Origin of the sequence: Streptomyces sp. NPDC002055 (genome assembly GCF_040296705.1) — a bacterium.
Classification (GTDB): Bacteria; Actinomycetota; Actinomycetes; order Streptomycetales; family Streptomycetaceae; genus Streptomyces.
In genome coordinates, this window is the sequence record NZ_JBEOXS010000032.1 from 1 (window position 1) to 56326 (window position 56326).

54 protein-coding genes and 1 tRNA gene (1 of these 55 cut by a window edge) are annotated in these 56326 nt (G+C 69.7%); 23 read left to right on the top strand and 32 right to left on the bottom strand.

Going from position 1 to position 56326, the window contains the following annotated elements; all coding sequences use genetic code 11:
• Positions 1–385 precede the first annotated feature (385 nt).
• Positions 386–937, bottom strand: coding sequence for a type II toxin-antitoxin system PemK/MazF family toxin (locus tag ABT112_RS20580; RefSeq protein WP_351511565.1), 552 nt, complete (start codon positions 935–937; stop codon positions 386–388).
• Between the two features lie 253 nt (positions 938–1190).
• Here ABT112_RS20580 and ABT112_RS20585 point away from each other — a divergent pair, with 253 nt between their 5' ends.
• Entirely contained in the window at positions 1191–1943 is a 753-nt protein-coding gene (locus tag ABT112_RS20585; protein ID WP_351511567.1) for an MBL fold metallo-hydrolase, read from the top strand.
• 96 nt (positions 1944–2039) lie between these two features.
• Here ABT112_RS20585 and ABT112_RS20590 read toward each other — a convergent pair whose 3' ends face one another.
• The 3 genes from ABT112_RS20590 to ABT112_RS20600 form a co-directional block, all read right to left on the bottom strand.
• Positions 2040–2819, bottom strand: a complete 780-nt coding sequence (locus ABT112_RS20590) for a hypothetical protein (RefSeq protein ID WP_351511569.1) — start codon at positions 2817–2819, stop codon at positions 2040–2042.
• Positions 2820–3253: 434 nt separating this feature from the next.
• A complete protein-coding gene (locus tag ABT112_RS20595) occupies positions 3254–4504 on the bottom strand; it encodes a PTS transporter subunit EIIC (RefSeq protein ID WP_351511571.1) in 1251 nt (416 codons plus the stop codon).
• Positions 4505–4968: 464 nt separating this feature from the next.
• Positions 4969–6240, bottom strand: coding sequence for a PTS transporter subunit EIIC (locus ABT112_RS20600; protein WP_351511573.1), 1272 nt, complete (start codon positions 6238–6240; stop codon positions 4969–4971).
• A gap of 137 nt (positions 6241–6377) precedes the next feature.
• Here ABT112_RS20600 and ABT112_RS20605 point away from each other — a divergent pair, with 137 nt between their 5' ends.
• The 4 genes from ABT112_RS20605 to rdgB all read left to right on the top strand — a co-directional run bounded on the left by ABT112_RS20605 (position 6378) and on the right by rdgB (position 9168).
• On the top strand, positions 6378–6683 hold the full coding sequence (locus ABT112_RS20605) for a PTS sugar transporter subunit IIB (RefSeq protein WP_351511711.1): 306 nt from the start codon (positions 6378–6380) through the stop codon (positions 6681–6683).
• A 289-nt stretch (positions 6684–6972) separates the two neighbouring features.
• A complete protein-coding gene (gene rph, locus ABT112_RS20610; protein WP_351511575.1) occupies positions 6973–7704 on the top strand; it encodes a ribonuclease PH in 732 nt (243 codons plus the stop codon).
• A gap of 226 nt (positions 7705–7930) precedes the next feature.
• The gene (locus tag ABT112_RS20615) at positions 7931–8320 is read left to right on the top strand and encodes a hypothetical protein (RefSeq protein ID WP_351511577.1); all 390 of its coding nucleotides are present in this window, start codon (positions 7931–7933) and stop codon (positions 8318–8320) included.
• Positions 8321–8565: 245 nt separating this feature from the next.
• Positions 8566–9168 (top strand): RdgB/HAM1 family non-canonical purine NTP pyrophosphatase, encoded by a 603-nt coding sequence (gene rdgB / locus ABT112_RS20620; RefSeq protein ID WP_351511578.1) that lies wholly within the window; start codon positions 8566–8568, stop codon positions 9166–9168.
• Between the two features lie 50 nt (positions 9169–9218).
• Here rdgB and ABT112_RS20625 read toward each other — a convergent pair.
• The 4 genes from ABT112_RS20625 to bcp form a co-directional block, all read right to left on the bottom strand.
• Positions 9219–9300 (bottom strand) — tRNA-Leu (locus ABT112_RS20625).
• Between the two features lie 12 nt (positions 9301–9312).
• Positions 9313–10329: an HNH endonuclease signature motif containing protein gene (locus ABT112_RS20630; RefSeq protein ID WP_351511580.1), complete on the bottom strand. Its 1017-nt coding sequence runs from the start codon at positions 10327–10329 to the stop codon at positions 9313–9315.
• Between the two features lie 134 nt (positions 10330–10463).
• The gene (gene proP / locus ABT112_RS20635) at positions 10464–11993 is read right to left on the bottom strand and encodes a glycine betaine/L-proline transporter ProP (RefSeq protein ID WP_351511582.1); all 1530 of its coding nucleotides are present in this window, start codon (positions 11991–11993) and stop codon (positions 10464–10466) included.
• A gap of 236 nt (positions 11994–12229) precedes the next feature.
• On the bottom strand, positions 12230–12697 hold the full coding sequence (gene bcp / locus ABT112_RS20640) for a thioredoxin-dependent thiol peroxidase (RefSeq protein WP_351511584.1): 468 nt from the start codon (positions 12695–12697) through the stop codon (positions 12230–12232).
• Positions 12698–12827: 130 nt separating this feature from the next.
• Between bcp and ABT112_RS20645 the strand changes: the two genes are divergently transcribed.
• On the top strand, positions 12828–13148 hold the full coding sequence (locus tag ABT112_RS20645; RefSeq protein WP_351511586.1) for a DUF3618 domain-containing protein: 321 nt from the start codon (positions 12828–12830) through the stop codon (positions 13146–13148).
• A 304-nt stretch (positions 13149–13452) separates the two neighbouring features.
• Positions 13453–13755 carry a GroES family chaperonin gene (locus ABT112_RS20650; RefSeq protein ID WP_247492542.1) on the top strand — a complete coding sequence of 101 codons (303 nt, stop codon included), beginning with the start codon at positions 13453–13455 and terminating at the stop codon, positions 13753–13755.
• Positions 13756–13849: 94 nt separating this feature from the next.
• On the opposite strand, the gene ABT112_RS20655 is transcribed toward ABT112_RS20650, so the two are convergent.
• A complete protein-coding gene (locus ABT112_RS20655; RefSeq protein WP_351511588.1) occupies positions 13850–16105 on the bottom strand; it encodes a transglycosylase domain-containing protein in 2256 nt (751 codons plus the stop codon).
• 303 nt (positions 16106–16408) lie between these two features.
• Here ABT112_RS20655 and ABT112_RS20660 point away from each other — a divergent pair, with 303 nt between their 5' ends.
• The 3 genes from ABT112_RS20660 to ABT112_RS20670 are packed head-to-tail and all read left to right on the top strand — an operon-like array spanning position 16409 to position 19073.
• Positions 16409–17209: an ABC transporter permease gene (locus tag ABT112_RS20660; protein WP_351511590.1), complete on the top strand. Its 801-nt coding sequence runs from the start codon at positions 16409–16411 to the stop codon at positions 17207–17209.
• Positions 17202–18086, top strand: coding sequence for an ABC transporter permease (locus ABT112_RS20665; protein WP_502975401.1), 885 nt, complete (start codon positions 17202–17204; stop codon positions 18084–18086). Before ABT112_RS20660 ends, ABT112_RS20665 begins: the two co-directional genes overlap by 8 nt.
• Before the next feature lie 15 nt (positions 18087–18101).
• Positions 18102–19073, top strand: coding sequence for an ABC transporter ATP-binding protein (locus tag ABT112_RS20670; protein ID WP_351511715.1), 972 nt, complete (start codon positions 18102–18104; stop codon positions 19071–19073).
• A 373-nt stretch (positions 19074–19446) separates the two neighbouring features.
• Here ABT112_RS20670 and ABT112_RS20675 read toward each other — a convergent pair whose 3' ends face one another.
• The gene (locus ABT112_RS20675) at positions 19447–20772 is read right to left on the bottom strand and encodes an SGNH/GDSL hydrolase family protein (RefSeq protein ID WP_351511592.1); all 1326 of its coding nucleotides are present in this window, start codon (positions 20770–20772) and stop codon (positions 19447–19449) included.
• 258 nt (positions 20773–21030) lie between these two features.
• Here ABT112_RS20675 and ABT112_RS20680 point away from each other — a divergent pair, with 258 nt between their 5' ends.
• On the top strand, positions 21031–22371 hold the full coding sequence (locus ABT112_RS20680; protein WP_351511594.1) for a DUF445 domain-containing protein: 1341 nt from the start codon (positions 21031–21033) through the stop codon (positions 22369–22371).
• Positions 22372–22419: 48 nt separating this feature from the next.
• Here the strand turns inward: ABT112_RS20680 and ABT112_RS20685 are convergent, their stop codons facing one another.
• The 5 genes from ABT112_RS20685 to ABT112_RS20705 form a co-directional block, all read right to left on the bottom strand.
• Positions 22420–23502, bottom strand: coding sequence for a hypothetical protein (locus ABT112_RS20685; protein ID WP_351511596.1), 1083 nt, complete (start codon positions 23500–23502; stop codon positions 22420–22422).
• 297 nt (positions 23503–23799) lie between these two features.
• Positions 23800–25431: a SulP family inorganic anion transporter gene (locus ABT112_RS20690; protein ID WP_502975403.1), complete on the bottom strand. Its 1632-nt coding sequence runs from the start codon at positions 25429–25431 to the stop codon at positions 23800–23802.
• Positions 25432–25571: 140 nt separating this feature from the next.
• A complete protein-coding gene (locus tag ABT112_RS20695; RefSeq protein ID WP_351511598.1) occupies positions 25572–26162 on the bottom strand; it encodes a carbonic anhydrase in 591 nt (196 codons plus the stop codon).
• 108 nt (positions 26163–26270) lie between these two features.
• On the bottom strand, positions 26271–26675 hold the full coding sequence (locus ABT112_RS20700) for a hypothetical protein (RefSeq protein WP_351511600.1): 405 nt from the start codon (positions 26673–26675) through the stop codon (positions 26271–26273).
• A gap of 164 nt (positions 26676–26839) precedes the next feature.
• On the bottom strand, positions 26840–27997 hold the full coding sequence (locus tag ABT112_RS20705; protein WP_351511602.1) for a hypothetical protein: 1158 nt from the start codon (positions 27995–27997) through the stop codon (positions 26840–26842).
• A 648-nt stretch (positions 27998–28645) separates the two neighbouring features.
• On the opposite strand from ABT112_RS20705, the gene ABT112_RS20710 reads away from it, so the two are divergent.
• Complete coding sequence (locus tag ABT112_RS20710) at positions 28646–28999, top strand: SH3 domain-containing protein (RefSeq protein WP_351511604.1); 354 nt, start codon at positions 28646–28648, stop codon at positions 28997–28999.
• 327 nt (positions 29000–29326) lie between these two features.
• On the opposite strand, the gene ABT112_RS20715 is transcribed toward ABT112_RS20710, so the two are convergent.
• The 8 genes from ABT112_RS20715 to ABT112_RS20750 form a co-directional block, all read right to left on the bottom strand.
• Positions 29327–29938, bottom strand: coding sequence for a DUF4291 domain-containing protein (locus tag ABT112_RS20715; protein ID WP_351511606.1), 612 nt, complete (start codon positions 29936–29938; stop codon positions 29327–29329).
• A 111-nt stretch (positions 29939–30049) separates the two neighbouring features.
• Positions 30050–30661 (bottom strand): sugar O-acetyltransferase, encoded by a 612-nt coding sequence (locus ABT112_RS20720; RefSeq protein ID WP_351511608.1) that lies wholly within the window; start codon positions 30659–30661, stop codon positions 30050–30052.
• Between the two features lie 71 nt (positions 30662–30732).
• Positions 30733–31269: a DUF6879 family protein gene (locus ABT112_RS20725; RefSeq protein WP_351511610.1), complete on the bottom strand. Its 537-nt coding sequence runs from the start codon at positions 31267–31269 to the stop codon at positions 30733–30735.
• A 144-nt stretch (positions 31270–31413) separates the two neighbouring features.
• The gene (locus ABT112_RS20730) at positions 31414–31956 is read right to left on the bottom strand and encodes a DUF6879 family protein (protein ID WP_351511612.1); all 543 of its coding nucleotides are present in this window, start codon (positions 31954–31956) and stop codon (positions 31414–31416) included.
• Positions 31957–32049: 93 nt separating this feature from the next.
• Complete coding sequence (locus ABT112_RS20735; RefSeq protein WP_351511719.1) at positions 32050–32685, bottom strand: GNAT family N-acetyltransferase; 636 nt, start codon at positions 32683–32685, stop codon at positions 32050–32052.
• Between the two features lie 16 nt (positions 32686–32701).
• On the bottom strand, positions 32702–33058 hold the full coding sequence (locus tag ABT112_RS20740; protein ID WP_351511614.1) for a VOC family protein: 357 nt from the start codon (positions 33056–33058) through the stop codon (positions 32702–32704).
• A gap of 45 nt (positions 33059–33103) precedes the next feature.
• Entirely contained in the window at positions 33104–33973 is an 870-nt protein-coding gene (locus tag ABT112_RS20745; protein WP_351511616.1) for a hypothetical protein, read from the bottom strand.
• Positions 33970–35460: an MBL fold metallo-hydrolase gene (locus tag ABT112_RS20750; RefSeq protein WP_351511618.1), complete on the bottom strand. Its 1491-nt coding sequence runs from the start codon at positions 35458–35460 to the stop codon at positions 33970–33972. Before ABT112_RS20750 ends, ABT112_RS20745 begins: the two co-directional genes overlap by 4 nt.
• Before the next feature lie 685 nt (positions 35461–36145).
• On the opposite strand from ABT112_RS20750, the gene ABT112_RS20755 reads away from it, so the two are divergent.
• Genes ABT112_RS20755 through ABT112_RS20765 form a run of 3 tightly spaced genes read left to right on the top strand, consistent with a single transcriptional unit; the run spans position 36146 to position 37749 of the window.
• The gene (locus ABT112_RS20755; RefSeq protein WP_351511620.1) at positions 36146–36373 is read left to right on the top strand and encodes a hypothetical protein; all 228 of its coding nucleotides are present in this window, start codon (positions 36146–36148) and stop codon (positions 36371–36373) included.
• On the top strand, positions 36351–36878 hold the full coding sequence (locus ABT112_RS20760; protein WP_351511622.1) for a DUF6879 family protein: 528 nt from the start codon (positions 36351–36353) through the stop codon (positions 36876–36878). The genes ABT112_RS20755 and ABT112_RS20760 overlap by 23 nt, the downstream gene beginning before the upstream one ends.
• Positions 36879–36900: 22 nt before the next feature.
• Positions 36901–37749 carry a DUF5753 domain-containing protein gene (locus ABT112_RS20765; RefSeq protein ID WP_351511624.1) on the top strand — a complete coding sequence of 283 codons (849 nt, stop codon included), beginning with the start codon at positions 36901–36903 and terminating at the stop codon, positions 37747–37749.
• A gap of 115 nt (positions 37750–37864) precedes the next feature.
• On the opposite strand, the gene ABT112_RS20770 is transcribed toward ABT112_RS20765, so the two are convergent.
• A complete protein-coding gene (locus ABT112_RS20770; RefSeq protein ID WP_351511626.1) occupies positions 37865–38077 on the bottom strand; it encodes a DUF397 domain-containing protein in 213 nt (70 codons plus the stop codon).
• Positions 38077–38922, bottom strand: a complete 846-nt coding sequence (locus ABT112_RS20775) for a helix-turn-helix domain-containing protein (RefSeq protein ID WP_351511628.1) — start codon at positions 38920–38922, stop codon at positions 38077–38079. The genes ABT112_RS20770 and ABT112_RS20775 overlap by 1 nt, the downstream gene beginning before the upstream one ends.
• A 219-nt stretch (positions 38923–39141) precedes the next feature.
• Here ABT112_RS20775 and ABT112_RS20780 point away from each other — a divergent pair, with 219 nt between their 5' ends.
• The gene (locus ABT112_RS20780; protein ID WP_351511629.1) at positions 39142–39765 is read left to right on the top strand and encodes an ATP-binding protein; all 624 of its coding nucleotides are present in this window, start codon (positions 39142–39144) and stop codon (positions 39763–39765) included.
• Positions 39766–40336: 571 nt separating this feature from the next.
• Positions 40337–41644 (top strand): restriction endonuclease, encoded by a 1308-nt coding sequence (locus ABT112_RS20785; protein WP_351511631.1) that lies wholly within the window; start codon positions 40337–40339, stop codon positions 41642–41644.
• Between the two features lie 86 nt (positions 41645–41730).
• Here the strand turns inward: ABT112_RS20785 and ABT112_RS20790 are convergent, their stop codons facing one another.
• The 6 genes from ABT112_RS20790 to ABT112_RS20815 all read right to left on the bottom strand — a co-directional run bounded on the left by ABT112_RS20790 (position 41731) and on the right by ABT112_RS20815 (position 50422).
• On the bottom strand, positions 41731–42492 hold the full coding sequence (locus tag ABT112_RS20790; protein WP_351511633.1) for a DUF6339 family protein: 762 nt from the start codon (positions 42490–42492) through the stop codon (positions 41731–41733).
• Positions 42492–43394, bottom strand: a complete 903-nt coding sequence (locus tag ABT112_RS20795) for a hypothetical protein (RefSeq protein ID WP_351511635.1) — start codon at positions 43392–43394, stop codon at positions 42492–42494. Before ABT112_RS20795 ends, ABT112_RS20790 begins: the two co-directional genes overlap by 1 nt.
• Positions 43391–45268, bottom strand: coding sequence for a hypothetical protein (locus ABT112_RS20800; RefSeq protein WP_351511636.1), 1878 nt, complete (start codon positions 45266–45268; stop codon positions 43391–43393). The genes ABT112_RS20795 and ABT112_RS20800 overlap by 4 nt, the downstream gene beginning before the upstream one ends.
• Complete coding sequence (locus tag ABT112_RS20805) at positions 45265–46281, bottom strand: PD-(D/E)XK motif protein (protein WP_351511638.1); 1017 nt, start codon at positions 46279–46281, stop codon at positions 45265–45267. The genes ABT112_RS20800 and ABT112_RS20805 overlap by 4 nt, the downstream gene beginning before the upstream one ends.
• Complete coding sequence (locus ABT112_RS20810) at positions 46278–48860, bottom strand: Z1 domain-containing protein (RefSeq protein ID WP_351511640.1); 2583 nt, start codon at positions 48858–48860, stop codon at positions 46278–46280. Before ABT112_RS20810 ends, ABT112_RS20805 begins: the two co-directional genes overlap by 4 nt.
• Positions 48861–49132: 272 nt before the next feature.
• Entirely contained in the window at positions 49133–50422 is a 1290-nt protein-coding gene (locus tag ABT112_RS20815) for a DNA cytosine methyltransferase (protein ID WP_351511642.1), read from the bottom strand.
• A 553-nt stretch (positions 50423–50975) separates the two neighbouring features.
• Between ABT112_RS20815 and ABT112_RS35390 the strand changes: the two genes are divergently transcribed.
• Positions 50976–51389, top strand: a complete 414-nt coding sequence (locus ABT112_RS35390) for a very short patch repair endonuclease (RefSeq protein WP_502975404.1) — start codon at positions 50976–50978, stop codon at positions 51387–51389.
• Between the two features lie 203 nt (positions 51390–51592).
• Here ABT112_RS35390 and ABT112_RS20825 read toward each other — a convergent pair whose 3' ends face one another.
• Complete coding sequence (locus tag ABT112_RS20825; protein ID WP_351511644.1) at positions 51593–52597, bottom strand: SEC-C metal-binding domain-containing protein; 1005 nt, start codon at positions 52595–52597, stop codon at positions 51593–51595.
• A gap of 212 nt (positions 52598–52809) precedes the next feature.
• Here ABT112_RS20825 and ABT112_RS20830 point away from each other — a divergent pair, with 212 nt between their 5' ends.
• From ABT112_RS20830 to ABT112_RS20850, 5 genes are all read left to right on the top strand, one after another.
• The gene (locus tag ABT112_RS20830) at positions 52810–53664 is read left to right on the top strand and encodes a class E sortase (RefSeq protein ID WP_351511645.1); all 855 of its coding nucleotides are present in this window, start codon (positions 52810–52812) and stop codon (positions 53662–53664) included.
• An 11-nt stretch (positions 53665–53675) separates the two neighbouring features.
• Positions 53676–53864, top strand: a complete 189-nt coding sequence (locus tag ABT112_RS20835) for a DUF3311 domain-containing protein (protein WP_351511647.1) — start codon at positions 53676–53678, stop codon at positions 53862–53864.
• Positions 53861–55378, top strand: a complete 1518-nt coding sequence (locus ABT112_RS20840) for a sodium:solute symporter family protein (protein ID WP_351511649.1) — start codon at positions 53861–53863, stop codon at positions 55376–55378. The genes ABT112_RS20835 and ABT112_RS20840 overlap by 4 nt, the downstream gene beginning before the upstream one ends.
• 230 nt (positions 55379–55608) lie before the next feature.
• Complete coding sequence (locus ABT112_RS20845; RefSeq protein ID WP_351511651.1) at positions 55609–55932, top strand: DUF6412 domain-containing protein; 324 nt, start codon at positions 55609–55611, stop codon at positions 55930–55932.
• 128 nt (positions 55933–56060) lie between these two features.
• Positions 56061–56326 carry the start of a YidC/Oxa1 family membrane protein insertase gene (locus ABT112_RS20850; protein ID WP_351511653.1) on the top strand. 520 nt of this gene lie beyond the right edge of the window, so the window shows 266 of its 786 coding nt (coding positions 1–266); its start codon is at positions 56061–56063; its stop codon lies off the right edge, out of view.

Sequence of the window (56326 nt, forward strand, 5' to 3'; positions counted from 1 at the left end):
CCGCAGGCAGCACCGGACGGAAGACAACAGTGACCCGCACCCTCACGATCACCAGAGCTTGACCAGCCACAACAAGCCCTAACTTCCCGGTCTTGCCGTAAATATACGTTCCAGAACCCCCCACCCCGGAGGCCTCGTCCCCGTCACCCCACGACGCCCGCGCCTTTGGCCCACGTGGGGAGGGTTCCGGGCCCCGTCACCCCACGACGCCCGCGCCTTTGGCTCACGTGGGGAAGGACAAGGCCCCGTCACCGCACGACACCCGCGTCCCGGCCCGCGAGGGCAACGTTCCAGGTACCCCGGCCCGCCCCGAGCAGCCCCCCGCAGGGGCAGACGCAGACGGGGCCGCGCCCCGTCACCCCCCGAACCCGTACCCCCGCCCGCGTCACCCCGACAGATGGCGGACGCGGGTCCACACCGACCGGTCCAGTTTGCCCGCGCAGCGGCGGAACTCGTCCAGTCGGACCTCGCGCAGCTCGTCCGTCTCCAGGAAGCTCTGGCGGCCCCGCGCGTCCCCCACCGTGCCCTCCGGCAGCGGGATCACCCCGGGGCGCCCGTCGTGGAACCTGCTGGTGATCTTGGCGACCAGAACGGTGTGCCCCCGTACGTCCAGCACCAGGCAGGGGCGGTCCTTGGAGCCGGGCCCGTCCTCGTACGGGACGTCCGCCCACCAGATCTCGCCCGGCCGGGGCCGGGGCCCGCCGCCCGGTACGACCCGCTTCGGCGGGCGGCCCGGCGTGCCCGACGGCGGGCGCGTCGCCGTACCGGAGGAGGGCCGGGACGAGGAGCGCGGCGGCCGCCGCGAGGGGCGGCGGGACGACGGCCGTGGCCGGGGGCGGTGTCCGCCCCGCCCGCTGCGCCCGAGCCCGTCCACCAGCGCCGCGATCAGCGCCAGGACGACGACCGCACCCACCACGGGCCACCATGAGGTGTCCACGACCACTCCCCACGTCCGTCGAGGATTCCGAAACCTCAGAACCGTACTCTGGCAGGGTGGCCCGGCGCGCCGCGGACCCGCGCGGCAGCACCGCCCCCCGTACTGGTGAAGTGCTGGGTGAGTTCCCCCACAACGGCGGCCCGTGGAGGAGCGACCAGCCGTTTCGCGCCTTACGCTCGACCCACCGCACGCTCCCCGGACCGACTCCTCGACCCCCGGCATGGGGGACCTCAGCCTCGGAGGTTCCTGCTCCATGAAGCTCACCGTCGTCGGCTGCTCGGGGTCGTTCCCGTCCGCGGACTCGGCCTGCTCGAGCTACCTCGTCGAAGCCGACGGCTTCCGGCTGCTCCTCGACATGGGCAATGGTGCCCTGGGCGAGCTGCAGCGCCACTGCGGTCTCTACGACCTCGACGCCGTGGTCCTCAGCCACCTGCACGCCGATCACTGCATCGACATGTGCGGCTACTTCGTCGCCCGCTACTACCGGCACGACGGCGGCCGCCCCGAGGCGATCCCGGTCTACGGGCCGGACGGCACGGAGCAGCGGCTGGTCACGGCGTACGACGACGTGCCGTCGGAGAAGTCGATGAGCGAGGTCTTCGACTTCCGCACCCTGGAGCCGGGCCGTTTCGAGCTGGGCCCGTTCACGGTGCACACCGACCGGGTTGCGCACCCGGTGGAGGCGTTCGCGTTCCGGATCGAGCACGGCGGGCGCACCCTGACGTACTCCGGCGACACCGGGGTCTGCGCGGCGCTGGACGGGCTGGCCGAGGGGGCCGATCTGTTCCTGTGCGAGGCGTCCTTCACCCATGGCAAGGAGGATGTGCCGGACCTGCACCTCAACGGCCGGGAGGCCGGGGAGCAGGCGCAGCGGTCCCGGGTGGGGCGGATGCTGCTGACGCACATTCCGCCGTGGACGGACCCGGAGATCAATCTGCGGGACGCCCGCGAGGTCTTCGACGGTCCGGTCGAACTGGCCCGCCCGCGCGCCGTGTACGAGGTGTAGGGCCCGCCGCTCACCGGGCCGACGGGCCGCGGAGCCGCCGGGCCCGACGGCCCGCCGGGCCCGACGGCCCGCCGGGCCCGGCGCCCCAGGCCCCGCTCACCGGTCCGGCAGATCGTGCCGGCCGGACAGGAACTCCTGGAACTTGATCTTCGCGTTGACCACCGGGTGGCGCCAGCGCTGCTCCCGGCGGGCGGCCCGGGCCAGCCGGCGGGGCTTGTCGTGGTACCGCCAGCGGGCCCAGGGCGCCTGCGGGCGGCTCAGCCGGACGGCCCCGACGATCAGCAGCGGGACGAGGAACAGGCCGAGCAGCCCCGTCCACACCTTGCCCTTGAGCAGGGTGATCACGGCCAGACCCAGCTCCGCGGCGACGAAGAGGACCAGCAGCAGGGCGCTGCCGGGCGTCGGATCGGCCGAGTAGTCGGCCCAGTCGATCACGCCGACCGGGCGGAATCCGAGCAGCACCAGCCCGCAGATGGCCACGGCCACGAACACCGCGTCGACGGAGGTCCGTCCCGCCTCCGTCCAGTAGACGTCCCGCAGGTGCAGGATCAGCGCGAACTCGTCCAGGACCAGCGCGGCACCGACCCCGAAGACGCCGGCGAGGGACGATTTCACGGTGGCCGACGGATCGTTCACCAGGATCATCGAGACCCCGCTCACCAGCATGAACACCACGCCGAACACCACGTGGTGGATGTGCAGCCCGCCGGGCCGGACGTTCCCCGGCCACCACCGCACCTGCGCCCGGATCATGCGCACGCTGAACCGTATGAAGCCGAATCCGGCGATGAAGGAGCAGAGGAAGACGAAGAGCGGGAGCAGCCCGGGGGCGACGATCTCCCGCTGGAACCAGCCGCCCTGCGCCAACGTCACCACAGGGCAAACGCTAGTACCGGGGCGCGCCGGATACACCGGTTTACTCCTCGCCGCCGGTCCGGGAACCGGTGCCGGGGGGTCCGGAAGGCCCGCGCCGGGCGGCCTGTGTCGCCGGGCCCACCGGTGCGGCCCGGCGGATTCTCGGCGCGCGGCCCGGAAACGGTCTCCCTGGAGTGACCGCATGAGCGCCACCGCCGAGCGGCCCCCGGCGGCCGGGACGGAGCGGGACCGCCCGGCCGGGGAGCGGGGCCGGGGCACTGCCCGGGACCGGCTGCTGCACCGGGTGCCGGAGGGGTTCGGCGTCTTCTGGCGGGCCCCGGATCGCGAACCGGCCCCGGAGCGCGACCGGCCCCGGACCGTTGTGGTCCGGGGCCGGTCGGGAAGGCGTGCCGTGAGGGCCGGATCGTCGAGCGGGGCGTGGCCCGCCGCGCGGATCAGGCCTTCGTCATGTCCTCGACCTCGCTCTCCGGCTCCCGGCCCGGAGTGCTGAGGTCGAACCGGAGGATCGCGAACCGGAAGACCACGTAGTAGAGGGCGGCGAAGGCCAGCCCGATCGGAATGATCAGCAACGGCTTGCTGGCGAGGTGCCAGTTGAGCAGATAGTCGATCGCTCCCGCCGAGAAGCTGAAGCCGTGGTGCACACCCAGCGCCCAGGTGAGGGCCATCGAGAGGGCCGTCAGCACCGCGTGGATCGCGTACAGCAACGGGGCGATGAACATGAACGCGAACTCGATCGGCTCGGTGATACCGGTGACGAACGAGGTCAGCGCGAGCGACATCATCATGCCGGTCACGGCCTTGCGCCGCTCGGGGCGGGCGCAGTGGGCGATGGCGAGCGCCGCGGCGGGCAGCGCGAACATCATGATCGGGAAGAAGCCCGACATGAACTGACCGGCCGTGGGGTCACCGTGGAAGAACCGGTTCAGGTCGCCGTGCCAGATGTCGCCCTGGCCGTCCGTGAAGCTGCCGAGCTCCTGCCAGGCGACCGTGTTGACGAACTGGTGCATGCCGACCGGGATCAGGGCCCGGTTGATCAGGCCGAAGACCCCCGCGCCCGCGGAGCCCAGGCCGGTCATCCACTCTCCGAAGCCGTGGATGACCTCACCGATCGGGCCCCATATCAGGCCGAACAGCACGCCCACCGCGGTGCCGACGAAGGCCATGATGATCGGCACCAGCCGACGGCCGTTGAAGAAGCCCAGCCAGTCCACGAGCCGCTTGCGGTAGTAGCGCTGCCAGAGCACCGCGGCCAGCAGCCCCATGATGATGCCGCCGAGCACTCCCGGGTCGTTGTACGTCGCGGCGACGTCCTCGCCCGCCTTGATCTGCGCCTCGGTCACCGGGAACGCGGTCAGCACGTTCTTGTAGACCAGGAAGCCCACGAGGGCGGCGAGGGCGGTGGAGCCGTCCGCCTTCTTCGCGAAACCGATGGCCACGCCCACGCAGAACAGCAGCGCCAGGTTCTTGAAGACCGCGTCGCCCGCCGTCTGGAAGACGGCGGCCACCTTGTCCCAGCCGAGACCGTCCTTGCCGAACACGTCGTCGTTGCCGAGGCGGAGGAGGATGCCGGCGGCCGGGAGGACGGCGATGGGCAGCTGAAGACTGCGGCCCACCTTCTGCAGGCCCTGCAGCAGACCGGAGCCGCGCTTCTTCGCGGGCGCCGTGTCGGCGGTCGTCGTACTCATGGGGGGTTCCTTCGGGAGCGCGTGAGCGTGGTCTACACCACCAGAGGTTTAGACCACGTTTCTAACACGGTGAAGGCGGGATAAGGAACCCGCGATTCCCACGCTCTCCATCACACCCTCACACACCCGGCAAAACGCCCCGAGGGTGGGGAGCGAGGGCGACGGCCGGAAGCAGTCTTCCCGGGGAAGGGGCGGGTGATGTCTCCCGGATGAGGGGACATCGCGGATTCGGGGCGGGGGAGGGGCGGCGCGGGTCCGGCCACCGGGCTCGGACGCCGGCGTGACCCGCCCCCCGGACCGCCGGGTGATCCCGTACCTGGGCTGCGGCTGCGGCTGCGGCTGCGGCTGCGGGTCGGCGGCCCCGCACCCGGACCGCCGGGCGGTCCCCAGCCGGACTGCGTCGACCGGCCCCCAGCCGGACTGCGGGCAGCCTTCAACCCGACTGTGGGCGGCCCCCGCTCCGGCTACCGGGTGGTCTCGCGCTCGGACTCCTCCTCCAGCTCCTCCGGCTCCCGGCCCGGGGTGCGGATGTCGAACACCGTGATCGCGAACCGGAAGACCACGTAGTAGATGACGGCGAACGCCAGCCCGATCGGAATGATCAGCCAGGGTTTGGTGTCCAGGTGCCAGTAGACGATGTAGTCGATCACGCCCGCGGAGAAGCTGAAGCCCGCGTGCACGCCCAGCGCCCAGGTGACCGCCAACGACAGGCCGGTGAGCAGGGCGTGGACGCCGTACAGCAGTGGCGCGGCGAAGAGGAACGAGAACTCCAGCGGCTCCGTCACACCCGTCACGAACGAGGTCAGTGCCACCGAGATCATCATGCCCGTCACGGCCTTGCGGCGTTCCGGGCGGGCGCACTGGGCGATGGCGAGCGCGGCGGCGGGCAGGCCGAACATCATGATCGGGAAGAAGCCGGACATGAACTGGCCCGCCGCCGGGTCCCCGGCGAGGAACCGTGTCAGGTCCCCCTGTACCGCCTCCCCGTCCGGACCGGTGAACTCACCGGCCTGGAACCAGAAGAAGGTGTTCAGGAACTGGTGCATCCCGATCGGGATCAGCAGCCGGTTCGCCACCCCGAAGAGGCCCGCGCCCAGCGCGCCCATGCCGATGAGCTGCTTCCCGAACCAGTTCAGGGCGTCGCCCACCGGTTCCCACAGCAGCCCGAAGGCCACCCCCAGCACGGCGCAGAGGAACGCCATGATGATCGGCACCAGCCGGCGGCCGTTGAAGAAGCCCAGCCAGTCCACCAGCTTGGTGCGGTGGTAGCGCTGCCAGACGACCGCCGTCAGCAGCCCGATGAGGATGCCGCCGAGCACGCCGGGATTCTGCGGCACCCCGTCCGGCGTCTTGTCGGTGACCGAACCCGCCACCGGGTACACCGCCAGCACGCTGTGATAGACGAGGAAGCCCGCCACCGCCGCCAGTGCCGTGGACCCGTCCGCCTTCTTCGCGAAGCCGATCGCCACCCCGATGGCGAACAGCAGCGGCAGTCCCAGCCCGACGTCGAGAATGGCCGTGCCGCCCGCGAGCAGCACCTTGGACGTCTTGTCCCAGAACGTTCCGTGCAGGTATGCGGCGGAGAGATTGCCCAGGCTGACCAGCAGGCCCGCGGCCGGCAGTACGGCGATGGGCAGTTGCAGACAGCGCCCCATCTTCTGCAGCCCCTGGAAGAGGCCCGACGTCCAGTTCCTCCCCGGTGGCAGCTGCGCGGCCGCGGTGGCTTCGGAGCTCATCGGACCTCCCGGTGACGGCCGGCTTGGCGGACACGGCATACTGGTGTAGACCAGTCGCAGCACGCTTGTGCCGCACCCGTGCAAGCGGGCTCCGTGATCGACATCATCCGCCCGATCACGGACACTTGCCCGCGAAGGTGGGCCAAACGTGCGTTACGGTTTGGAACTCGGCGACCCCGCCGAAGCCCCGAAGCACGCAGGAGTGGGACATGGCCACCAAGGCTGAGAAGATCGTCGCCGGGCTCGGCGGAATCGAGAACATCGTCGAGGTCGAGGGCTGCATCACCCGCCTCCGCACCGAGGTCGAGGACTCCTCCCTCGTCGACGAGGCCGCGCTCAAGGCCGCGGGCGCCCACGGCGTCGTCAAGATGGGCAACGCCATCCAGGTCGTCATCGGCACCGACGCCGACCCCATCGCCGCCGACATCGAAGACATGATGTGAGCCACTGACGCCGGCACCGGCCACCGGCGGCCCGACGCGCGCCCCTGACGCCGCGCGGGCCCCGGGAAGGCCGGACGATGCGCCACTGATCTGCTGCCACGGGCCTGCGGAGCCGCTGCTCCGCAGGCCCGCGGCACTCCCGGAACAGGCCCGTCAGCCGTCAGGAACAAGCCGGCCGGCAGCCGGGAACCAGCCCCTCAGCCGTCACGAGCAGCGCGTGAACACCCCCGCCCGCCCGGCCCCGGCCGTGGCCGGAAAAGCCCCCCGGCACAGCCGATAGGGTCGACGCATGTCTCGTATCGACGGTCGGACCCCCGACCAGCTGCGCCCCGTCACCATCGAGCGCGGATGGAGCAAGCACGCCGAGGGCTCGGTCCTCATCGCCTTCGGCGACACCAAGGTCTTCTGCACCGCCAGCGTCACCGAAGGCGTCCCCCGCTGGCGCAAGGGCAGCGGCGAGGGCTGGGTCACCGCCGAGTACTCCATGCTGCCCCGCTCCACCAACACCCGCGGCGACCGTGAATCCGTACGAGGCAAGATCGGCGGCCGCACCCACGAGATCTCCCGGCTCATCGGACGCTCGCTCCGCGCCGTCATCGACTGCAAGGCCCTCGGCGAGAACACCATCGTCCTCGACTGCGACGTCCTCCAGGCCGACGGCGGCACCCGCACCGCCGCCATCACCGGCGCCTACGTCGCCCTCGCCGACGCCGTCACCTGGGCCCAGTCCAAGAAGCTGATCAAGGCCGGCCGCAAGCCGCTCACCGGCACCGTCTCCGCCGTCAGCGTCGGCATCGTCGACGGCACCCCCCTCCTCGACCTCTGCTACGAGGAGGACGTCCGCGCCGAGACCGACATGAACGTCGTCTGCACCGGCGACGGCCGCTTCGTCGAGGTCCAGGGCACCGCCGAAGGCGTCCCCTTCGCCCGCACCGAACTCGACGGCCTCCTCGACCTCGCCGTCGCCGGCTGCGGCGACCTCGACCGGGCCCAGCGCGCGGCACTCGCCGCCACCCTGTAGCGACCGGCGAGGGCCTGTCGTCCGGGACCGGGCGGAATCCGGGAGCGGTGCCGCCGGGCGCCGCGGGCCCGGCCCGAACCGAACGACAGGCCCACGGCGGGACAGCTCTGAGTGGCGAACACCACGCTGCAGCGGCAACCGCCGCGGGACTTTGAGCGTTCTTTACTGTACGAGCGCACGGACTCTCCCGTGCGACCGTCCGAACCCTCACGGGAGGAACCACTCCATGGCCCTGCGCCACCGCAACACCGCCCTCAGCGCCGTCGCCCTCGTCGCTCTCGCCATACCGGTCACCGCGGGCTGCGGCGCCGTCGACAAGGCCATGAGCTGCGCCCAGACGGCCGTCACCATCTCCGAGAGCGTCCAGGACCTCCAGCAGGCCGTCTCCGACGCCACCGAGGACCCCACCAAGGCACAGCAGGCCCTCGACCGGATCGACAAGAACCTGGACAAGCTCGGCGACAAGACCGACAACGCCGACATCAGCAAGGCCGTCGACGACATGAACGCCGGGGTGAAGGATGCCCGCGCCGACCTCGAACAGGGCAAGACGCCGAACATCACCCCCGTCACCGACGCCGCCTCCGAGCTGACCAAGGTCTGTTCACCGGGCTGACCCGCCTGCCGCGGGCGGGACGAGGTACCCGAGGTGGGCCGGGTCGAGGTACCCGACGCGGCCGGGCGACTGCACGTACTGCGGACCGGGAGGGTCCCCGGGCCGCACGGAGGCCGGCGCAGGGCCCCGCGGCGTCCCGCGTCGGGGCGCGGAGGGCGACTCGGGGACTCCCGCGGCCGGGGCGGTGCACCCGCACCGCGGCCCACCCGCTCACCCGACCGCGGCCGAGGCGCCACAATGGGCCCATGCAGCGTCTGATCCTCGCCACCCGCAACGCCAACAAGGTCACCGAACTCCGCGCCATCCTGGCCGGGGCGGGCCTCGCCGTCGAACTCGTCGGCGCCGACGCCTACCCCGAGATCCCGGACGTCAAGGAGACCGGTGTCACCTTCGCCGAGAACGCCCTGCTGAAGGCCCACGCCCTCGCCCGCGCCACCGGCCACCCGGCCATCGCCGACGACTCCGGCCTCTGCGTGGACGTGCTCGGCGGCGCGCCCGGCATCCTCTCCGCCCGCTGGTCGGGCCGGCACGGCGACGACCGGGCCAACCTCGAACTGCTCCTGGCCCAGCTCTCCGACATCGTCGACGCCCACCGCGCCGCCCACTTCGCCTGCGCGGCGGCCCTGGCGCTGCCGGACGGCACCGAGCGGGTGGTCGAGGGCCGCCTGCACGGCACCCTCCGCCACGCCCCGTCGGGCACCGGCGGCTTCGGCTACGACCCGATCCTCCAGCCGGAGGGCGAGACACGGACCTGCGCGGAGATGACCCCCGAGGAGAAGAACGCGATCAGCCACCGGGGCAAGGCCTTCCGCGCCCTGGCACCGGTGGTGCGCGAACTGCTGGGCTGACCCGGCGGAGACGACAGCGGCCGTGGCCCGTCCGGGGCCACGGCCGTCCGTGCGCGAGGGGGGAGTCGAACCCCCACGTCCGAAGACCCCGGCACCTAAAGCCGTCCCGTCTACCAGTTCCGGCACTCGCGCGTACTCGGAATCTTACTCACTGGGCCTGGGCGCGGAGCGGCTGGAGCGGCTTCGCCGTGAGCGGCACCACGTATCGGTGATCGCGTGGCAGTTCGGGCAGAGGTAACGGAGGTTCTCCGCCCGGTTGTCGAGCCAGTCGCCGTCGATGTGGTCGATCTGCAGGGTGACCGGCCGGCCCCGCCACTCGCCCGGGTTGCCGCAGGTCGCGCAGGTGTAGTGGACGCCGGTCTCGGCGAGAGCGCGGTGCAGCCGCTCCCGGCCCACCCGGGGCGAGCCCTCCGGGCGTATGCGCAGTACCTCGCCCGCGATACGGCGCGGGGGCGCCGCCGGGCGGGGTATCCGGCGGGAGCGCCGGGTGAAGTGCGAGGTGTCGAGCCCGAGTTGGGCCGCTCGGCGCTGTACCCGGCGGTGGCTCGCGTCGTTCACCGGGAGGCCGAGGGCCCGTACGACACCGGCGTAGCTCGTCGCGCCGGTCACGGCCCGGCGCAGTGCGTCGTCCGGGAGGGCGTGCCGGGCATGGCGGAAGTGCGAGGTGTCGGTCCCCGACCTGGTCAGCATGCGGCGCAGTGCGGCGCGTGTTCGGCCGTCGTCCGGGACGCCGAGGGCGCGCGCCACCCCGCGCACGCTGTCCGCGCTCGCGGCGGCCGTCGCCAGCTCCTCCGCGGTGAACGGGAGCTCTCCGCAGGGCCTGTTGAGGCCGGGGAGGTGATCGGTGACGAGGCCCGCGGTGCGGATCCGGCGGCGGAGGTGGGACAGCGTCCCGGGCGCCGGAGTGGCCCCCAGCGCGACCGCGACCTCGCGCAGCGTCGACGACGAGGCCACGGCCGCGGCGATGGCCTCGTCGGAGTACCGCAGGTGCTGCCGGGTGAAGTGGCCGGTGTCGAGGCCGAGCTCGCGCACCGCGCGCTGGACGGACCGCCGCCGCCCGCCGCTGCTCTCCAGCCCCAGGGCGCGCAGCACACCGGCCCAGCTCGACGAAGCGGCCACCGCCGCGGCCAGCGGCTCCCGCGCGTACTCCTCGGCTCGCATGGCCCCCCTCGCGCTGCTTCGACCACATGTCGTGGCCTCGAACGCATCAACGAGCGAATGCCTCCACGGTTACGCACACACCTGCGCCCCGTCCGGCTCCGGACGGGGCGCAGGTGCGTGCGGCGGGGCGGGGTTCAGAACTTCGGGTCCGGGGTCTGGGCCTGGACCAGTTCGGCGGCCTCCTCCTTGGTGGCCACCGCCGGCGGCGAGCCCGCCAGCGGCTGCCGGGCCGTCTCCTTCATGCAGGCCACCGCGACGAGGCCGACCAGGGCGGCGCCGATCGTGTAGTACGCGGGGATCATGTCGGTGCCGGTCGCGCCGATCAGCGCCGTGATCACCAGCGGCGTGGTGCCGCCGAAGACCGAGGTGGAGATGTTGTAGCCGATGGAGAGCGAGCCGTAGCGGACGTCCGTCGGGAAGAGCGCCGGGAGCGCGGCGGACATCGTGCCCAGCAGGCACACCAGGGAGAGGCCGAGCATCCCCATGCCCGTGATCACCGCGGGCAGGCTGCCCTGCTTCACCAGCAGGAAGGCCGGGGCGGACAGCACCAGGAAGCCGGTCATGCCGGTCATCAGCAGCGGCTTCCGGCCGTAGCGGTCGCTGAGGGGGCCCACCCGGGTGATGATCAGCATCAGCGCGACCATCGTGCCGAGCAGGATGAGCAGCCCGTGGGTGTCGTCGTAGTGCAGCTCGTCGGTCAGGTAGGTCGGCATGTACGACAGCAGCATGTAGTGGGTGATGTTGTACGCGCCGACCAGCGCTATGCACAGGATCAGTGCCCGCCACTGCTCGGAGAAGATCCGGCCGAGGGTCTTCTGCGGGGCGTTCTCGGAGAGGTGGGCGAACTCCTCCTCCTTGGCCCGGCCCTCGGCGCCGTTCTCCGCCTGCACCTGGGTCTTCTGGGCCTCCAGCTTCTGGAAGGCCGGGGTCTCGTCGAGCTTCAGCCGCAGGTAGAGGCCGACGATGCCGAGCGGGCCCGCCACCAGGTAGGCCAGCCGCCAGCCCCACTCCTCCATGGCGGCGCTGCCGAGCCAGGCGTTGAGGACGGCCACCAGTCCGGCGGCGCCGACGTAGCCGGCCAGGGTGCCGAACTCCAGGAAGCTGCCGTAGTACCCGCGCTTCTTGTCGGGGGCGTATTCGGCGATGAAGGTGGACGCGCCGCCGTACTCGCCGCCGGTCGAGAAGCCCTGGACCAGCCGGAAGAAGATGAGCAGCACCGGGGCCCAGAGCCCGATGCTCTGATAGCTGGGGATCAGGCCGATGCAGAAGGTGCCGGCCGCCATCAGCATCATCGTCGTGGCCAGGATCTTCTTGCGGCCGAGGCGGTCCCCGAGGGTGCCGAAGAAGGTGCCGCCGATGGGCCGGACGAGGAAGGCGACGGCGAACGTCGCGAAGGACGAGAGCAGCTGGGTGGTCTCGCTGCCGCCCGGGAAGAAGACCTTGCCGATGGTGACGGCGAGATAGCTGTAGATCCCGAAGTCGAACCACTCCATGGCATTGCCCAGCGCGGCGGCCTTCACGGCGCGCTTGACGACCCGCTCGTCGGTGACGGTGATGTCACTCCGGCGCAGCTTGGGATTGCGTCTGCGCTTGAGGGCACGGAAGAGGTTCGGGTGGCGCTTCTGTGCCTCCGGGTCCAGTCCGGCTTCGGCGCCGACAGCCATGGGTGGTCCTCTCACTGCGTGGTGGGTGCAGTGGGGACGTCTGCGCACGAGATCGCGGTCTAAACCAAAGTCCCACCGGAGTGGGACTTTGATCATGGTTTGTCCGCCGTCGTGACGGAGAAACGGAGGGGTTGGGTCCGTGACGGGCGGCCGGCGGGCCCGGGAGAGGCCGCCGGGCTGGCCCGGGGCGGGCGTGCCGCCGGGGCCGCCGGCCGTCGCCGTTCCGGATCCCGTCCTCAGATCTCCAGGTCCTTGATGAGCTTGGCGACGTGCCCGGTGGCCCGGACGTTGTACAGGGCGCGCTCGACCCTGCCCTGCTCGTCGACGATGACGGTGGACCGGATCACCCCGGTGACGGTCTTGCCGTAGAGCTTCTTCTCGCCGAAGGCGCCGTAGGCCTCCAGGACCTTCTTCTCCGGGTCGCCGACCAGGGTGACCCGGAGGTCCTCCTTCTCGCGGAACTTCGCGAGCTTCTCGGGCTTGTCCGGCGAGACGCCGATGACGTCGTAGCCCGCCCCGGCCAGCAGCTCGAGGTTGTCGGTGAAGTCGCAGGCCTGCTTGGTGCAGCCCGGGGTGAGGGCGGCGGGGTAGAAGTAGACGATGACCTTGCGGCCGGCGTGGCCGGCGAGCGAGACCTCGTTGCCGTCCGCGTCGGGCAGGGTGAAGGCGGGGGCGGTGTCGCCCGGCTGCAGTCGCTCGCTCATGACACTCCTCAGGTGATGCGGTTGCTGCCGGAGAGATTAGTCGCGGATATGGGGGTGCCATGGGGCACGTCCCTGGTGGAGCTGACAGACTGTCCACGCAGGATCGGCCCGAGACGATGGAGGCAGCGCGGTGTCGGATGCCAGGACCCCGGCGCAGATCGAGGCGGACATCGCCCTGAGGCGCCAGGCGCTCGCGGTGACGCTCGACGAGATCGCGGTGCGGGTGCACCCCAAGACGATCATGGGTGACGTCAAGGCGCGGGCGGCGGCGACGGTGGACCGCACGGCGGGCCGGGCGTACGTGGTCGTGAACCGGACGCTGACGGACGCCCGCGGCCGGCTGGTCTCGGAGGACGGCGCGCCGCGGCTGGAGCGGATCGTGCCGGTGGCGATGGTCGCGGTGGCCGTGGTGGGCCTGCTGGCCGTCTCCACGCGGCGCCGCCGGGGCTGACCGGCGGGGTTGACCGACGGGGCTGATGCCCTGGGCCGGCTCCCCGGTTACCCGAGCCGGCTACCCGGGCTGATCACCAGAGCTCATCACCGGGCCCGATTTCCCGGACTCATCACCAGGGCTGAGGCCCCCGCCCGCCCGGTCGCCCCAGCCGCGGCGCGGAGGGCGGTTCCGGCGCAGGCGCCGCCGGGCACCGGTGGGGCGCCCACGGGCGGATCTCCGCCCCCTAGCCCTGGGGTGCCGCACGGCCAGGTACGGTCATGACGTGAGTGCGAACCCTACCCACGACAAGCTGCCCATCCGGATGCTGCACGACCGTGTGCTGGTCCGGACCGACACCGCGGAGGGCGAGCGCCGTTCGACCGGCGGCATCGTCATTCCCGCGACGGCGGCGGTCGGCCGTCGGCTGGCCTGGGCCGAGGTGGTCGCCGTCGGGCAGAACGTCCGGACCGTGGAGCCGGGGGACCGGGTGCTGTACGACCCGGAGGACCGCGCCGAGGTCGAGGTGCGCGGGGTGGCGTACGTGCTGATGCGGGAGCGGGACCTGCACGCGGTGGCCGCCGAGCGCCTGGAGGGCTCCGAGGACTCCACGGGCCTGTACCTCTGATCCGCTGCCCGAGCTCCTGACCTGCTCGTCGAGCTCCCGGTGACCGTCCGTCTCCGGGGGCTCTCCCCTTCCGCTCAGCCGACGCCCCGGCACCCTACGGCCGGTCCCAGGGCTCCCCGTCGGGGAAGATGATGTCCGTTCCGTCCCCCGGTGCGGTGGCCGTGGGGCTCGGCGCCTCGGTGGGTGCGGTGGGGGTGATGGTGGCCGGCGGGGGCGGTGAGGTCGGCGGGACGGACGTCGGCGGGGTGCCCGGCACGCTGGGTGACGTGGAGGGCTCGCCGGACTCCGAGGGCTCCCCGGAGGGGCTGACGGACGGGCTGCCGGACGGCTCGGCGCCGCTCTCCAGATCCAGGTCGAAGGACTTCGCGGGGCTGCCGGCGAGAGCCGCGGCCGTGTACTGGCCCCAGATCTTCGCCGGGTAGCCGCCGCCGTTGATCCGGGGCAGCCCGGTGGCCCCGTAGAGCGGCTTCTGCTCGCCGGTGTCGGGGTCCTGGCCCATGACGGCGATGACGGTGGCGAGGTCGGGGGTGTAGCCCGCGAACCAGGCGGCCTTGTCCTCCTCCGCGGTGCCGGTCTTGCCCGCGGCCTCGCGTCCGGCCGACCGCGCGGCGGTGCCGGTGCCGCTCTCCACCACGCTCCGGAGGATCGAGGTGGTGGTGTCGGCGGCTTCGCGCGGCACGGCCTGCCGGACAGCGCCCGGGTCCGGCAGGGTGAGGTCCTGGCCGCCCTTGGTGACCTTGGAGACCAGGCTGTAGGTGCCGTGCCGGCCGTGGTCGGAGAGCGTGGCGTAGGCCTTGGTCATGTCGAGGACGCTGGCGTTGACCACGCCGAGGGAGACGGACTGGCGTGCGCCGCGGAGCCCGGGGGCGGATTCCGGTACGCCGAGGGCGATCGCGGTCCGCTTGACCCGGTCCGGGCCGACGTCCTCGCCCATCTGCGCGTAGACCGCGTTGACGGAGTTGTCGGTGGCGTCGGTGACGCTGATCTCCCCGTAGTCCTTGTCGTCCTCGTTGGCGGGGGCGTAGCCGGTCGCGCCGTCGGCCCCCTCCACCATGCGCTTGTTGGTGCCGTCGTAGACGGTGTTCGGGGTGATCCGCTGCCCGTCCCGCGTGGTGGAGCCGTGCTGGACGGCGGAGGTGAAGACGAACGGCTTGAAGGTGGAGCCGACCTGGTAGTCGCGGCGGGTGGCGTTGTTGACGTACTGCTTGGTGTAGTCGATGCCGCCGTACAGGGCGACGATCCGCCCGGTGGCCGGGTCGATGGAGGCGCCGCCGGCCCGGACGTACCGGTCGACCGGGCGGGTCTCGCTGAGCCGGTTCATCAGCTGGTCCCGCACGGCGCCGACGAGGGCCTGCTGCTTCGGCTTCTGCAGGGTGGTGGTGATCCGGTAGCCGCCGCCCTGGAGGGTGTCCGCGTCGAGGATCCGCTGCTCGGCGAGGTCGGCGTTGACCGCTTCGACGAGGTAGCCCCGCTGGCCGGAGAGCCCGGCGGGGGCCTTGCTGCGGCCGGGGGTGGGGAAGGCCATGCCGGCGCGTTCGGCCGGGCCGAGCCAGCCCTTGTCGACCATGCCGTCGAGGACGTAGTTCCAGCGGGCGACGGCGTGGCCCCGGTTCTCGGGGTGCGCGACGACGTCGTAGGCGCTGGGGGCGTTGAGCAGCGCGGCGAGGTAGGCGCCCTCGCCGGTGGTCAGCTTGTCGGAGTCGGTGCCGTAGTAGGCCTGGGCGGCGGCCTGGATGCCGTAGGCGTTGCGGCCGAAGTAGCTGGTGTTGAGGTAGCCGGTGAGGATGTCGTCCTTGCTCTCCTCGCGGTCGAGCTTGATCGCGATGAAGAACTCCTTCACCTTGCGGGTGACGGTCTGTTCCTGCGCCAGGTAGTAGTTCTTGACGTACTGCTGGGTGATGGTGGAGCCGGACTGCTTGCCCTTGCCGGTGACGGTGTTCCAGGCGGCGCGGAGCATGGCCTGGGGGTCGACGGCGGACTCGGAGTAGAAGTCCCGGTCCTCGGCGGAGAGCACGGCGTGCTGCACGGTGCGGGGGACCTGGCTGAGGGGCACGTTCTCCCGGTTGACCTCGCCGTCCCGGGCGAGCGGGGAGCCGTCGGCGTAGAGGTAGACGTTGCTCTGCTTCACGGCGGCGGAGTTGGCCGGCGGGATCTCGACGAGCAGGTAGCCGGCGACGAAGCCGCCGGTGAGGAGGAGCAGGATCAGCAGCAGCCCGCCGAGGACCGTCCGCCAGGTGGGGAGGAGCCGGCGCAGTCCGGTGCGCCGCGGCCTCGGCGGCCGGGCGTCCTGGGCCGGCCGGCCCGGAGAGGTGCTTCCCCGGCCGTATCGCCGCTCCGGATCGTGACTCATGTACTTAGGGACTCCTCGGCCACCGCCGGGGGTTGCCGCGGCGGGGTGTCGTGTCGGTGGTCGCTCGTACTCCCCTGGGTCCCGCTGCGGGCGGGCTCTCGCAGGCGGGTACCCACATGGGGAACTGTTCCATCACCTGCCCCGTACCTTTCGGGTGCCGCGCTCCCGATACCGCTCCGTGACAGGCCGAATGGCTCTGACCCGCCACTCCAACGAGTGACTAATCGATGGCAGCGCGTCCGCCGGTTGGGCTAGGCTCCTGCACTTTGGTGCGGACGGGCGGACGGCCATGGGGGGCGGGGCATGCGGTTGTACGTGGCCGTGGCGGTGAGCGGCTTCCGGCGCTTCGCGACGTACCGGGTGGCGACGGCGGCGGGGGTGTTCACCAACACCGTCTTCGGTTTCATCATGGCGTACACCTACATCGCCCTGTGGGACGAGCGGCCGGGGCTGGGCGGTTACGACCTGCCGGAGGCGCTGACCTTCGTGTGGCTGGGCCAGGCGTTGCTGATGACCTCGGCGATGATGGGCGGCGGATTCTCGGACGAGCTGGTGGAGCGGATCCGCACCGGGGACGTGGCGATCGACCTGTACCGGCCCGCGGACCTCCAACTGTGGTGGCTGGCGGCGGATCTGGGGCGGGCGGCGTTCCACCTGCTGGGCCGGGGGATCCTGCCGATGGTGCTCGGGTGGCTGGCGTTCGAGCTGGTGCTGCCGGCGCGCCCGGTGGTGTGGGCGCTGTTCCTGCTGTCGGTGGCGCTGGGCGTGGTGGTGAGTTTCGCGATCCGCTATCTGGTGGTGCTGACGGCGTTCTGGCTGCTGGACGGCAACGGGGTGAGCCAGATGGCCAATCTGGTGACGGTGTTCTTCTCGGGGATGCTGCTGCCGTTGCCGCTGTTCCCGGGCTGGCTGGGGGAGTTGGCGCGGGTGCTGCCGTTCTCGGCGCTGCTCCAGGTGCCGTCGGATGTGTTCCTCGGCCGGGTCGTGGGCCGGGATCTGGTCGGGGCGCTGCTGTTCCAGGTGGCCTGGGCGGTGGCGCTGCTGGGTGCGGGGCGGGCGCTGCAGTCGGTCGCCACCCGGAAGGTGGTGGTGCAGGGTGGCTGAGATTCCCGGGGCGGCGGCGGACCGCGGGACGTCCGGTGCGGCCGCGTCCGAGGCGTGGCCCGCGGACCGGCCGCTGGTGGCGGGGCTGCGGGCGTACGGGCTGATCGTGGCGATGTGGATGCGGTCGACGATGACGTACCGGGCGTCGTTCCTGATGACGGCGTTCGGCAACTTCGCGGCCACGGCCCTGGACTTCGCGGCGATCCTGCTGATGTTCTCGCACATCACGGTGTTGGGCGGCTTCACGCTGCCGGAGGTGGCCTTCCTCTACGGCACCTCGGGGGTGGCGTTCGGGCTGGCCGATCTGGCGATGGGCAGCATGGACCGGCTGGGCCGGCGGGTGCGCGACGGCACGCTGGACACGCTGCTGGTCCGGCCGGCGCCGGTGCTGGCGCAGGTGGCGGCGGACCGGTTCGCGCTGCGCCGGCTGGGCCGGATCAGCCAGGGGCTGCTGGTGCTGGGCTGGGCGCTGACCCGGCTGGACATCGACTGGACGCCGCTGCGGCTCCTGCTGGTGCCGCTGATGCTGCTGAGCGGGGCGGCGATCTTCGCGTCGGTGTTCGTGCTGGGCGCGGCGTTCCAGTTCTGGGCGCAGGACGCGGCGGAGGTGCAGAACTCCTTCACCTACGGCGGGAACACGCTGCTGCAGTATCCGCCGACGCTGTTCTCCAAGGATCTGCTGCGCGGCGTGACGTTCGTGGTGCCGCTGGCCTTCGTCAACTGGCTGCCCGCGCTGTACGTGCTGGGCCGCGAGGATCCGCTCGGCCTGCCGGACGCCGCGGCGTTCGGGTCGCCCGTGGTGGCGGTGGTCTGCTGCGCGCTGGCGGGGGCTGCGTGGCGCGTGGGGTTGCGGTCGTACCGGAGTACGGGGAGCTGAGGGCTGGTGGTGACGGTGGACGAGGCGCGCTTCATCGATCTGGACGGGGTCGAGAAGGTCTTCGAGGTACGGCGGAAGGCCGGGTTCCTGCGCCGGGAGCGGCACGAGGTGCGGGCGGTCGACGGGCTGTCCTTCGGGGTGGCGCGCGGCGAGATGGTCGGCTACATCGGCCCCAACGGCGCGGGCAAGTCGACGACGATCAAGATGCTGACGGGGATCCTGGTGCCGAGCGGCGGCCGGCTGCGGGTGGCGGGCATCGACCCGGCGAAGGAGCGCACCCGGCTGGCGCGGCGGATCGGGGTGGTGTTCGGGCAGCGGACGACGCTGTGGTGGGACCTGCCGCTGCGGGACTCGTACGCCCTGGTGCGCCGGATGTACCGGATCCCCGACGCGCGCTACCGGGAGAATCTGGACCGCTGTGTCGAACTCCTGGATCTGGCGCCGCTGCTGGAGGTGCCGGTCCGTCAGCTGTCGCTCGGACAGCGGATGCGGGGCGACATCGCCGCGGCCCTGCTGCACGATCCCGATGTGCTGTATCTCGACGAGCCGACGATCGGGCTCGATGTGGTCAGCAAGGCGAAGGTGCGGGGCTTTCTGCGGGACCTCAACGCGGAGCGCGGCACCACGGTGCTGCTCACCACCCACGACCTCACCGATATCGAGCAGCTGTGCGAGCGGGTGATGGTCATCGACCACGGCCGGCTGATGTACGACGGCGGGCTGGACGGGCTGCACGCGGTGGGGGAGAGCGAGCGGATGCTCGTGGTCGACCTGGAGCGCGAACTGCCGCCGATCGACGGCATCCCGGGGACCCGCACGGTGAAGGTGGACGGCCCGCGGCAGTGGCTGGCGTTCCCCGCCGCCAGCAGCGCGGCGCCGGTGGTGGCGGCGGTGGCCGCGCAGTACCCGCTGGTGGACCTGTCGGTGCGGGAACCGGCGATCGAGGACGTCATCGCCACGATGTACGCGGACCGGTCGGCGGTGTGAGCCGCGGCGGGCGGGGCCGCCCGAGCGTTCGGGCGCAGGCCGGCGGCCGCGGCGGCGAAAGCGGGCACCCCGGGCGTCCGCCCGCGCGTCCGGGCACAGGCCTGACCCGCCCTCCCCGCATCCCGACGCGGGCCTGACCCGCCCGCGTATCCCTGCGCTGGCCTGACACGCCCACGCAGCCCGGCGCACACCTCACCTGCCCGCGCTCCCCGCCGCAGACTGACCCGCCCGCGCACCCCGCCGTGGGCGGGGCACGCAGCGGCCCTGACCGAGGCGGGACACACAGCGACCCCGACCGGGGCGGGACACGCAGCGACCCCCGGCTCGCATCGAGCCGGGGGCCGGGGGCCGGTGAGGGTCCGGAGCGGGACGGTCAGAGCGAGGCCGGGGCCGAGCCCTTCAGGTGCTCCAGGTTCAGGGCCCGCGCCATCTGCCGGAAGCCCTCATCGCTCGGGTGCAGATGGTCGCCGGAGTCGAAGCGGGGCATCAGCCGCATCGGGGCCGCCGGGTCGCGGAGCGCCAGGTCGAAGTCGACGACCTCGTCGAACACCCGGCCCGCGCGGATCTCCGCGTTGACCTGCTCCCGCACGTCGTTGAGCCGTGGGGTGAAGCCGCGGTGGCCGCCGAACGGCATCAGCGTGCCGCCGACCACCCGCAGTCCGCGGGAGTGCGCCTGCTGCACCAGCTTGCGCAGTCCGTCGGTGATTTCCTTTGCGTCCGCTCGGGCCGGATTGCGCAGGATGTCGTTGACGCCGAGTTCGACCACGACCGCCTTCACGCCCGTCCCGCCGAGCACATCGCGCTCGACCCGGCTCAGCGCGCTGGGGTTGTCCGGCGGGAACTTCGTGCCGTCGGTCAGCACCCGGTTGCCGCTGATGCCCTGGTTGAGCACGCCGTAGCGGGGCGCCCCGGGCTCGGTGCGCAGCCGCTCGGCCAGGTAGTCCGGCCAGCGGCGGTTGCCGCCGGCGGTCGAGGTGATGCCGTCGGTGATGGAGTCGCCGAGGGTGACGACCGCGCCGCGCGCCTCGTTGGTGAGGACGTCCACGCCGGTGAGGTAGCGCCAGGACGGGGTCTGCTCGGTGTAGGTCGTGCCGGCCGGGTCCTCGGCGCGGTCGCCGCGCGCCAGGTAGGAGATCTGGCGGGCGTGCGGGTGGTAGGTGACCGGCCCGGAGGGGCTCGGCGAGTATGTGGTCACCAGCAGGTCCGCGGCCTGCGGGATCTCCAGCCGGGTCGGGTCGCTGACGATCGACTGCCCGGTGGGGATCGTCACGTAGGAGTTGCCGGCGAAGGTCAGCCGGCGCATGGTGCCCTGCGCCGCGGTCGGGTTGTTCGGCGCGGCGGCCACGGCGAGCGTGGCGTGGCTGATGGTCAGCGGCCGCTTGCCGAAGAGGTTGGACAGCTGGATGCGGGCGCCGTTGCCGCCGACGCTGGTGTGAATCACGTTACGGATGGACATGCCCGCGTACCCGTCCGGAGTGTTCGGCTCCGCTGCGGCGGGTGATGTGGCCCAGGTCCCGACCCAGGTGCCGGCGGAGGCCTGTGCGGCGCCGCCCCGGGGCTTGGTCGCGGTCGTGCCCAGGCTGTTGTCCCGGCCACCGACCCCGATGTAGATCGCGGTGGAAATGATGATCACCACTGCCGCGAACGCGGCGAGCAAGCCAAGGTGCTTGCGTGAAAAGCGAGCGTGGCGCATGGCCATGCGCGGTGTGTCTCCTCGGACAGGGAGCCCGAGGCTCCGTTTGGCGGGGGTGTGGATGTCCGGTTGGCGGCGACTGCGGTGGCGCGGTCCTACGGACCCATCATGATCCCATGGTCGGGACTCCTCCTCGGCCGGGGGCCGGGTTCCTTGTCCCGTCCTCAGAGACGCCGGGAACCGCTGGTTCGTTCCCTCGGTACGGCCATTAACTACGTCACATGGGAACAATGCACGGGGGGACGGTGCGGACGGGTGGAGCGCATGGATCGTACGAAGTCGAACGGCGCCGATCAAGAAGTCGGAGCCGATGGAGCCGGACGGGTGACGGCGGCCCGCGGCGCCTTTCTCTACAGCGCCGCGGACGCGGAGCGGCAGCGAGGTGTCCGGCGGATGAAGACCTTCGCCACGGGCCTGCTGCTGCTCGTCGCCGTGGTCTACGGGCTCGCCGCCTGGGGCCGTGCCGCGGGCGCCGGGTCATGGGCCGGCTATGTCGCCGCCGCGGCCGAGGCGGGCATGGTGGGCGCGCTGGCCGACTGGTTCGCGGTGACGGCGCTGTTCCGCCACCCGCTGGGCCTGCCCATCCCGCACACCGCCATCATCCCCACGAAAAAGGACACGTTGGGGCAGACCCTGGGCGATTTCGTCGGTGAGAACTTTCTCTCCTCCGACGTGGTGCGGCAGCGGCTGCGGGCCGTGGGCATCGGCAGCCGCCTCGGCGCCTGGCTGGCCGAGCCCGCCAACGCCGCCCGGGTGACCGGGGAGCTGTCCACGGCGCTGCGCGGCGCACTGACGGTGCTGCGGGACTCCGACGTCCAGGCGGTCGTCGGGGAGGCCGTCACCCGGCGCGCCGAGGCTCAGGAGGTGGCGCCCGGGCTGGGCCGGATGCTGGAGCGGCTCCTCGCCGACGACGGGCACCGCCGGGTCGTGGACCTGGTCTGCGTCCGCGCCCACGACTGGCTGGTGCGGCACGGCGACTCGGTGATGGACGCGGTCACCGGCGGGGCCCCGGGCTGGACGCCGCGGTTCGTCGACAGGCGGGTCGGGGAGCGCGTCTACAAGGAACTGCTGCGGTTCGCGAGCGAGATGCGCGACGAGCCCGACCACCCCGCGCGCGGCGCCGTGGACCGCTTCCTCACCGACTTCGCCCTGGACCTCCAGCGGGACCCGGACACCCGGGAGCGGGTGGAGCGGCTGAAGCGGGACATCGTGAACCGCGCCGAGGTGCAGGAACTCATCGCCTCCACCTGGGGTTCGGTGCGCGCCATGATGGTGGCGGCGGCCGAGGACGAGGACAGCGAACTGCGCCTGCGGACCAGGACGGGCCTCATCTCGCTGGGCACGCGCATGGCGTCGGACGAGCGGCTGCGGGGGAAGGTCGACGGCTGGCTGGAGGACGCCGCGGTCCATGTGGTGACGACCTACCGGAACGAGATCACCCTGCTCATTACGGACACGGTTGCGGCCTGGGACGCGGAGCAGACCTCTCGCAAGATCGAGGCCCATATCGGGCGCGACCTGCAGTTCATCCGGATCAACGGCACGGTCGTCGGCGCGCTGGCCGGACTGGTCATCTACTCCGTCTCCCGGGCCCTGGGGGCCTGAGCCGCCGGGCCCGGGGCGCGGCGGGCCTCGGCCCAACGGCGCGTAGCCCTACGGTGCGTCGCCCGCCTCCGGAGCGCCCGCCTCCGGAGCGCCCGCCTCCGGAGCGCCCGTCTCCGGGATGTCCGCCTCCGGACCGTCGCCGTCCGCCGTCCCGAACGCCCTCAGCCCGCTCCTCAGCTCGATGAGCGTGTCCTCGGCCAGGCCCTCCAGGAAGACGGGGCACACCCAGGCGTCCAGGGCGACGTCCTCGTGCTCCGCCTCGTCCTCCTCGTCCCACCCGTAGTACTCGGCGATCTCGGCCCGGCCGCCGGGGCTGCGGAGCTGGTAGCCGACGCTGTTCATCTCGTCGACATCGCCGGTGTCGGGGTGCTCCCCCGGGGCGTGCGTGCAGGGACGGCCGTCCAGCAGCGGTACGGCCTCTTCGATTCCCTTGATCATCGCTTCGAGCACCGAGCGTTCCGTGACCCGCTCCGAGGTCGCGTACCAGCAGGTGGCGTTCATGGTCACCAGGAAGCCGGCCAGCGCACCGCGGGTCGGCCGGCCGGGCAGGCTGTCGGCCTCGCTGGTCAGTTCCTCGTACGGATCGCAGTAGGGGTAGTCGTTGACGATCCCGGAGAGGGTCTTCCGGCGGCTCTCGTGGTACTTCGGAGCCCCCACGGGCACGCGCCGGACGGAGAACGGGGCGATCACGTCCGCGGCGAGACGGGCCCACCCCGCGACGTTCCCCGGGCACAGCACCCGCTCCGGGTCGGTGTCCCCTTCCTCGGCAGCGCGCTCGTCGGTCAGCAGCCCGGTGTCACCGAGCCAGATCTCGTCCTCCAGCGCGTCCATCTCGGCCTCGAAGGGGTGGCTGTCGTGCGAACAGGGCTGCCCGTCCAGCGCCTTCACCGCGGCGTGCAGGGCATCGAGGGCCGCCTGCTCGGCCAACCGCCCGGGACGCCAGGCGAGATACCCCGTCAGCGTCACCAGTCCGGCCACCCACACCCGGGCCTGCTCCCCGCCCGGATCGGCGGCGAGACGGCGGGCGCAGTCGAGGACGAGGGGGCCCGCCTCCTCCGCGGGGGACGACGTGTGGACGCTCTGCCAGGCGTCGGCGAGTTGGGGGACGGTGAGGCCGGTGGGATCGATCATGATCGTCACGACGGACCGGCGGACCGGATGGTTCCCAGTTTCTCGAACTGCCCTTCGGGCGGCGCTCGGACAGCGGGTGCCGTCCGGACAGCGCGGGCCGCCCGGACGGCCCGTCGGCCGCGGGACGCCCTGCCGCCGCGTACGCGAAGGCCCGTCCGACGGGGTGGTCGACACCCCGTCGGACGGGCCTGGTCACACGGTCCGGTCAGCGACGGCGCGGTCCGCTGGAGCAACGCCGTCCGCCCGGACCACGTTCTCCGGCCCGGACCGTTCGGCCCGTCCGGATCACGCCTCCGGTCAGGCGGCCGTGGGCATCAGCACCCGGGCGTCGCCCTCCTGGTTGTTGTGCCGCTCCGTCCAGTTGAGCAGCGCCGTGTGGCACGCGTGGTCCAGGTGCCGCAGGTCCAGCAGGTCGAGCTCGATCGGACGGTCCGTCGGCAGCGCCTCCAGGGTGTCCAGGATCCGCGGCAGCCGCAGGAACGTCGCGTTGCCCGAGATGACCACCCGCAGCGGCGGGCCGTCCGTCACCGGCGTCCCGCCGTCCGTCGCCGGCCGTCCGCCGTCCGCCGGCGCCTCTTGCCCGGACGCGCCCTCGCGCCCGGCCTTCGCGCTCTCCAGAACCGAGCCCGCGACCTCGCGCCGGTGCTCCGGCGCCGCGCCCCGGTCCTCGACCCGGACGTGCACATGGGAGGTCTCCCAGGCCGTCTTCGCCACGGCGAGCAGCAGCCCGATGATCACGCCCTCGAACATGTTGGTGACGACGATCGCGACGGCCGTCGCGATGAGGACCAGCGCCTCACCGCGGTGCTCCCGCCACAGCGGCGCCAACTGCTGCACCGGGATGAGCTTCCACCCCGAGAAGACGAGGATGCCGGCGAGCGAGGCCACCGGGATCAGGCCGAGCGCCGCGGGGAACAGAGCCGCGAACAGCAGCAGCCACACCCCGTGCAGCACCCGGGACGCCTTGGTGCGCGCCCCCGCCTGGACGTTGGCCGCGCTGCGCACGATCACGGCGGTCATCGGCAGCGCGCCGAGGGCGCCGCAGATGGTGTTGCCCGCGCCCTGCGCCATCAGCTCCTTGTCGTAGTCGGTGCCGGGGCCGTTGTGCAGCCGGTCCACGGCCGCCGCGCTGAACAGGCTCTCCGCCGACGCGATCAGCGTGATGGCCAGCACGGTGCCGATCGCCCCGACGCTCAGCAGTCCGCTCACGTCGTCGAGGGACGGCGGCTGGATGCTGCCCAGCAGCCCCTTGACCTCGACCCGCTTGACCGGCAGCTGGAACACCGCGACCAGGGCCGTGGCCAGGGCCACCGCGGCGAGCGGCGCCGGCACGACCCGCACCTTCTGCGGCAGGTGCTTCCAGAGCGCCATCGCCGCGACCGTGCCCGCGCCCAGCCCCAACGCGGTCAGCGCCTCCGGCGAACCGGCCGTCCGCATCACCAGACCGGGCAGGCCCGCCAGGTTGGCCGGGCCGGAGCCGGGCGCCTTGGCGTCGGCCAGGGCGTAGAGCTGACCGGCGATCAGCACCAGTCCGATACCGGCGAGCATCCCCTCCACGACGGAGATCGAGATGGCCCGGAACCAGCGGCCGAGCTTCAGCGCGCCCATGGCCAGCTGGAGCACTCCGGCGATCAGGACGAACACACCCAGCGCCCCGACGCCGTACTCGTTGACGGCTTCGAGGATGAGGACGGTCAGTCCGGCCGCGGGGCCGCTGACCTGGAGGCTGCTGCCCGGCAGGAAGCCGGTGACGATGCCGCCGACGATGCCGGTCACCAGGCCGAGTTCCGCCGGAACCCCGGAGGCCACGGCGATGCCCACGCACAGCGGCAGGGCGACCAGGAAGACGACGACGGACGAGATGAGGTCGGCCCGCAGCGTCCTCGGGTCGGGACGCTCCCCGCGCCGCCAGGGAGCCCGCGAGAGCAGTCCCCCCGACCCGCCACCGGTGGCCCGGTCCTTGCCGGCTGCCTCGCCGCTGTGGGCCCCGTTGCTGTGCGTCTCGCTGCCGTGTGTCCCGCTGCTGTGTGTCTCGCTGCTGTGTGTCCCGCGCTCGCGGGCGTCGCCGCTCACAGCGGGAGGAAGGAGTCGTCGTGCGCGCGGTGCGCGAACACGGTGCCGGTGTGGACCTCGTAGAACCAGCCGTGCAGGGTCAGCTTGCCGTCCGCCAGCCCGCGGGCCACGAACGGGTACTCGCGCAGGCGCCCGAGCTGGCGCAGCACGTGGTCCTGGACGGCGTCGGCCAGGTCGGGCGCGTCGGGGGCCTTGCACGCCGGCGGGGGCGTGGTGTCCAGCCAGTCGCGGACGGCGGGAACGGCGGACAGATCGTCGCCGCGCACCATCGCGCCCACCGCACCGCAGTGGGAGTGACCGCAGACGACGATGTCGGAGACGCCGAGCACCTGGACGGCGTACTCGATGGTGGCTGCCTCACTGGAGGGCTTGCCGGGGAGGTGCTCCGGAACGATGTTGCCTGCCGTGCGGAGCTCGAAGAGCTCGCCGGGGCGGGAGCCGGTGATCAGCGAAGGGATCACGCGGGAGTCGGAGCAGGTGATGAACAGGGCGTCGGGGGACTGGCCGTTCGCGAGCGGCCCGAGCTCGTCGGGGCTCGCGGTGGCTCGCTGCCGGAAGGCGCGGACGCTGTCGATGTACTTCTGCATAGGGGTGTTCCTCCAGCGCGCCCGGTCAAGGTCGCGCGGTGTGAGTCGTCCTGGTCGGATCGCATCTGATGTGCGTGGCGAATGCCGTGCGGGAGCCGACGGGAACGGTCACAGGCGGAACACCTGCAGAACGGCGGGCCGTGCTGCGGGGCGGAGGCCGGGCGGGCCGTGCGGAGGCGCATGGGCGGTGGCCCGGCGGTGCGAGAGCGCGAAGTCCGAGCCGCTGAACTGCGCGAAGGCCGTGGCGGCCCGGCGGTCCTGCGGCGGCGGATGGGCCGTGGGCGGCCCGTACGAGCGGCTGCCGCGGTGCTGCGGCAAGTGCCCGTAGGGCGTCTCGGGATGGTCCCAGCACGGGTCGGACGACGGGTCGGCCGCTCCGGCGCTGCTGCTCACCCGGCTCATCGGCTCGGGCAGGGCCGAGGACATGGTGACCAGGAAGCAGAGCACCCCCGCGAACAGGAAGGCGGTGAGGGCCGTGACGACATCAGGCAGTACGCCGCGACGCGTTGTCATGCACCCTCCCCTCCTATGTGTCCACGACAGTGCGGGACTTGAGTCTTGCCGATCACTGTGACACTTCAACTGCCTGAAAGTCAGCAATTCGTTAAGACTTTGTGAGCGTCGTGGCACTTGACTTCGATCACATGCGGCGTTACGGGGGAGTAGCTACCGATTCGTCACTGCGCGTACATGACAGTGGCGTTCCGTGTTTGTTCGGATCCGGTACTGCCTGGGCTTTCCCGCCCGGAATCACCCGGCTGGGCACGTTCGCCCTTGCCGCCCTCGGGTCGGTGGCAGTCGGAGGAGTCGCGGCAGTCACGGCACTTGCCGGGTCGCGGAGACCGGAACGCCCGATCGCAGCCGTCGCAGTTCTGCAGCGGCGGTACGGCCGTCAGGGCGCCGGGAGCGCGGCCCGCTGCGCCGCTCGCTGCGGTGCCCGCCGTGGTCCCCGCTGCGGTGGCTGTGGTGTCCGTCGTGGCGTCCCTGTGGCGGGACGGCGCGCACGTCCGGAGCCGGTAGGCCAGCAACCGGGCAGGCCGCCGGTCGATACGGGCCGGAAGACCGCTGGTCAACGCCTCGACGATCTCGGCTGCTTCCGCGCCGATCCGCATCCACCCGACGACGGCCGGAACGAGCTGCCGGGTCTCCCGCTCGGACAGCAACAGCCGCGCATCCCGCACCCGCAGAGCACCGAGCACGGCGGTCGCGGCTTCGGCCTCGGAGGGGGTGGGGGAGGCGGAAGTGAGGGAGGTGGGGGTGACGGAGGTGGGAGTGAGGGAGGTCGGAGTGAGGGAGGCGGGCGCTGTCCGCGGAACCGGGCACGGGGGCTCCTTCGGGGCCGCCGGGGTCTCCTCCGGGGCCGGGGCCGGGGCCGGGGCTGGGGCCGGGAGCGGGAGCAGGGCCGGGGCCAGGGCCGGGAGCGGGGCCAGGCCCGGGGCCCGGTTCGGATCGGAGGCGCGGGCGGTTGCCGGGGTCGGGGCTGGGGTTGGGGACGAGGACGGGGGTGCGGGCGGCCCGTACGGTTCGTATGGCCCGTTCGGGCGGTATGGCTCGTACGGCTCGGGCGTCGGCTCCCGGTGCCGCCGCGCCGGATCGTCGTAGAAGAACGTCCGGGTGCGGATCCGGCCACCGGTTGTACGCTCCACCCGCCGCTCGATCCACCCGTCGGCCTCCAGCTCGCGCAGGGCGCGGCCGATCAGGATCTCGCCCTCGGAGAAGTGCGCGCAGAGGGCCTTGATGCTGATGGGGGCACCGTCCGGCAGCGAGAGGACATACACGGCGACCCCGACGGTGACCGCGCTGCCCGCCCGCTGCGCGAGGCGGTTGGCGATCACGGTGAAGTCGCGGGTGTGCCGGGAGCGGACGTGGGTGACACCGGACGGAACACAGCCGGACGGGCCGGGCGCCGGGGGTGTCGTTGCTGTCGGGAAACCTGTGGGCGCGCACGGCGGCGCGCTAAGCTGCGGCTCAGCCATCGGGAAGGTTGCTGCTTCCTGATCGGTCAGGCCCTCGATCGGGATTGCCGTCCCGGCCGGGGGCCGTCGTATGTAGGGGATGTGCCGCCGAGCGTAGCGGCCGGGATCGCGCGTACGACGCCAACTCACCCGAATGGGCGACGGGTTGGCGAATGGCTCGCGACAGGTCGGTGGGTGGGGTGGGGAGAAGTTCTTGACCAGGGTTCTTGGGTAGCCACGCGCCCCACCGCATCCCGGCGGGCCCGGCCCTGGTCGTGTGCCACCGGGGCCCGGTGGACGGGGATCCGGCGGGCAGGCTCTCGGTTACCCGGTGCTCTGTGGCTCCGATCCCGGTGCGGCAGCTACCTCCTCCGGCACCACGTAGGTGGGTCGCGACCTGCGCTTACCGCACGTTGAGCATTTTGGTGTTAGCTACGTCGAGCGAGTACAGCCGCGATAGTTGACGCGATTTCAGTATCGCTGGCTCTACCGCGAACAATCGATGTAAGCATTTAGGGGAATACGCGCATGAAGAAGAAGTTCACAGCGCTCGTCGTCGCAGCTGCAGCCGTGATGGGCACCACCCTGACCAGCGGTGTCGCCACGGCAAGCACGGCTCCGACGACCCAGGCCGCGGAGGTGGGCACTGCTGCCGCGTGGAAGGTCAAGGCTCAGCAAACCCTCACCGTGAGGGCGAAGCGGACGACCAAGTCTGCTGCTGTGGGAACTATGCCCAAGGGCACGGTCATCACCACCGACGACCTGGACGGTGTGCCCGGCAGTCGTTACAAGGTCTGCGGAACCACCGATACGAACTGGTACCCGGTGAAGTGGCACGGCGCCAAGGGCTGGGTCGTGGCCGCTTGCTGGTTCGCCGTCTAGGTAGGGCCTGATCAGTCCACCGTGTAGGTGCTCTGGAGATCCGATCGGTCGAAACCGAGGCCCGGGGCCGGAGTCACAGGCGTGGTCGTAGTACGCCTGAACTAGCCGGACAGGCTCCTCGCTGCAATCGGCGAGGAGCTTGTCCCCTGGGAGAACCGGACGGGGGCGGACCCGGCTTTGAGGGGTGGAGCCACCTGTCTGCCCGGTCTTCCGGCAGCGGGCCACTGACTGAACCAAGCCTTGAAGCGATGGGGGCCCACCCCGCGCCAAGTGGTCGGCACACAGAGCTGTGCCGTACCGGGACGTGGTGAGCGCCCGCCCCGCGCTCTACGCCGGAACCTGCCCCGTCCCCCCGAGGTGCGCCAGCAGCTCCTCCCCGGCCGGATACGGACGCTCCTCCGGCAGCAGCCGCGCCGCGGCGTCCAACGCGCCTTCTCGGACCAGGCCGTGCACCTGGTGGGCGAGCGGCGTCACATCGGTGATGGACACCGTCCACTCGTCCGCGTAACTCCGCGCGGCCTCGCCCGACAGCCCGAGCTGAAGAGACCGGTACGGCAGCGGCCGCAGATGCAGATCGCGCTCCGGATCCCACTGGACCCGCGCCGGTGCACGACGCAACTCCCGCTTCCAGGCCGCGAGATCGGCGTGAACGCCACGCTCGTAGTGCGACAGACACGCATGCCGCAGCGCCCACTCGAACCCCTCACGGGTGATCTCGACGGCGAGCACGGTCTCCTGGTCCTGCTTGGTGCCCCAGCCGCACCGGTACATCATCCACAGGAACGACGGCTTGATCCACGTCATCCGGTCCCGCTTCCAGGCCGCCGGAAACCGCCCCTCGCGGGCGGCAGGCAGGCCGAGGCCCGGTGCGTACGCCTGGTAGACGGTGACGGTGGAGTCCGTGTGGAGGGCGCGGATCTGGTGTTTGGGTTCTTGCATACGCCCCAGAATGGGCCCACAGCCTGCGGCGATGCCATGCATTAACGGCATGCCCGGCTCAAGAACGGCAACGGCCTGCCCGACTCGACCAACGGCAATGCCGGACCCGGCTCAGCCGACGGCGGGCCGACCGTCAGCGGGCCGATCGTCGGGCTCTCCGGACCGCGGCTCCAGCTCACGGATGACCCGGGCCGGGTTGCCGACGGCCAGCACACCCGCCGGCAGGTCCTTGGTGACCACGGCTCCGGCGCCGACCACGGTGTTCTCCCCGATCGTCACCCCCGGGCACACGATCACCCCGCCGCCGAGCCACACGTTGTCCCCGACCGTCACCGGCAACGCCCGCTCCCAGCCGGCCCGCCGACGCTCCGCGTCCAGCTCGTGGACCGGGGTGAGGAGCTGCACGTTCGGCCCGATCTGCACATCCGCCCCGATGCTGATCGGCCCGCAGTCCAGAAACACCGCCCCGAAGTTGATGAACGTCCCTGCCCCGATGGAGATCCGGTACCCGAAGTCGCACTGGAAGGGCGGCCGGATCCGCACCCCCTTACCAACGGACCCGAGCAGCCGCTCCAGAATCCGGTGACGCTCCTCCGGCGCCGCCCCAGCAGCCGCGTTGTACTCCGCACACAACTCGACCCGCCGCCGGGTATCGTCCGCCAGCTCGGGATCGTCGGGCAGATACCAGTCACCGGCGAGCATGCGCTGCTTGTTCTCACCCATGGGGCGGTCCTCTCGTCAGAGCTGGGGAGCGGCAGGAGCGAGGAAAGCGGAGCTGTTGGCAGGCTATACGGTCACACGGTGGACCGTAGCTGGGTCTGAAATTCGATGGTGGGCACTGCGTAGTGCCAGGCAACGTCCCGGATCTGACATGCGGCAAGGACTGTCGCGGCATCCTCGATGACCTCGACGCCCAGGTTGTTTCCCTCGTCGTCGAAGGAGAACTTCACGACGGTGCGAGAGTCGAACAGCCAGAAGTCGTAGTCCGGCAGACCGATGCGGCGTGCGTCGGACCGATAGAGGTTCCGAATATCCTCGCCGGCTTCGACATTGGCGAGCCCGGAACGAAGGAGGAAGCGCTGCCCCTCGGTGGGCGGACTATCGACCAGCCGTACCCGCTCGAAGCGCTTTCCTGCCTCCGTCTGCAACCGAACATTGGCCTGCCACGACTGAGTCGGGTCGTAAGCAATGTGCTCCCCGCGCAGAAACCGCTGCCATTTCTCGCCGGCTCGGTCTGATGCATAGCCTCGTTGGGTCTCCAGGCGCCACGCGGTGTGCTCGAACTCCTTGAAGTACGACTTGACCTCGGTGAACGGGGTAAGATTCGCCATCACTCTCTCCCATGGTGATCGTCGTGACCTGTCGGCGAAGGACTTTGGGGCCCGGAAAGCCGAGAGAAGTTGAGTGGTCTCTCGCGCTTCGGTGCTCAGCGCTCGTGCAACCGCGGACCGAGGGAGCCCCGGGCATGCTGAAGCTCAGTGCTCACGCACTGGAAGGATCTGTGCTGTGAACTGTGTGTGCCGGATCGCGTAATGCCATGCGGCGTCACGGATCTGGCATGCGCGGACGACCTCATCAGGATCCTGGCTCACCTGGACGCCGAGGATGTGGTCCTCGGCATCGAAGTGGAACGTCACCAGCGTTCGGGAGTCGAAGAGCCAGAAGTCGGCATCTGGCAGGTCGAGGCGTACCGCGTCCGACCGATGCAGGTTCCGGATGTCCTCACCAGCGCTGACATTGAACTGTGCGCGGTGCAGGAGGTAGAGCTGCCCCTCTGTGGCTGGGGTGTCGACAATGCGGACCCGCTCGAAGCGCTTGCCCTCCGCTGCTTGCCGGCGGCGAGCTGCGTAGTAGGGGTGGGTAAGGTCTTCCTCGGCAGGCTCTCCGCGCAGGAAGTTCTGGTACGCATCCGACTGCCGGTCGTCGGCATAACCCGCCCGGGATTCAAGTCGCCAGGCCGTATGCTCAAAGTCGTCAAAGAGGTAGCTGACTTCTGAGAATGGGATGAGGCTGTTCATCTGGTCCTTTCATGACGTCAAGTATGTGGAGACTGGCTCGATGCTCAGGTGAGGCGAGTTATTGCCTTGCCTATCCCTGGGGCTGCGCCACCACTACTGGAAGCATGACAGGCATGCAGGCATCCCATGGATTGTCACGGGAAAACCCGCGGACAAGAGTCGCCAGTCCGCTCGTTCAATAACCTCTTCATGGGCATCGATGACATCAGCTCCTACTGCGACGCGATGAACGCCATTGGCGCGGTAGCCGAACTTGCGGGAGACTGCTCGTGAGGCGGTGTTGCTCGCGAAGGCTGTCGAAGTTACACGAAGCGCATTCAGGCCCTCGAAGGCGAGAGTCAGTGCTGCTGCACGCATCTGTGTTCCGTATCCTTGCCGCTGAAACTCTTGCCCGAGCCAGAATCCGGTGCGCGCTTCTTGAGTGAGAGTGAAATTGCGCGCAGAGAGATTCTGTTGTCCGATCACCTCGTCGCCACGGAAGACTGCCAGCAGCAACCGCCAGTTGTCACGCTCCCAGTCTCCACGCGCCCACCAATGATTCTGCAAGACGCGACGTGCACGCAGGGACGGTGGCCCCGTAGCCCATGGTTGAGGAAAGCACACCTCATCGTCGGGATGAATACCGTCTGCGGCAACTTGCGCTAGCTCATCGAGCTCCGAATCTGTGGGCAGACGGAGGGTGAGATCCGGGGTGGTGAGTACGAGCGCTGTCAGCGGCCAATGACGCATCACGGGACCTCGATCGCTAGGGGCCGTCGAGGCCGAAGACGGTGCCGAACGGATCGACCAGCTGACAGATCTGTCGTCCCGTTTCTACGCGCAAGGGCCCCCGGTGGTGAGTGCAGCCGGCGTCGAGCAGTCTCTCGCGTACCTGGTGAACATCGTCGACAACCCAATAGGGAACCGTGCTCCTTCCATGAGGGTTGCTCTTCGGGGAGGCAGGGTGAAAGCCCAACTCAATCCCCTCAATGTCGAGCCAGGCGTAGATACTCGTGCCGTTGATGTCGAAGTGGGGTTCAGTCTTGAGTAGCTCTGCCCACCAGCGGGCAGCCCCTTCCGGGTCGTCGACGAAGACCATGACAGTGCGGATTCCGCGGAACATGGGGACCTCTCCTTGGTCCGAGTGCGACATCGGGCGGGATGGCCATCAGGCTGCGACACCGTGCAGGGAGCGGAGGCCGGTAGCGGTGGCGAAGGCCGTCAAGGCTTTCACCAAGGTGCGATCTGTCCACTCGCCTCCGAGTTCGTTGACGTGGTGGAGGTAGGCGCCCCGTACCCAGCGAGGGGAACGGTATCGCTCCTCGTGGGCGATGAACGCCAAAGTGATCAAATCTGGTAGACCGCTCAGATCCGGGCGCAGTGTCTCGGCATCGATGAGGGCGAGGTGCCCGTCGGCGTGGCGGCGGACATGGTCCGGCTTGAGGTCCAGGTGCCCAAGGGGAACGTGATCCGGACCGTGGGCGTCGGTCAGTAGGTCGAGCATCAGTCGCCAGGGCTCAGAGTGATCGAGCCACTGTGGCGTTGGTGCGCTCAGCATGGCGAGCAGGGACCACGGACTCATCACCACTCCGACGGAGGGGTGCCAGCGTGCAGATGCAGTGTGTACTGCCACAACTGTCCGGATCAGTTCATCGAAGACCCCGGGGCGAGCAAGGGACACACCGGATCCGAGGTAGTCGACGATCAGGGTGCGGGAGGTGTCGCAAGCACTTCTCAGCGAGGGAAGGACGCGTTCGCCGGCCAGCACTTGGTATGCAAGGACTTCGCCGAGATAGGCCGACTCGTCGGCGTGGCGCTTGAGCAGTTGTTCCGCCGGGCAGCCAAGAGCGAAGGCAGCAGTGCGATACCTGGCGGTGATGCAGACCGCCGGCGAAGGAGCCCCCGGGTAGTGCTCAGCGAGAATGACACGGGCCTGCTCCTCCGCCAGGTGACGGTCGGTGGTGAGTGGGCAGGCCAGCCACCCCTTGGGTCGATCGTGAGCAGCCCCGTCCAAGGGACCCGCGGGTGCAGCTTTCACGCATGCACATCCACGCCCAGGGCTGCGAGACTGTGCTCGTAGCACCGGGCAGCGAGGTCGGGCCGCTGGTGTTCGCCGTAGATGGCGAAGAGGGCATACACCGGGGAATCGAGACTCTCACCGATGTGCCATCCCTGATACGAGCCTCCTACGACGTCCCACACCTGGGCGCGGCCGAGGAAGAGTGCAGCCAAGTCTTGGAAGTAGACCTCGATGCCGAACGGATAGGAGCCCATGGCTTCGTCCCGGCTTGTCGTCTTCACCAGCTCCCAGTCGGGGCCGGCGATGTTCCACGCATATGTGTCAGCGGTCCCGGGGCGGCGCGGAGGGTCGAGGAGCCGGAGCGCAAGGCGATGTGCCCCGAGCGGGCCCTTGAGATAGTCGTGAATGCTCGTGGCGAGAGCACCAGTGCGAGTGGCGATCAACTCACGTGCCAGGCGGGGAAGCTCCTGAGCAACCACGTCTTCGGCCATGGCCCACTCGCCTTCGGCGAGGGGAGGTGTGATGGGGGACGGCAACACCTTCTGGGGTTCAGCGAGGAACTTCCGCTGCCTCGCCATGGCTCGGTCCTCGGCGCCTGTGTCGACGGCCACCCACGGGACGCAAGAGGAGATGACCGGCTCAGCGTTGGTGGGAACGGTCAGACGTTCACCGGGGCGCGGTCCATGAACACGGAAGAGATGCTGCAACTGATTGGCCGCATCAGCAAGTGCGGCGTGGTCTGAATACAGAAAGGGCCCATGAGGGCTTCGTGGTGCGGTGAACCCATTGCCGCAGAGCGCGACATCCTGCACACCATCCAACGGTTCGAGGTAGTCGATCAAGAGATTCTTCAGAATCTCGATGCCCGTCTTCCGATTGCGAGGTCCGTCCAGTCCAGGCAGAAGGTTGTTGTCCGCGCCGAGAGCGCCGAAGGGGACCGTCTGGGCGTTGTTGGACACCACGGCCAGGCGCGGCGGGGGCAACACTCCCTCGGAAAGCTGCTCGATATAGATGTCGGAGATGTCGGCGTCTACGCCGATGAAGATGTCACTGCCTGTCGTTTCGGAGAGTCGGATGAGGGGCTGGGCGACGCGCTTCTCCCAGAACAGGGTGCGGGCGCCGGCGGGGTAGAGAACGATCTCGATGTCACCGATGTTCAGTGGCTGAGTGTGGTCCACCCTGTTCACGGTGAAACCGAGCTTCGTGATTGCCTCGGTAACGGAAGTCGGCGTGGTCATGCCCGTGAAGATGGGAGTGGTCCGGCCGAGGAGATTCAATGACGGCAGGTGGAAGTGATCCAAGTGCTCGTGGCTGAGGATCACAGCATCTGGAAACGGCATGCCGGTGGCGTCCACCGTACGGGGCGGCCAGATCTCGAACTCTAAGCTCCCCGCACCGAACGCCTGCGTGAGGATGGGATCCAGCAGTACAGTGGACAGGCCGTCGGTGATGTGCCACGTCTGGTGGCCCAAGAAGGTCAGTTCCAAGCCGGCGCGAGCAGCCATTGAAATCTCCTCTTTGGTGCTGATGGTTGTGTCGGTTTGGGGGAGCTGCCAAGGCAGCCCCCCAAACCCTGATCTGGCTACCGGTGGTATGTGACCGGCGAGTTGTTCGTGGCGCCAGTCGAGGCGAACGCTTTGACGCGCCGCTGAAGCGCTCGCACAGATTCGGGTGTCACGGTGGGAGTGGGAGCGCTCCTCGCAGCCTGCTGCTTCGCTTGCTTCATGGCATACCTCCAAAACACTTTGGGCGAATGCTGGTCATTCGTCGGTCTCACCGCGGACAGCAGTTCCTCGGGCAGTGACTGGTCGGAGTCCTAGCCAGTGCGGTTGGTGCCCTTTCTCAAGTAGGCCAGGACTGCGGAACCGAACGACAGAGGGTTCGCGATGCTGCCCCGCGCACCTGGTGAAGCTACGCAGTGGTGGAATCTGCGTTCAACGAACTTGCACGGGGTTGCGGTTGGACTTGTCGCCGTGGCCTGGCACTTGACTGCGCTGTTTGCTCATGGCCTCTGAGGCTCTACCTGATCTGCACCATGGCCGTCTCCCCTCCGGCGCATCCAGAGGGACGGAAAGGGCTGCCGATCGAACTCCTTCGAACGTCTGCAAGTTCGCGCAAGTCGCTGTCCCCAGCGCCGACTTCGGTGCAACCTCATATGGACAGACGCTGTTTCGAGCGAGGAGGTCTGGCATGGCTCTGCGTATGCTCGGCAAGGACCCTGAGAGCAAGGACGGTGCTTCCCCGACCGTCTACCTTGATGACGAGACCGACAACTACCTGGTCCAGGGATGGAAGGTGCTGGACGCGGAGCGCCTCCGTCAGATGGACATCCCCGGCCATGAGACCGTGGTAGAGATCCCGCGGCGTATGGTGCAGTTCTTCCTGGAGGTGAAGGGTGAGCACGGTCCCGTCGTTTGAGGAGCTTCTGGGGTCGGCCCGCCGGACGGCCGTGCACCTTGAGCTGCGGGACTGGTACATGAAGTCGGACCCGAGCTACATCGCCTGGCAGGCCGGCGTCCGCGATGCTCCCGAGGACAACGACCCGGAGCAGCGCCCTTGGCTGAAATGGGTGCAGGACGCCACGGGCCGAGGGGTGGCGATCCGCCGGGCGAGGGTGTTCTCGGTGCCGGAGTCCGACTACATCAGGTTCGAGCACCACGTCTCGGACGCCAACGTGAAGGCCGGCGAGCAGATTGCCTGGCTGCCTCGTCGGCAGGCCACAGACATCGCTCTTCCCGGCAACGACTTCTGGGTCTTCGACGGCCGGCTCGCCTTGGTTCTTCACTTCGACGGTGACGGGGACCTGGCTCCGGACGGTGGGTTGGAGATGACCACAGACCCAGCCGTTCTCCAGCTCTGCACCACCGCCTTCGAGGAAGTGTGGAAGCGGGCAGTCCCGCACGCGGACTACCAGCCGTCCTGACAGAACTCACCGAAGACCTCCATTGGCCCCCTCGCCTTCATCCAGTGTCCAGGAAGCTCGACGAGCCCTGGGGAGGCGTCTGCGCGAGATCCGCACTGAGACAGGGCTGACGGCACGGGCGCTCGCGGCCCGTGCCGGATGGAGTGAGTCGAAGTCGTCCCGTATCGAGAACGGACTGACAACACCATCGGACAGTGACCTCCGCCGATACACAGAGTTGTGCGGAGTCCCTGAGCTCTATCCGGACCTCGCCGCTGCTGCTCACGGCATTGATGAGATGTACGTCGAGTGGCGGAGGCTGCAACGGTCAGGGCTGCGCCATGGCCAAAGAGTTCATGTTCCCTTGTACGAGCGCACGCACCAATTCCGAGTCTATGAACCAGGTGTGATACCAGGCCTGTTGCAGACTGCCGACTACGCGCGGTCGATCATGGGGAGAATCGTTACGTTCCGCGGAATCCCTGATGATGTGGAGGAAGCTGTGACGGTCCGCATGGACCGTCAACGCGTACTGCGAGAAGGTAACCGTCGTTTCGCCTTCTTGCTTGAAGAGACCGCACTCCGGTCACGCTTCGGAAACGCTGAAGTGATGGCTGCCCAACTCGGACACCTGCTCGCCGTGAGCACGCTGCCGCAGGTAAGCCTCGGCATCGTGCCCATGTCGGCCGATCGCGTCATGTGGCCCCTGGAGGGGTTCTGGATTTTCGACGACGAGCAAGTGATCATTGAACTGGCCACTGCTCAGATCACGGTAAAGCAGCCCAGCGAGGTCCACTTGTACGCGCGCATGTTCTCTGAACTTGCAGAGCTGGCGGTTTACGGAGCCGGAGCCCGTTCATTGGTTGCCGAGGCCATCAAGGCTGGGGAGTGACGTAATGAGCAGGCATGCCGGCGGCCTCGATGCGGCGCCCATGAATTGCGGCGGTTCTGTAGATGTACCCTTCCGTGGCCCGCTCATGGGACTCGCCTGCCAACCGGAGCGGTAGTCAGCCCAGTTCTCCCCGCTGTACGGCAGCCACGAAGCAGGCCCAGGCCTCGCGCGAGAAGGTGAGCACCGGACCTTCCGGGTTCTTGGAGTCCCGTGCGCCCGTGGTCGTCGGGCCGAGAGCGGCGACCTCGACGCACTCCGTTCCGCTTCCCCCGCTGTACGAAGACTTCACCCAGTTGATCCTGTCACGTGCGGTGTCACGGGCTTCCATCAGATCTCCTTGCAGACTCTGTCGATGACCGCGGCCGATGCAGAGATGTCCAGTGCCTGAGCTCGCAGGTACTCGAACGCCAATCTATAGCGTTCGAGTTCCTGTGGCTTCTCCATGAACAGGCCACCTCCCAGGATGTCCACGTAGACGACGTCGAGTTCCGGCGAGGCGCCTCCGAGGACGACGAAGCTGCCGACGGCTGCCGCGTGCGCCCCCGTTGCGAACGGAAGGATCTGCACGGTGACGTGCGGAGTACTTGCGGATTCGAGCAGGTGTCGCAGTTGGTCCCGCATGACCTCGGGGCTGCCGACCACGCGTCGAATCACCGCCTCGTCGAGCACGGCCCAGATGTGCGGTGGGTCGACTCGCCGCAGCAGCTCCTGACGCTTCATGCGGATGTCGACCATGTGCGTGACTTCGTCTTCGGTGCAGCGCATCTCCGAAGCGCGGTGCACGGCTTCGGCGTACGCACGTGTCTGAAGCAGGCCCGGGACGTACATGCTCGCGTAGTGGTCCTCGCGCACCGCCTCGTCCTCGAGTGTGAGCATGAGGTTCATGGATTCCGGAATGGGGTCGGCCAGCGACCGCCACCAGCCCTGGATCTTTGCTCCCTTGGCCAAGTCGACCATGGCGCGACGCTCTTCGTCCGAGGCGTCGTACTCGCGGCACAGCGCGTCCACGGCAGGCCACTTCACTGTGCCCTCCTTGGTCTCGTACCGACTCAAGGTGGCTTTGGAGATCCCCACGCGAGTGCCGGCGTCCTCGAGCGTGAGCCCCTTGCGCTCACGGAGGCGTCGTAGCTCCACGCCCAACTGGCGCCTTCGGGTGGTGGGTCCAACAGCCATGGTCCAGGCCTTTCGTGTCGATCGCCTGAGACTGCACGGACGCGAGGCGGGGACACAAGGTGGCGCACACCGGGGGCGCGCAGCGGAGCTGTTCACCTCCGTCCGACCCATTGGGAGAGTTCCAAAATGGAACTCTCACTGCCACGCTGAGGTCCACGGCGAATGCTGTGAGTGACGATCGCGTGGAGGGTGGGCTCGGTGAGGTCGAACCGGTGTCAGGTGGCAGAGAAGATGTGGGAGCTTCCGTTCCTGGCGGAAGCCGAGGGGATCGCGTCTCTCAGGAGACTCGTTCGCACTCGCCTCGACAGTTGGGGGCTGTCCGAGCTGACCGACTCCGCTCAGCTCTGTGTGAGCGAACTCGTCGCCAACGTGGTCACGCACGTCGGTATCGGTACCCCGGCCACGCTCGCACTCTCCGTGGAGGGCTCGACCCTTCGCGTCGAGGTCGCCGACCCCGACGGTCGGGGGCTTCCCGTGCTGCTGGCCGCCGGACCCGATGCGGAATCGGGTCGAGGGATGCGCATGGTCGATGCGGTGGCGGTCCGATGGGGGGTCGCGCCCACGGCGTCCGGGAAGACGACCTGGTGCGAGATCGCCGCCGGTTCGGGTCCGGAGGGGGAGCAGGTCGGCCGGCGGAGCGTGATCAAGGCGGAAGCGCTCCTCACGCTCTACGGACGGGACCTTCCTCCCCTGGCATCCGGCGCCACGCCTCTTCGCCTCGTGGCGGCCGAGGAGGCGGCGGTGGATCTGATCGCGGATCTCCTCCATTGGCTCAGGGCGCATGGGTGTGACCCCGAGCAGACCCTCGACCGCGCGCAGATGCACTTCGAGGCCGATCTCTAGTAGGGCTTGGTCAGGTTGGTATCGCCGTGGGTACGTCGCGGTGACAGGTGGGGCAGGCGCCGGTCCAGGTTGCGAGGAGGAGCTTTAGCTCGCGGACTGCTTGGTAGAGGCTCAGGTCGGCGCCGTACCTCTTCGGCGGGCAAGCGAGACCCTCAAGGTCGCCTCGGCTCTTTCGCCCAGGAGCTCGACCCGACCCGGCGCAGGTCCTGACGCTGATCGATCAGCAGTTCCGACCTCGGGGCCGAGCCCGTCCTCCGGGAACTGCACATCCCCGTTTCCAAAAGGCAATAGGGCAGCGGCGATGCCCACGCAGGGTCGGCACCCCGAGAGGCACTGTGCGGTTCAGGTTCTCCACCGGTCGACTGGTCGTGGCCGTCACTTCCCAAATCTCGCTTCTGAAGGCAGCCGAACGATCCGTAGCGCCCCGAGTCGTGATCGTCCGTACCCTTCCGTCTGCCGACAGGACCGTCCTGTCTTGCCGGATCTCGAGATCGGCGCAGCCCGATGTGTCAGTGCCCACCGCTACTGTCGTCGTCCAGCGTCGGGAATCGACTCAGGGAGAGTGCTGACTGTGGGCGGGAAGCTGCGGGTGGGGCAGGTGTATCGCTATGCGAGCGGCAAGGATCCGAAACCGGAGCTACTCGACGGCTTGCCCAACTTTCACCACGTGACTCACTCATCGGGTCACAAGCGCGCCCTGTTGGAGGCCGGCATCAACGGTATGGCCAAGCTGCCGACATCCGACGGCATACGGCGCCCGGCGATCCTCATCCGCTCCAGTCCTTGGAAAGCCGGCACCGAGCAGACCCCTTGGCACGACGTCTTCGACATGGACAACGGTCACGTCCGCTACTTCGGCGACCACAAAGCCGGTTTGAGCGTTCCGCCCGGCACGACCACCGGCAACGCCGCCCTACTCGACGCCTTCACGGATCATCAGGGCCGTACCCCCGATGAACGGGCCGCCGCCACGCCTCTGCTGCTGTTCCGCGCCGTTCCCCGGAACGGCAAGCCCAAGGGTCATGTGGCGTTCTGCGGGCTCGGCATCATCGAGCGGACCGAGCGGTTGGTGCAATGGGGAGGTCGTGAGCACACGCCGTTCGTGAACTATGTCTACGACATCGCTCTCATCGATCTGACCTCTGAGGACGACATGGTCGATTGGGCATGGATCGAGGCCCGCAGGGACACGGACGTGTCCCATGCTCAAGCCCTCGGCCTCGCACCCCGGGCGTGGCGGGAGTGGGTCAAGCACGGTTCGTCGGCTCTTCCCGGACTTCGTCGCCGGGTCGCCCGGGCGCAGGTGGCCAAAGTGCGCGATCAGCGCCCGAAGCCCGGCAGTGGTGAAGCCACGGACCTGGAGATGGTCTACAAGTACTTCGACGGCCGCAAACACGATTTCGAGGCGTTGGCCGCCGCTGTGGCAGCCCGCGTGCTGCGTGGGGCGGGCCACGGGTACGTCGAGGGTTGGCTCACACGTCGGTCGGGTGACGGCGGAGCCGACTTCGTCGGACGTCTCGACCTCGGCGGTGGAAGCGGCCTGGCGGGCACGAGTCTCGTGGTCCTCGGGCAGGCGAAGTGTGTCAAACCCGACACCCTCATCACCGCGGAGCAGATCGCCCGCGTGGTCGCCCGGCTGCGGCGCGGATGGATCGGGGTCTACGTCACCACCGGCTCCTACTCCGAGTCGGCGCAGACCGAGATAGTGGAGGATCAGTATCCGATCATCCTCCTCAACGGCATGAGCCTGGTCGAGGAACTGCGGAGCATGGCCAGGGACGACCATGGCGGCGACCTGGCGGCGTGCATCGAGCACGTCCTCGCCGGTCGGGAAACCGCGATCACGAACCGACGCCCCGAGGAGATTCTGCTGCAGTAGCCGTTCGCGGGTCGACTCCCTCTTACGGACGGTGAACCCCTGACGACTCCCCTATCCAGAGCAGCCGCCCGCGGTCACTTGGGCGTTTACGCTCCGACCGCCACGGACAGCGACTCTCGGAACACGCCTTCCAACTCCTCGTCGAGTACGTCCGCCGGCAGCGAGTCGAAGGAGATGAAGGCGTTGAGCCTGAGCACTCGCATGAGGAAATCCCGAAGCACCGGTCTCTCCGCGCCGGGCGGGATGTCCAGCGTCTGCCAGACCCTGACGATCGCCCGCACCAGATGGGGACTTCCGCCGATGGAGGTGCGTCGGGCGTAGATCTGGTCGAAGTCCGACTCGTTGAGGACGGACAACGAGGCGTAGAGGTCTTCCCTCCCTCCGTCCTCGTCGTACAGAAGGTGTGCCCGCCACCACAGCCGACCGAAGACGTGGCGGGTGACGTCGGTCCCCAGCACCCTGTCCCGGTGGAGATCTGCGAATCTCCAAGCGGAAACGTCCGGCAGGACGACTAGGGAGAGGAAGGCCCAGAGGTCACCCGCGACCGCCTCCGCCGGAACGATGCCCGAGTCCCTGTGGAGGACCGTCGCCACATCGATGTCGAAACCCGCCGCCTGCCTCCTGGCGGGCTTGGTGGGATAGCCGCGCTCCGTGGCGCATGCGAGCACCGCCTCGCGCAGGGATCCGAGGCCCCGCTCGGGAAGACGAGCACCGCCGGTGGCCGAGTAGAACATGGCCGGATGGGAGAGAGCCGCACGATCACGGAGGTGCTCGACCGAACGGTGCAGGTACTCCTCCCGGAGAGCGGTCGCGGCCGCGGGGAGAAGACGCGGATACAGGTAGACCATCACGTCTCCTTGGAGAAGAGGCCGACGGCGTGCTGGATCTTCGCCGAGAAGAGCGCCGGGTCCGTGCGACGCGTCATGCGTAGGGAGGTGAGGGATGTACCCGGAAGGAAGGTGTGCAGAAGGCCGAGCAGCGTGTGACCGAGCGTGTCCGGCTCGAACCGGGACGTGTCCGCCAGTTCCTCGTCCGCCACGGCCCGCTCGATCATCAGGCGGACGACGTCCTGTCGGACGGCGGACTGGATGAGCCGTTCCGCGTACGATGCCTTCTCCGCACGGCGAAGCGCGTTGAGCACGATCGGCGTGCCGCTGTTCACGAGAAGCACGACGGCGCCCATCGTCGCCGCCTCCAGGTTCGGACCGATGTCGAGGTACCAGGGGGCCTTCTCCGGGTAGCCGGCGCTCTTGAAGTCGACCACCGCCATGGGGAACTGCGACGCGTCGCCCTGCAGCCGCACCCCGGCCCGGTGATGCCAGAGCACGGATCCCGCGCGCCGGGGGCCGGTCGGATCCGGGTTGTCCAGAGCCTTCGCGAGGACCAGCTGGGTGTCGACGGACAACTGGCCGCCGCTGTCGCGTCCGATCACGGTGAACGAAAGCTGTGCCGAGCGAGTGCCCCCGCCGTGCAGCGTGATCCGGTCGGCCAGTCGTCGAAGGCCGCTGCCGGTGGAGCTCCAGATCACGGAGAGGGCGAGCTCGGCCTCGTACGGAAGGCCAGCCGAAGCCCTGACCGTGTCGAGGTCGACCCCGACCACCGTCTCGAGAGACAGGTCTCTCTGGAAGTCCCAGTCGGGTATGAAGGCGGGCAACGGAACGGCTTCCCCGTCCTCGGACTTGAGGGACCACTCGGCCATCGACACCGATCCGACGGCCGCCCTGCGATAGGGGTAGGCGCGACGGTTCACCGGTCGCCACCCCCCGCCTCCGCCACGACCGTCAACTCGGTCATGGTGTCGGGGGCCGGCTTGACGATCAGGGACCAGACCGTGCCGTCACCGCCGATCGCACGCAGCGAAGGCCCGTTCGTCATGGGGCCGCTCCCCGCTCGCCATCCCAACACCGTGGGGATCGACGCCCCGATGGGTGGCTCCGTCTCGACACCGCGGTCGTCGCCCAACGCGACGACGGGACGACCGTGTACGACGCAGGAACCCGCGTCGGGCAGGGTGAACCGCTGGACGAGGACGGCTTCACCGTCGACGACGTCGTGTTCGGGGGCGCCGTCGTACAGGACGCGCCGCCGACCGGAGGGGCTCGATCCTCCTCTGGGACCGGGGATTCCACCGACTCCGGCCGTCCCCGCGGAACCCCGTCCGGTACCCGCGGCCCCTCCGGGGGACGTCGTACCCGTGGCGAAGACGGCTTCCGCGCCCTCCCCCGCCGTACCCGCCATGAGCCCCGCCATGAGTCGACTCATCCCCGCGAGGGAGACGCCTTCGCCCGCCTCGTTCGCCACCGGGGCGGGCCCGGAAGCCTCCTTCATGGCGTCGTTGATCTTGCGGAGGGCGTGCTTGGCCAGGCGATGCTCGTCCCCGCTGAGCTTGTCCACGAGCCAGGCGTCGTGCGACGCGGGCTCCGCCGCCGCGAAGACCCGGTCCATGTCGGCATCGGCGCGAAAGACCGCGGCGTAGCCCCCGCTCTCCTCGAAGAAGGGGGGTCCCTCGAGGTACTTCACCACCAGGTCGACCGGCCGCATGAGGCACGTGTGGTGAAGCCGGTCCCCGATACCCGCCTCCTGCGCCACCCGAGGGGGTCTTCCCTGAGGTGAGATGAACTTCCGCATACCGAGTCGGCCGAGGACACGTCCCAGGGACTTGTGCTCGACTAGACGGTTCATGTCGTCGTAGGTCCAGACGAACGGGCGCAGGTGGGGTACCTCCGACGGCCTGGGAACGGCAACGACCCGGCCCTCGTGGCTGGCGGAGAATCGCATGGGTGCGTCGCCCCCCTCCGGGAGCATCTTCGGCCAAAGGTTCCAGACCATCGCGTCGACGATCCACCGCACGGCCTCGGCGTCGTCGCGTTCGCCGAAGACGGGGTCGAGGATCGCGACGGAGGTTCCGGTCTCGCCGTCGGGGAGGGATTCCAGGCCGAGCCTTCCGGCGACCTCGTCTGCCTCCTCCCCGACCAGCGGCTCGACGTAACCGTGCCGGACCCTCCCCCAGAAGTGGCGGCCGGTGAACGTCTTCGCGCCGCCGTCGCCTTCCACGGTGTAGCTCTCGTGCACCGCCCACCCGATGAGTCGGGTCTCCAACCGGTCGTCCACTCGACAGCGCGTGTGCACGACCACCGTGTGCGATGCGGAGAGGAGGTGGAACACCGCCTTTCCGAAACCGTAGGTGCCGCCACGACCGGTGACCTTGCTCGAGCTGCCGGTCTTGCGGACGAACGACGCGAAGTCCGACTGCCCGGGAACCGCGATGTCCGCGCGGGTGGGTCCGCCCAGGCCCCTCGTCCCCGTGTCGGTGACGGTCAGGATGCGCAGAGCGGGACGTGCCAGGGAGGCGCGGAGCTTGAGGTGCCGAAGCTGGGGTGCGTCCGCGGCGAGGAGATCGCGCCACACCGGTGCCTCACTGGGGCCGAGGGTGCGCAGTTCCACTCGGTAGTCCACCGGGCCGTCCCCGGTCCGCGCGTCCCAGCTGTTCTGGGCCGACTCCCTCACGAGGAGCGTCAGGGGGTCGAGCTCGGTGCCGTCGAGGTTCTTCAGAGCGCCCTCGGCCGTGCCTCCGCCGCCGGGGGCGTAGGGCTCGGACGACCAACGCGGCGGTTCCGCGATCATGGCATCCACCCCATCTCGTCCAGGAAAGCCTCCACGGCCGGATCGTCCAGCATCGGCGAGTGGGCTCCCGCCAGATCGACGGTGTAGCGAACGTCCAGGAGTCCGTCGGGTACCGGCTCGCTCAGGGAAGCCTCTGTGAGACGGGGAAAGGTCCCGTCGACCTCGTACCAACGTTCCTCGACGGGTGACACGCGCAGTGCACCTTCGTCGTCCGTCCGTTCGTGCCGGTAGCCGACACGTGCCAGCCGAAGCCACAGCTCCGACTCGTCGACGCACAACCGCGCCGCCTCCGCGGCGAGCTCGCCGACGGTCCGCCCCCGTGGGTTCCGTTCGAACCGATGCCAGGCCAACACGAGGCGACCGTCCTGCGGCGCCTCCATCTGGTCGAGCCCGTGGACGTCGAAAGTCCTGCGCTCCGACGTCGTGTGGGTGCTCTTCACCTCCACGGCGTGGAGGCCGTCGGAGAAGTCGTGCCGTCCGCCCTCGGGGCCGGCCCACCACCTCACGGCGCCCGGATCCTTGTCGAGCAGGCGGAGCAGGACCGACAACTCGCCGATGAGGCCGATCTCCTGTGCCTCGGTGAGCGTGCGGGGTATGCCGCTGAAGAGTTGACGCCAGCGGTTCACCACCGCCAACGTCGTGCGGTAGGGCTGACGTCCGTCCGCCTCCAGTGCCACGAGGACGTCGGCGCACAGCCCCGTGAAGACGTCGTCGAGATCCCTACGGGTACAGACGACGTCCGCGAAGCGGCCGTAGGTCTCGTCGTCCTCCAGGGCCCGCTCCCTGACGCGGAGTGTTCCGCCGATCCGCCCGGTGGGGATGCGCCGGCGTCCCCTGAGGGGGATCAACAGGTGGCGCAACGAGTAACCGTCGGTCGCCGCGGAGACCGGCCCGTGCTCGGTGACGACGGGGAGCGGGGAGGTCCTGAGAGCAGCTCCGGGGCCGAGAGGGGTGAGGTCCAACTCGGCCCAGTGCCGGTCGAGCACACGCCGCAGATCGGCGCCCCCGCTCAACTGTCTTCCTCCTCGAAGAGCAGAGACAGGTCCTCCTCCTCGTCGTCCTGTACGCGGGACAGGTCGGCACTGTAATACTCCACCTCGCTGTCCTCTCCCCGAGCCATCGGGAAGACCAGACCGACGCCGATGACATGGTCGACGGCATCGAGCGGGGCACGCCTCTCGCGCTTCGTCGGTGACGGCGACAGGGCGTCGATCGGATAGAGGGTCAACAACGCAGTATCCGGAGCCTGCCCGCGCCTGGCGTTCTTCAGCGCCTCCTCGTTGATCTCCGTCAGCGCACCGAGGTCGAGGTCGACGCCGGCGTCGCGACGGCTCATCAGGGTCTTGATGTCGGCGGCGTCGCCTCCGCTTTCGCTGAGCTTCGCTCGGATGACGCGGTCGACGGCGAGCCCGGGGGCGAACTCGTACCGCTTGTCCGGATCGTCGCCGAGTGGATTGCCGATGATCGCCACGTTCCAACGCTTGAGCGCACCGCCACCCCCGGACCGCACCCGACGCTCGACGTAGCTGCGCAACAGGTCCGCGTCGCACTCCAGCGACTTGCCGTGGAAGCGGTATTCGTCGAGGAAGTCCAGGACGATGTCGTAGGGCACACCTCGGAGGATGTGGCGGCCCTGCGTCCCTCTGTCCTCGTGTCGGGCTCCCGCCAGTCGCAGGGAGCGGTCGACGAGGTCGTGGGCGGCCTGCCGGTTGGCCTGCAACCACTCGGCGTCCCGCGTACGGAAGTAGCGGGTCTGCACACGCTGCCCTCCGTACGCCGCGCTCGCCTTGACCGCGTCCCGCATCTTGCCCGCCGCCGTGATGCGGAGCGACGGGTGGGTCCGCATGCGGACGGCGAAGGTCCTGGGCGTCTTGTCTTCGACCATGTACACATCGATGTCCCGACGCATCTCCGACTCGACGGTGGCGATGTGCCTGAACCAGTCGCGCATCCCGTCCGTCATCCAGATACGCGGCAGGTCCGCGTACCCTTCGCGGAAACCGAACCAGCGTCCCATCTGCAGCAGCGAGTCATACGTCGTGGCGTTACGCACGAAGTAGCTGACGGCGAGCCCCTCGAGGGTCAGGCCACGCGACAGGGTGTTGCCGCCCACGGCGATGGCGACGACCGGACCGGCCTCGTAGTCCAGTCGCTTCACGCTCTTCGAGTTGTCCAGGATGATGCGGCAGTCGTCCACCACACCGGCCAGCAACGGAAGGAGGGCGTCGAAGTGAACGGGCGTCTCCCCGAGGTCCGGCTCGTTACCGGGGACGCGGGCGACCTCGGCCTCCCAGAGCCGCCTCAGCTCGTCGAGAAGCTCTCCGTCGGCGGTTTCGAGATATCCGGCCGTCCGTTTGCGGAACGCCTCCAAAGGCCCTTCGAAGCTCTCGTGGACCAGGGTGCTGACACTGCTGTGGATCAGCATCGTGGAGTGGGGCACGCCCGTTCCGCGTACCCGTCGGGCGGCCGTGACGAGCCAGAAGTACAGAACGGCCGTCCTCAAGGCACCGCTGATCTCGGGCACGAACCCCTCGATCTCGTCTCGCCCCGGTCGAACGAGGGGCACCTCCTCGTCGGGGACCGTGCGGATCATGTCGTATCCGTCCGGTACTTCCTGCGGGTCCTCGCCGTCCAACGCGTCCCGACCGAACAGGACCTCGGTACCGAAGTGTCCGAGCGGCTTCGGCAGGTTGACGACGAAGTCCTCGGGATAGAGGTCCTTGGCGGCGGGGTCGATCAACAGGTTGGCGAAGGGCGTGGCGGTGTAACCGACGTATCCCCCGCGGGGGAACAGATCGATGATCTCCCGGATCAGGGGATTGGTGCTGCGTGAGGCGACGCTCGCCTGGTCGGCCTCGTCGTCGATGATCAGTGTCGGGCAGTTGCGCAGGTAGTCGGGCGCCTTCTCCAGCCATGCCTTGAGCTTCCGCAGCCTGGGCACGTTCTTCTTGATCACGCAGAGGACATGCTGCTGACTCTTATCACCGAAGAAGGCCGCCGGGTTGCCCGCGGGAGGCTCGAAGTCCCCGACACGACCGGTGAGCGGGTGCCATTGGTCTATAACCGGCTCCACGAGCTGCCGTTCGAGACGGAGCTGGGTCTGCAGTCGCAGCCCGTTGTGGATGCCGGCAAGGACGATGAAGAACTTGTATCCGGCGTCGGCCGCCTTCGCGATGAGCGCGGTGAAGTTGCTGGTCTTGCCCGACTGCACGTACCCGACGACCAGTCCCCTGGTCGAGAAGGCGCTCTCCAGAGGGTGGTCGAGCATCGAAACGACCTTGGTCGACGCGGAGTCGAGGCCGCGCAGGCTGTCCTCGTTCCACGACTGTTTCGCCAACAGGTTCCTGAGAGCGGGCCAGCACCTGTCGTCGTCCTGGGGACCCACGTACCAGGTCTCGCGGTTGTTCCGAACGACGGAACCGGGCTCCCGCTTCTCGCGGACGGCGATGGTCTCCTTCTGATGGCGCTCCGCGATGCGCTTGGCAAGCTCGTCGGACATGCCGAAGAGCTTGATCGTCGCCAACGCCTGTTCAGGCGTGTGCGTCTTGATGAGGCGCTTGAACGCCTCATACTGACTTTCGAACTCGTTCAATCCCCACCCCTTGGATCCGCGTCGTTCCGCGATCGTGGGGCTGGCGGTCCGGTCGCCGTACGGTTGGCGTCGGTGCCGCCGTCTTGTACGGCCGCGGACATCAGCTACTCCGAGGTACTCCTACCTCGCGCCCTCCCCAGGGCGCGGGCTGACAGCGGGGCACCTCGACGTCGTTGTCCAGTGAAACAACCTTATATGTGGTCGCTACGCCGGCAGGGGCCCAGCGCAGAATGAGCCGTACCCGATCACGGCTGCACGAACACGTTCGCCGATCACGCGGCGGTCGTGAGCCTGCGCCGGGGCTTCCGCACGCAGGGCACCCTCGGCGCTTGAGAGTCGTGGAGCTCTCTTTGGGCCAGAAGCAGCGGTGCCAGATGCTCGGCGATGGCCCGTCCCAACCCGACGGGCACGGCGTTGCCGATCTGACGCGCGATCTGTGTCCTGCTCCCGCACCACTGAAAGGTCTCGGGGAAGCCCTGCAAGCGAGCCGCTTCCAGGTGTGTGATGGGACGGTGCAACCAGGGGTGGAGGTAGCGCCCCTTCTCCGGTTTGAAGAATTCCGTACGGATGGTGACCGATGGCTTATCTCGGTGCAGTCGACCCATCACGTCCGCCGAGCCGGTCTTGTGGTTCTTCCAGCAGCGAGAGAGAAGTTCGAAGGGGATGTCGAACCTGTTCCCCCCCTCCGGGATGGATCGATAGCGCGCCATCGAAATTGGCTTTATTCCATTTCGACTCAGGTGTAGTTCATCCATAGAGAAGGGGCCAGCGAAATCTTGCCCGTTTACGATTTTCCGCCGAGCGGGGAGATCCGGGGACATTTTGCGCAGGACAAGGTCCGAGATCGCTTGCCATACCGTCTGTTGAGGCCCGTCGACAGGCCCCGGAATCAACCGTGACTGCAGTTCCATATCCGGGACCTCGTCGACACGACTGGAAGTCCCGGACTCCGAAGGCAACAACAAATCCTTACGAATTCCAATTGCGATGGTCCGGAAGCGTCGCTGAGGGACGCCGTGATCCGCGGAGTTGAGAAGGTCGTCAAAAATGCGATAGCCGGAGAGAGTCCCCCCAGCAAGCGTTTCATCGAATAGATTTCGAAATTCTGGAGACTTCCTGAACGCGTCGACGTTCTCCATCACAAATACCATCGGCCGTACCGTCGAAACGACTTTCAGGTAGTGACGCCAGAGCTGATTACGCTCATCGTCCGGGTCTTGATTACCGAGTCGCGAGAATCCCTGACACGGCGGGCCACCCAACACGATGTCGGCTTCAGGGAGAGCTCCAGGCCGGTTCACCCACTGTGCGATGTCCCCTTGGTGGATGTGTGCTCCGAAACGTTCGGAGAAGTTGACGGCGTAGGTAGCCGCCGCGGCAGGGTCGAGCTCTACGGCCGCGACCGGGCGGTACACCGCTCGGCCCTCGTGCAGGGCCTCCACGAAGCCCTGCGTCAGCCCCCCACACCCGGCGAATAGGTCGATCGTCCGTAGCGGCGGGAGATCGCTGTCGCCGCTGGCCGCCTTCCGGGAGACGCCGACTTCGGGATGTGGTTGGGTCATTGACGCACTGTAGCCGGCCAGCCGGCTACAGGACAACCTTGGCACCTTACAGCCCGACGGTGTTCTACGCCGGCCCTCAATCCGGTCACCCACACGGATCCTTTTCGACGCAAACCACTACGCTCGAAGCGTGGTCCACGTACGCACGGAGGTCAGATCCCCCGCTGTCGCCGAAAAGGGCGGGCGCGCCGCCCCAGTCGAGCATCCTCCACCCCGTGCCTGGCGTCCCCGGGCCGGGATGACAAGAAGCGCCCGTGTACGCGAGCAGGATCGCGCCGCTGGCGGTGCGTCCAAGCGGTTCGTCGCCGTCGATGACGGCAACAGGGTACCGGCCACCGTCGTGCTGGCCCCTGTACGGAGGACGGGCCGCGTCCTCGCGCGGCTCCAGTGGACGTCCACTGGGCGAAAGCAGCGACTTCGACTGGGTGAGGTCGATCGCCCCACCCGCAGTGCCAATCTCCGAGCCGCCTGGCACCTCGCCGATGAGACCGGTCTCCTCGTGGCAGAGGACGTAAGGGGGTCATGGGCCACATCCGCGGGCTCACGGGCCTCCATGCGCTCAAACAGGGGGCGGGACACAAAACCCGAGCGCAGGCTACGGTCGGCATTGCACCGACAGGGGCTGCGCTACAGAGTGTCGGTCAGACCGGTGCCGGCTCTTCGCCGAACCGCGGACGTTCTGTTCACCAAGTACCGGGTGGCTGTCTTCATGGACGGTTGCTACTGGCATGGCTGTCCTTCACACGGCTCGATGCCTTCGAGCAACAGGGATTTCTGGGTCGCGAAGATCGAAGGCAACAAGAGGAGGGACGCGGAGACGGACAGGCTCCTGGTGGAACAGGGCTGGTTCGTTGTCCGCGTTTGGGAGCACACGGCGGTCGAGGGCGCGGTGACGCTCGTGCGGCTCGCGCTCGAAGAGTCGAAGAGCCACTTCAGCCCGCGGGCGATCAGAGCGGACGTCCGTTGAGCAGGTCGTCCAAGGCGTCGACTTCCCTCCGCAGGACGATCCGCCAGCGCGGGCTGGTGCGGAGGTGCACCCTGGTCCGGTGTGCACCCTGCCTGCCGAGGTCGGCGCGCATCTGATCAGCCCGGGCACTCACACCCAGCCAGGGCCGTCACGCCCGGGACGGGGCCGTCGCGCCCGGACCGTCATCAGCCCGGAAGACGCCCTCACGCCCCCGACGACCCCCCATGGCACCCCCCGTACGGCAGTCCCGACCCGCACCAGCAGGGGGCGTTGCGGGCCGGGGGCCAGGGGGTGGCTCGGCCGCGGGCGGCCATGGAGGTGGTGTATTCGGGGAGGAGCGAGGGGTCGTCGGGGGAGGTCTGTTCGGCGGCGGCGAAGGCCTCGAAGGAGGGGACGGTGCCGGTGACGATGCCGAAGTTCTCCGCGCCGGTGGAGGCCAGCTCGCGGAGGGCGGACTCCACGCCGGCCACGTGCTCGGCGTGGGAGGGGTACTCGGCGGCGATGGAGGGGTAGGCCGCGAGGAGTTCGGCCAGTTCGGAGGCCGGCCAGTGCAGCACGGCCACCGGGAACGGGCGGGAGAGGGCCGCGCGGCGCTCGCCCAGCTCGGCGCGGAGGCGGGCGATTTCGGCGCGGAGTTCGGCCGGGTCGTCCGAGCCGAGGGCCCAGAGACGCTTGGGGTTGTGGAGCTCGTCGAGGGAGATGTCCCCCGCGTGCAGGGTGTCGGCGAGAGTGTCCCACTCGTCGTGGGGCGTGCCCAGCATGCGCCGGACGCGGTGGCGGCCGACCAGCAGGAGGCGTGCCTCGTACGGGACTTCGCCGCCGTCGATCAGGAGCGTGGCGCCCGTGGTGAAGCAGTCGTGGGCGGCCTGGAGGTCGTCGTGGGTCTCCAGGGCCTCGGCGATGATCTCCCAGGGCGCGGAGTCCCGCGGGGCGGCGGCGCGGATGCCGTCGATGATGGCGCGGGCCTCGGCCTCGTGCCCGTACTCCCAGAGGTTCGCCGCCTTGAGGGCCTTGATCAGGGGCGGGTTCCGGGGCTCGTCGGAGAGGAGCCGGTCGTAGAGGGCAGAGGCTCCGGGGCGGTCGCCGGCCAGCTCGCGGTGGGCGGCGGCGCGCAGGAGCACCTGTTCGTTGTCCTCGGGGTACTGCACCGCGATGCGCTCCAGGCGCTCGGCTTCGGACGCGTGCTGGGCGGGGGTGTCGGAGGGCATGGGCCCACCGTACTGCCGTCCGCCGACAGCGACCCCTCCGGCGGGGGCCGTTCCCTTCCCCGTCGCCCCTGGTGGGTTGGCGGGGAAGGCCCTATCGTGCGGCCCTTGCCGTGCGTGGGCGGCGGTCCGAGGCGGCGGTCCGCGGCGGCCACGGAGGCGGCCGGGGAGATGGCCAGGGACGCGGCCGGGGACGTGGCCGGGAGGTGGTCGGGGTGCGCGGTCGGGTGCCGGTCGTGGTCCGGGGACAGCGGCGGGGGAGCGCGCGGCTCCTGCTCGCGCGGGGGCTGTGGGGTGCGGCCGAGACGGCGGTGACCCTGGGGGTGCTGGTGCTGCTGCTCGTCGCCCACCAGCTGTGGTGGACCAACCGGCAGGCCCGGGAGGGCGCCGAGCGGCAGGTGCGGGCGCTGGAGCGGGAGTGGGCCCGTGGCCCGGCGGCCGACGGGGCAGGTGCGGACACCGCCGGCACCGGGCCCGCGGCGGCCTCCGGCCCGGAGGAGACCGACCGGGAGGAGACCGACCGGGAGGAGACCCGGACGCCCGGCCGGGCGGAAGCGGGCCGGGGGACACCAGGCCGCCCGGCGGCGGGACGGCCGCGGGCGCCCCGCTGGGACCAGGCGTACGCCGTGCTGCGGATCCCCCGGATCGGCGTGACCGTGCCCGTCGCGGAGGGCACCGGCAAGGCCGGGGTGCTGAACCGGGGGTACGTCGGGCACTATCCGCGCACCGCCCGCCCCGGGGAGGCCGGGAACTTCGCGCTCGCCGGGCACCGGAACACCCACGGGGAGCCGTTCCGCCGGCTCGACCGGCTGCGGGCGGGCGACCGGGTCACCGTCGAGACCGCCGAGGCCCGGTACGCCTACGTGATCGAGAAGACGCTGCCCCAGACCTCCGCCCGCGACTCCGCCGTCCTCGGCGCCGTGCCCCGCAGCTCCGTCCACCCGGGCCGGGGATACCGCGAGCCGGGGTACTACCTCACCCTCACCACCTGCACCCCCGAGTACACCTCGCGCTACCGGCTCGTCGTCTGGGGGCGGCTGGCGAGCGTCCGGGTGCGGGGCGCCGAGTAAGGTCGGGCGTCGTGTTCCGACGACGTCCTCATCTGCTGTGGCTGCTGGTGCCGTTTGTGCTCTACCTCGGGGTCCTGCCCTGGGCGAACCGGGTGGAGCCCCTGGTGGCCGGGGTGCCGTTCCTGATGGTGTGGCTGTTCGCCGCGACCGTCGCGACCCCCGTCGCCGTATGGCTCGCCTGGCGGGGGGACCGCCGGTGAACGCCGCCGTCGCCACCTCCGTCTTCGCCGCCTTCATGGTCCTCACCGTCGCCCTCGGCCTGCTCGCCGTCCGCGGCCGGGGCCGCGGCGGCGGGCTCGCCGAGTGGTCTGTGGGCGGGCGCAGCCTGGGGCCGGTCTTCATCTGGGTGCTGATGGCCGGCGAGGGCTACACCAGCTTCAGCTACCTCGGCGCCGCGGGCTGGGGGTACAACTTCGGCGCGCCCGTCCTGTACGTCATCGCGTACATGTCCTGCGGCTACGCCCTCGGCTACGTCGTCGGCCCGATGCTCTGGACGTACGCCCGGAAACACGGGCTGGTGGGCATCACGGACATCGTGGCGCACCGGTTCGGCAGCCGGTGGCTCGGCGCCGCCGTCGCCGTGCTCGCCACCGTCTTCCTGCTGCCGTACATCCAGCTGCAGATCACCGGCATGGGCGTCGTCGTCTCGACGATCTCCTACGGGGCCATCTCGCTGAACTGGGCGTACTTCCTGGCCTTCGCGGTGGCCACCGGCTTCGTCGTGGTGAGCGGGCTGCGCGGCAGCGCGTGGGTGTCGGTGCTGAAGGACGTGCTGGTCATCGCGACCCTCGGGTTCCTCGCCGTCTACGTGCCGCTGCACTACTTCGACGGCTACGGGGAGCTGCTGCACCGGGCGGTCGAGGAGAAGCGCGCCTGGCTGACGCTGCCCGGGCACGACTCCGGCGGGCTGGGGGAGGGGTGGTTCATCACCACCTCGCTGCTCAACGCCCTCACCGTGGTGATCTTCCCGACGACCGTGGCCGGCTACCTGGGCGCCCGGAACGCCGACGCGCTGCGGCGCAACGCCATCTGGCTCCCCTCCTACAACGTGCTGCTCTTCGTGCCGATGCTGCTCGGGCTGGCGGCGGCCTTCGTGGTGCCGGGCCTGGCCGGGGCCGACTCCAACCTGGCCCTGTTCAAGCTGATCGTCGACGCCCTCCCGGCCTGGGCGGTCGGCCTCGTCGGGGTGGCGGCGGCGCTGTCGTCGATCGTGCCGATGGCGGTGTTCATGCTGGTCATCGGCACGATGTGGGGCCGGAGCGTGCTGTCGCTGATGCCGTCGGTCCGCGGGCGGCGGGAGAAGGCCGCCTCGCAGACGGTCGTGGTGATCGCGGGCGCGCTGGCCCTGGTGATGACGTATGTCGCGCCCAACACCCTGGTGCGGCTGTCGCTGATCTCGTACGAGGGCATGGCGCAGCTCGTCCCCATGCTGCTGCTCGGGCTGGTGTGGCGGCGGCTGACCCTCGCCGGGGCGGTGAGCGGGCTCGCCGTCGGCGTCGCCGTGGTGTGCGGGCTGGTCTTCACCGGGCACGACCCCGTGTGGGGCGTGAACGCCGGGATCGTCGCCCTCGCGGTGAACCTGGGGGTGGCGCTGCTGGTGACGTTCCTCGGCCCGCGGGGGACGGACGAGCGGCCCGACTCCGAGGTCCTGGCCAGCGACCGCGAGGACCTGGACAGCGGTGACGACGACCGGGTGGTGGCGGCGTCGGGTTGACGGTACGGGGCCGGCGGACGACAGGGTCCCGCTGCCGGGCGGGCGCTTCGGACGACAGGGTCCGGCTGCCGGGCGGGCGTGCGACCTGACGAGGGTGCCCGCGCCGGTGCCCGGGGTCCGTGGCCGGCGTGGCACGGATCTCCTACCGCTCCGGCCCGGCGGCCGGTTAGCATCGCGGTGAAGGACACGGGCGCCGCATACCGACAAGAGCCGGTGCGGACGCGAGAGGGATGAAGGGGGGCCGTGTGATCCGTCCACTCGGATCGGTGCGCATGCACCTCAACGTGCTCCTCTTCCTGCTGACCGAAATCCTGCTCGCCGAGAGCGGTCTCGGCGGCGCCGTCACCCTCGCGGCCACCGCGGCCGTCAGCGCCGCGCTCCTGGCCTGCACGCTCTTCGCCGCCCGGTCGGCACCGCCCGTGCCACGGACCCGGATCCGTACGGCGATCCGGGACCGCGAACGCCGTACCGCCTTCCTTCCCCAGCGAGATCCCGACGCCTCCGGCCGCCCCCGTCCGCGAGCACCCGGCCGTCCCCTCCTGACGGCCGCGTAGGTGCTCCCCGGACCCGGGACCCGCAACAGCCCCCTTCGGGCTCGCTGACCCCTGGACCGCAGGGCCCGCGCGGCTCGTCACGCCGAATCCTCATCCCGGCACGACGAGACCCCGTGGAGGGCTCAACCATGTCCGTCTTCGCATCCCTCGGTGCGCTTCTCTCCCATGTCGCCGACGCGATCGCCCCGTTCTTCGGCAGCTCGGCGACGGCCGCCGCCATCGTCCTGTTCACCCTGTGCGTACGGCTCGCGCTGCACCCGCTCGCCCGGGCCGCGGCGCGCGGCGAGAAGGCCCGCAGCGCGCTCGCGCCGCGCATCGCCGAGCTGAAGAGGAAGCACGGGAGCGACCCCGAGAAACTGCGCGCCGCAGTGGCCGAACTGCAGGCCGAGACCGG

Bases quoted from the DNA above. Each gene is read 5' to 3' on its own strand.
- ABT112_RS20675 (WP_351511592.1), bottom strand. From the start codon at position 20,772: ATGGCCATGCGCCACGCTCGCTTTTCACGCAAGCACCTTGGCTTGCTC.
- ABT112_RS20660 (WP_351511590.1), top strand. From the start codon at position 16,409: ATGCGGTTGTACGTGGCCGTGGCGGTGAGCGGCTTCCGGCGCTTCGCG.
- ABT112_RS20725 (WP_351511610.1), bottom strand. From the start codon at position 31,269: ATGGCGAATCTTACCCCGTTCACCGAGGTCAAGTCGTACTTCAAGGAG.
- ABT112_RS20730 (WP_351511612.1), bottom strand. From the start codon at position 31,956: ATGAACAGCCTCATCCCATTCTCAGAAGTCAGCTACCTCTTTGACGAC.
- ABT112_RS20615 (WP_351511577.1), top strand. From the start codon at position 7,931: ATGGCCCTGCGCCACCGCAACACCGCCCTCAGCGCCGTCGCCCTCGTC.
- ABT112_RS20680 (WP_351511594.1), top strand. From the start codon at position 21,031: ATGGATCGTACGAAGTCGAACGGCGCCGATCAAGAAGTCGGAGCCGAT.
- ABT112_RS20815 (WP_351511642.1), bottom strand. From the start codon at position 50,422: ATGACCCAACCACATCCCGAAGTCGGCGTCTCCCGGAAGGCGGCCAGC.
- ABT112_RS20695 (WP_351511598.1), bottom strand. From the start codon at position 26,162: ATGCAGAAGTACATCGACAGCGTCCGCGCCTTCCGGCAGCGAGCCACC.
- ABT112_RS20735 (WP_351511719.1), bottom strand. From the start codon at position 32,685: ATGCGTCATTGGCCGCTGACAGCGCTCGTACTCACCACCCCGGATCTC.
- ABT112_RS20825 (WP_351511644.1), bottom strand. From the start codon at position 52,597: ATGCCCTCCGACACCCCCGCCCAGCACGCGTCCGAAGCCGAGCGCCTG.
- ABT112_RS20655 (WP_351511588.1), bottom strand. From the start codon at position 16,105: ATGAGTCACGATCCGGAGCGGCGATACGGCCGGGGAAGCACCTCTCCG.
- ABT112_RS20595 (WP_351511571.1), bottom strand. From the start codon at position 4,504: ATGAGTACGACGACCGCCGACACGGCGCCCGCGAAGAAGCGCGGCTCC.
- ABT112_RS20685 (WP_351511596.1), bottom strand. From the start codon at position 23,502: ATGATCGATCCCACCGGCCTCACCGTCCCCCAACTCGCCGACGCCTGG.
- ABT112_RS20770 (WP_351511626.1), bottom strand. From the start codon at position 38,077: ATGGAAGCCCGTGACACCGCACGTGACAGGATCAACTGGGTGAAGTCT.
- rph (WP_351511575.1), top strand. From the start codon at position 6,973: ATGTCTCGTATCGACGGTCGGACCCCCGACCAGCTGCGCCCCGTCACC.
- ABT112_RS20755 (WP_351511620.1), top strand. From the start codon at position 36,146: ATGGCTCTGCGTATGCTCGGCAAGGACCCTGAGAGCAAGGACGGTGCT.
- ABT112_RS20740 (WP_351511614.1), bottom strand. From the start codon at position 33,058: ATGTTCCGCGGAATCCGCACTGTCATGGTCTTCGTCGACGACCCGGAA.
- ABT112_RS20710 (WP_351511604.1), top strand. From the start codon at position 28,646: ATGAAGAAGAAGTTCACAGCGCTCGTCGTCGCAGCTGCAGCCGTGATG.
- ABT112_RS20700 (WP_351511600.1), bottom strand. From the start codon at position 26,675: ATGACAACGCGTCGCGGCGTACTGCCTGATGTCGTCACGGCCCTCACC.
- ABT112_RS20630 (WP_351511580.1), bottom strand. From the start codon at position 10,329: ATGCGAGCCGAGGAGTACGCGCGGGAGCCGCTGGCCGCGGCGGTGGCC.
- ABT112_RS20720 (WP_351511608.1), bottom strand. From the start codon at position 30,661: ATGGGTGAGAACAAGCAGCGCATGCTCGCCGGTGACTGGTATCTGCCC.
- ABT112_RS20650 (WP_247492542.1), top strand. From the start codon at position 13,453: ATGCTGCACGACCGTGTGCTGGTCCGGACCGACACCGCGGAGGGCGAG.
- rdgB (WP_351511578.1), top strand. From the start codon at position 8,566: ATGCAGCGTCTGATCCTCGCCACCCGCAACGCCAACAAGGTCACCGAA.
- ABT112_RS20600 (WP_351511573.1), bottom strand. From the start codon at position 6,240: ATGAGCTCCGAAGCCACCGCGGCCGCGCAGCTGCCACCGGGGAGGAAC.
- ABT112_RS20845 (WP_351511651.1), top strand. From the start codon at position 55,609: ATGAAGGGGGGCCGTGTGATCCGTCCACTCGGATCGGTGCGCATGCAC.
- ABT112_RS20750 (WP_351511618.1), bottom strand. From the start codon at position 35,460: ATGGCTGCTCGCGCCGGCTTGGAACTGACCTTCTTGGGCCACCAGACG.
- bcp (WP_351511584.1), bottom strand. From the start codon at position 12,697: ATGAGCGAGCGACTGCAGCCGGGCGACACCGCCCCCGCCTTCACCCTG.
- ABT112_RS20585 (WP_351511567.1), top strand. From the start codon at position 1,191: ATGAAGCTCACCGTCGTCGGCTGCTCGGGGTCGTTCCCGTCCGCGGAC.
- ABT112_RS20715 (WP_351511606.1), bottom strand. From the start codon at position 29,938: ATGCAAGAACCCAAACACCAGATCCGCGCCCTCCACACGGACTCCACC.
- ABT112_RS35390 (WP_502975404.1), top strand. From the start codon at position 50,976: ATGCGCTCAAACAGGGGGCGGGACACAAAACCCGAGCGCAGGCTACGG.
- proP (WP_351511582.1), bottom strand. From the start codon at position 11,993: ATGGCTGTCGGCGCCGAAGCCGGACTGGACCCGGAGGCACAGAAGCGC.
- ABT112_RS20775 (WP_351511628.1), bottom strand. From the start codon at position 38,922: ATGGCTGTTGGACCCACCACCCGAAGGCGCCAGTTGGGCGTGGAGCTA.
- ABT112_RS20790 (WP_351511633.1), bottom strand. From the start codon at position 42,492: ATGGTCTACCTGTATCCGCGTCTTCTCCCCGCGGCCGCGACCGCTCTC.
- ABT112_RS20800 (WP_351511636.1), bottom strand. From the start codon at position 45,268: ATGATCGCGGAACCGCCGCGTTGGTCGTCCGAGCCCTACGCCCCCGGC.